Below are 57671 nucleotides of genomic sequence, written 5' to 3'. Positions count from 1 at the left end.
CAGCGAGCCGTCTGTGCAGAAGTTCGATCTGTGTCGTTTTGCCTGCGCCGTCGAAGCCCTCGACTGCGATTAACCTTCCAGGCCAGCGTGTTTGCGCCCAGGTGAAGGAATGAGTTTTAGTCATGCGCGTCTCTTTCCGTGGTTGCTTGCCCGACGGCTGCGCCGGCAAAATTGGTGGTGAGATAAATTGCTGCTGCAATTACGACGACACCCAGGCCCCAGAAGACATAATGGGTTCGTACGCTTTCCACCCCCGTCAGCGCCGGCATTGAAAATACTATCAGTCCAAAGGCGCTGGTGACCGCCTGGTTATATGTGCGAACCCTGCCGATCGTTTCCATGTCAGCCAGCTCGATCATTCGCCCGTCGCACAGGATCTTCGAGAACGAGAATGCAAAGCCCATCAGAAGATACAGACCCGCGACCGACATGGAGTTCAGTGAAAACGATACGGTGGCGGTGAAAAGCCCCAGGGCGACGATGGAAAGATACTCGAAGCCACCCAGGCCGGACCGTCTCAACAAACGCGCGACGCAGGCCGCGGCGGCGATGCCGCCGACTGACCAAAGTGCATCAATCAGCCCATATAGCTCGCTGCCGCCGTCAAGTTCGTTTTGCACCAGAAGCGGGAGCATAACATTCGACAACTGACCGACAGAAGTGCTTAAGCCAATCAGAAGAGCCAGCCGGCCAAGTTCCGGCTTGCGCAGGAAGAACCGATAGCCTTCCCCCATCTGCGCTACATAGCTTTTCCGCGCACTGACCGGTGGATTTGCGTCCGGCAGGCCGAGCAGGCAGACTACGACGAGAGCGCATAGAGCGGAACCGACGATGAAACCCGCATGGATCGGCAGCCACATCAGAACGACCCCTCCAAGGCCCGCCCCTGCAATCATCGATCCCTGCCGCAGACCGTTGGCAATTGCATTTGTACGCTTAATGTCGCCCTTGTCGACGATGGACTTCTGAATAGCGTCGAGGGCTCCGCCCTGGACAAGCGCCGCTGCGGCAATGCAGGCGGCGATGAGAAGAAGCATCCCATAGGACGGCGCGTAACCGAGCAAATGTGCAAACCAGGGCGTTGCCATCGCGCATCCGAACAACGTCTGTCCGAATATCGCCAACCGTTTTCTGCTGCGCCGGTCGATCAAGGCTCCGACACTTGGTGCCAGGATTACGTTCATGAGATGACCAACCAGAAAAGCTATGCCCACGAGAGCTACCGATCCCCCGATCAGTGCCGATGACCATCCGAGGGTAATCACCCAGAGGCCTCGGGTGACGCCAGCAAGCGTTATCGCCGTAAAATATCGGGAAATCAAAGGCGCGCGCCTCCTCATATTCTGGAAAAGTCTCAAAATTGATATATTATGGAGATTGATCACGCAATATATATTTTGAAACTTCGGCAGCCTCGCGCCGCGGCTTCCCTCGATACGTCGAAGATACGGCGTTTTGACGGAAAATTACTGCAATATTGCATTTTACGGCATGTTCCGACGTTACTTTGAACCTCTTGCGCGCCCATCCCACGGTTGTGGCGGATGGTTGACAATGAGAAAAGTATAAATAATGATACGTTATTCGCAATCGTAGCCCTAGCAGGTGTCAAATGAATCTTATGCCGGCCACGCCATCGACATTCTCGTTTTTAAACGGCCACCTGCGGATTGATCGCGATGAAATACTGGCCCGCTGCCGACCAGCTGAGGGCGATATCGTCGTTTTGTCGGGGACGCTGGTGGAGGGTATCGGGAACAAGCACTCTGACATCGACGTCTACGTCATATGCGACGAGCTTCCGCCGGTCAGGCACACTGGCGATCACAGTTTCTTCATTGAGCAGAACGGCGGATTGCGCACTTTCGTCGACTACATTCGTGAAGATGGCGTGGCTTTTGACGTCGAATATTATACCCGAGCCGAGGTCGAGGCGATGAAGGATGATGTTCTGGCGCTTTACCAGCTGGCGCGTCGGGGAACAAAGACCTTGCGCAAAAAGCTTCCCCTTTCGTCCGAAGATGCGCTGCACAAGATGCAGGTCGGCATCACGGTCACGGGCAACAGCGAATTTGTGCAACTGTTTCCGACAGACTTCTGGGAAAAACTCTCCTTCGTCCAATACCGTAATCGGACCGGTGGCTATCCCGAATTCAAGGATTTGATGGGGACATGGGGTTCCGGCGACTTCGATACCAGCTTCCTCGTCTGTACCATGTTTTTGATGGATCAGGCGGCCGGACTTTGCCATCTCGCCGGGAGCACCAACGCCAAGCCCAAATGGGTCATGCAAAACCTCAAGCGCCTGCCGGAACCGTTGCGTCCCCTGGGTCAGGAAGTTATCGCCTGGTACGGCTCCGCAGGCAGTGCAATATCCGACAGGAAGGCAGCAGTGCTTGCAGCCTGTGAATTGATGACCAAAATCTATGAGGCGAATACAGCGCTCCTAAACGCCAGCGGCGATATTTTCTACTCGGCTGAAGAAGCTCTGCGCCTGACGCAGGAGGAATTCATGCGAGAACCTTTCCACGACCCGCAAACGGTCCTGGAGTTCGAATTCCGGCGGCTGCTTTTCAACACCGGCACGCGTTCGGTGCGGGAATTCCTCGTCCAGAACGTATGACTGGCAACAGAAACGCGACGATCGGGGAAAAGGCGTTATAGCCACAAGCCGGCACGCCGGATGCTGCATCGGTATGCGATCAGCACCAACGGTCCATAAAAATGTCATCACCATCGGACGCCAGCGTCGCAGTCGACCGGACCACGGCGCCAGACTGCTGTTTCAGGCGGCTTCTGACTGAACTTGCAAATGGCGGGACAAACGCGGATGTGAGAGTCCGCAGCAACGGACCGTGTCTGGTGATTGGAGCCGGCTGGTCTTGTCCGCTATCAGTTCACCCGCCCACGCATGGGTGCACATCGTCGGTGGTTATCGTTTCGCCGACCCTTCGTATATCCCGGCAGTCAGAATCCGCGAAGGAAGACGGCAGAACACCGTGTGCTTCAGGATGACTGGAACCTGCCAACCAGGCGGCGTCTCATCAATTCGACAGCCTCATAAAAGGCCCAGCCGATCAGTGACAGAAGCATGACCATGCCGATGACAACGGATGTGTCACTGTTTTCCTGACCCGACGACAGAAGATAGCCGATCCCTTCATTTGCGCCCATCAGTTCGCCGATGACAGCTGCCGTTATGGCAAGCGTTGTGGCGACTGCCATGCCTGCGAGGACCGACGGTAATGCAGTTGGCAATTCAATGTGGCGGAACCGCTGCCATGGGCTTAACCTGAGCACCGTTGCGAGATCACGGAAGCTGCTTTCCCCATAGCGCAGGCCGGTCATCATGCCGGACATGACCGGAAAGAACGTGACGATCGCGATCAGAACGATCTTCGGAGCCGGCCCGATACCCAGCCACAAAAGCAAAAGCGGGGCGATTGCAATCTTTGGAGCTGTCTGCAGGAGCAGAACGAGCGGCGTGGCAAAACGTTCGACCCGGGGCAGCCGGACAAAGACTGCGCCGGCGAAGACGCCGGCAAGCGTGCCGAGCATGAACCCCGCGACAATTTCAGACAGCGTCACCCACATATGCCGGCCGAGGCTGGCGTTTTTGTACAGGAAACCGAACCTGTGGAATACTTCGACGGGCCCCGGCAAAAGAAACGCCGGCACGTCGAAGAGATAGATGATTGCCGTCCACAGAAAGAAGGTTGCGGTCAGACCCGCCACGCCACGCAGAAGCATCCTTATTGGCCGATCGAATAGGGGTCGATAACGAAATCGGCGGCCTTGGGAGGAGTGTCGATCACCTTGTATTGCGCCAGGATGTCGGCATTCTTCTGCCAGCCCGCCATGTCGGCCGCGCCAAGACCCATTTTCCTGGTAAGGGTGCTCTGCCAGACGGAGGGCACGAATGTCTGTTCAAACGCCGTGGTCAACATGGGCTTTTGATCCCTGGGCCAGGTTGGCGCGTATTTTTCAAGCGCGATATCAAGTGCCTCAGACACGTGGCCGTCTATTACCCATTGGTACGACTGGGTGATTGCAGTGGTGAAGCGCCTGGCAAGATCGGCGTTTTCCGAAAGTTTGCTGTCGCTGGTAACAACCACATTGCCAAAGGAGGGCAGGAAGTCGTTGGACAGAATCATGGTGACCTTGGTACTTTCGGCTTCCAGATTGTATTTTCGCAGTTCGGAAAAGACTATGGCATCGACCTGATCAGCCTGCAGCGACTGGACGATCGCTCCTGTCGCCACGACTTCGACGGAAACGTCGTCAAGTGTCAGGCTGGCGCGTTGCAAACCAACCTGAAGCTGGAGGTAGTTCGGGCTGGCAAGGCTGGTGACGGCGACCCTCTTGCCTTTCAGGTCCGCGTAAGATCTGATTCCGCTCTCTTCCTTCGCCAACAGCGCGCCGATGCCGCGCTGATATGTGGTGTGGATCACCTTGACCGGTAGACCGTTAGCCACAGCGGCAACGACCGCATCACCATTCGGAAAGCCAAAATCGACATTCCCGGCAGCAATGTTGGTGAGAATGTCAGCCGCAGCGGCGTAAATGAATTCAACCTTGATTCCGTTTTTTTCGAAAATCCCTTTCTCCACGCCTGCGTAAAGGGGGGCGTAAAACGGTGCGGCAGCACCGTCGATCTGAAGTATCACCTTGTCTGCAGCGCTCGCCGTCATGGCAACAAGTGGCGAAATTGAAACAGCAATAAGACCGGCCGCGGCCGCGCTGGAAATTTTGAACATCGTTTGACCCCTCGGTTGTTTACGGTCTGGAGAAAGCGCGTCCCGCAATGCGCAGAAGATTTCGCTGGGTGGGCTCGTAATCGTCGAGCCATTCATCTGTGGCGCGATTTCCGTGAATTCCGAGGAGGCAACCGGTTTCAAGTCCGATTGCATTTCCGACTGTCAAAAGGATCTCGCTTTCCATTTCGACGCCAATCGCACCCAGAGCCTGGAAGTGGCCGACGAAATTTCCACACACGTCCCGACCGTCGTCGACAGGCCGGTAGCGGCGGTCCTGGCCCAGATAATAGCTGTCGGTCGACGCGACCATGCCGGTGCGACAGGTGATGCCAAGTTCGGAGGCCGCATCGACCAGGCCGGTGACGATACGCGAGGACGCCTTGGCCTTGCCGCCAGCCATGCGGTAGGTGCACGCAGAGCCGGTATCGCCTACAGCCTGGTTTACTGCGACGAAAGAGCCGGGCGCATATTGCGCCGCCAGCGCCGACATGCCCCCGATGCGCACTACCTTCCTGGCGCCGAGCATGGCAAGTTCCACCAGGGCGATTTCAGTCGAGGGACCGCCAATGCCGGTGGAGCATATGGTCAGTCTCCGGCCCTCGTAGGTGCCGGTTATGACTGCAAACTCCCGCTTGCGACCGAAATCGGTCACGTCCTCCATCATGTCGGCGAGCAAATGGACACGGTCCGGATCGCCAGGCGTTAGAACATTTTCTGCAATGTCGCCAGGCCCGCAGGGCAGATGCGGCGGCCTGCCGTTGTTCCAGGGAAAGGCGGCGCTTGTCATTTCCTCGTCCCCTTCCACGAGAGAAGCCGGTTTTCCAGCGAGGACAAGACGACATGCATCACAAGACCGAGTGCGACGGTCAGCAGAACGGCAGCAAAGAGCAGCGGCGTCTTGTAGGTAGCGGCGGCATAGGTCATCAGGTATCCAAGTCCGAGCTTTCCCGACATCCACTCGGCCAGCACCGCACCAACCAGCGCCTGGACCGCGCCGATCTTCAGGCCGACGAAGATCTCCGGCAGTGCCGACGGAAATTCGATCTGCACAAATCGCTGGATTTTGCCGAGACCCAGAAGTGTCGCTAGGTCCCTCATTTTTGGATCGAGCGTTCGGAACCCTGACAGGGCACCAATAAAGACCGGGAAGAACACAAGCGAGAAGACAAGGATGATTTTGGACAGAACCCCAAAGCCGAACCACACGATGAAGAGGGGCGCGAGCGCAATTTTAGGTGCTGTCTGAAGGATAACGAGCGGGCCGTCCAGCCAGACCGAGAGTGTCGGAAAACGCGTCATCGCGTAGGCCAGAGCGATGCCGGCGATCAGGCCCAGGAAGAGCCCGAGCACGATGTTCTGGATGGTGAAGCCGAGATGCAGCCAGAGATCACCGTTGCTCGCAATGGCGACCAGTGCACCCCAGGTGCGCGCCGGAGAGGGCAGAAGATAGGCAGGCATTGCCATCGGACCAGTAGCAAGCCACCAGAGTGCAAGCAGCGCTGCCAGTGACAGGATATAGTCGATACAGGCGCTGAAGTGCCTCGCCATTATTGCGGCTTCCCGTCACGGGTTTCGCCAGGCGTACGTAAATCGCGGCGAAGCCGGGCGACGAGTGAGTGGTAGGCGGGGTCGAGTTTGGTTTCTTCGCCGCGTGGTCGCGCGAGATTGACCTCATGGATAGATTTCAGTTTGCCCGGGCGCGCGGTCATCACCATGACCCGGTCAGCGAGATAGACGGCTTCTTCGACGCTGTGGGTAACCAGCAGGATCGTTTTTCCGGTGGCCTGCCAGATCCGCAGCAGTTCGTCGTTCAGCGTGTCTCGTGTCAGTAGATCGACCGCGGAGAACGGCTCGTCCATCAACAGGATCGGTGGATCATCCGATAACGAACGGGCGATTGCCGCGCGCTGGCGCATTCCACCTGACAGTTCGCGCGGCAAAGCGCCCTCGAAGCCGAAAAGGCCTACCATTTTGATCAAATCGAGTGCAATCCTGTCCGCCGCAGCGCGAGAAACCCCGGCGGTGTCGAGGGGAAACCGGACGTTTTCGAGGGTCGTTTTCCAGGGAAGAAGAACCGGCTCCTGAAAAACGAAACCTACCGGACGCTTATGGCCGGCAGTGTCGAGCCTTATGGTGCCGCCGCTTGGGTGGTCAAGACCGGAAATCAGGCGGAGGAGCGTCGATTTCCCGCAGCCTGAAGGCCCAACGATCGCGATGAATTCGCCTGGCCTGACGTCAATGGTTAACGGCTCCAGCGCAGTCACCGTCCCGTGGTCAGCGACAAACGTCTTATGGATGCCTGCGATATCGATCATCGGCCCGGATTGCGTCACCCTCATTTCTCCGTATCCCGAACAAGAAACCGGCGTCGCCCGACTGCCTTCCCTGTCTGTCAGTTTTAGTCGCATGAATAGAAAGGTTTCACAAAAAGTTTCACAAAGCAAGCCAAGTTCTCAAAGATGAGACTTATATCAATAACGTGTTTTTGACCGAAGTAATTCCGGCGTCGGCGGCTCACAGCGCGTCCCCGCTCGACAGATTTGTACCGAAGTCGCCGGTAAACCCGCCGCAGCCTGATTATTAATGCGATAAATCTCAATTTTGAGAATCTTGTTGACTTTTTATGCGTTGAGGGACATGTTTTGTTTTTGAACGCAGGAGTGCACATGACACTTTGTTGCCTTATCGCCCGACGCTGATCTGGGTTTTGGTCGCACGATGACGGTGTTTTCCGTCTGCGTACTTTCCTCTCCGTCTATGCTTGCCTCAACAGCGGACTTGGCCCCTGGAGGATAGCCCTTTTTTCCCCGGATTCACGACATGTCAGCCAGTCTTTGTGCTTTTCCAGCTTCTGCTCCTCTTCCACCCCGTCGATCCATTCATGAGGTCGAGACGATCATAAAACGACACGAGCCGGTAAACGGCCAGTACCGCCTGGTGGTGCTCTCGGCCCCGGATTCAGTCCTCGATTGCCGGCCGGGCCAGTTCTTTCACATTCTTTGCCCTCAGACGGATCGATTCCAGCCATTTTTCCGTCGACCGATGAGCATCTACTCGTATGACCTGGAAGAAGGAGAGCTTGCCTTCCTCTATAAGGTGGCTGGTGCCGGCACCCGTGCGCTGTCTGAACTAAAGGCAGGCGACACGCTCGATATCGTCGGCCCAATTGGCCAGGGTTTCGAATTAAAGGCTGAATGGCAACGGCCTCTTCTTCTAGCGCGGGGTGTAGGGCTGGCGACCCTTGCGCCGCTTGCCAGGGAATGTGCGTACACGGGGCGGCGACTGACCGCGATTTGCAGCGCGCGCTCTCCCGAGCTTCTTATGTCTACAGATCTTTTTCGCGCTTATGGCGCGGAAGTCATCACCGTTACCGATCTGGAAAGCAATTCAGGCGTGGAGAGCCTGACACCGCTAATCGATAAGCTGGTCGAAAGCCACCAGGTCGATTCTCTCTTCACCTGCGGGTCGGCCCGCCTGATGCGCATGGTGCAGGACATCGCTACCAGGCATGCTATTGGGGGTCAGGTTGCACTGGAGCAGCACATGGCGTGCGGCATTGGCATGTGCCAGGCCTGTGTACGACCCTTCAAGCGCTCGGCAGAGGCAGTCAATCTCAGGGTCTGCCGTGAAGGTCCTGTCTTTGACCTCGATGAGGTGCTGTGATGACGGATCTTTCCACGCGGATCGGAACTCTGTCGCTAAAGAACCCGATCATGCCGGCGTCCGGTACATTCTCCGAAGAATTGGCGGATGTTTTCGACCTTGACTGCATTGGTGCGCATGTGACCAAGACCATCACCCGAGAAAGGCGTTCAGGCAACCCTGTGCCGCGTGTCTGTGAGATCCGTGGTGCAATGCTGAACTCGATCGGGATACCAAGCAAGGGCGCGGAGTGGTTTGTCAGGAACACAATTCCTTTCTACACGCAGTATGAGGCGCCTCTTGTCGTCAGCATATCCGCGGGAACGGCCGACGATTTTGCCCGGTTCTCCGAGGAGATCAGCATTCCAGGTGTTGACGCGATCGAGGTCAATATTTCCTGTCCCAATATTGAAGATCACGGCAAGGCCTTCGCCATGCGTCCCGGTTCGACCGAAAACGTGATTCGGAAAATCCGTGACGCAACGGATCTGCCTCTCTGGGCAAAGCTGTCGCCCAATACAGGTGAAGTGGTGGAGGTGGCGCAGGCGGCCGAAGCGGCAGGTGCCAACGCACTCGTCGCGGCCAATACCATGCTAGCCATGGCCATTGACAGCCGCACCGGCGAGATCCGGCTTGGGAATGTTATGGGCGGCCTGTCCGGCCCGGCCATAAAACCAATCACGCTGCGCATGACGTATCAATGCGCTAACGCGGTTTCCATCCCTGTAATCGGTTGCGGGGGCATCTCTACGGTTGATGACGTCATCGAATATCTGATGGCCGGCGCACGTGCCGTGCAGGTGGGCACCGCCACTTTCATCAGCCCCAATACCATGCCGCGTCTTGTCCGTGAGCTCGAAGCTGCGCTCATTGCCCGCGGCCTCGCCAGTGTGGATGCATTAATCGGCACTGCAAAACTTGCCAGAGAAACAATCGCTCTTGCGGAGTATCCCTGATGTCTGCAAGCCTTGCGAACACGGACGAAATCAACGACCTGTCCAGCACAGCCGTCCATCTGTTCAGGCAGGTCGCCAAACAATCCGCTGATCTCGAAGGCGTCAGTCGACCCGCGTTCTCCGATGTCGAAACTGGTACGCTGCAGTTCCTGATGGATTTTGCCCGTGCTGAAGGGCTGGCCGCTGTGTGGGATCAAGGTCGCAACGTCGTATTCTCGCTACCCGAACATCAGACGGCCGATCGCTTTATATTATGTGGTTCACATGTCGACAGCGTTCCTCGCGGAGGGAATTTCGACGGACTGGCCGGGGTTCTGTCAGGTATCATGTGCCTGGTTCGTGCCAGGCGAGAGGGCAACAGCTTCTCCCAGCCGGTAAAGGTCATTGCCATGCGCGGCGAGGAAAGCGCATGGTTTGGTCCCTGCTACGTGGGGTCCAAAGCTCTTCTTGGCGTACTTTCACCGGAGGAACTTGCCGCAAGACATCGAGGTGACGGACGGACGCTTTCCAACCATATGGAAGCCGCAGGCATCGACATGGAGCCGATCCGCGCCGGCAGACCGATTATCGACGCGAAACGTGTGAGCGCCTATCTCGAGGTCCACATCGAGCAGGGTCCTGTTTTGGTAGAGCGCAATCTGCCGACCGGGATCGTGTCGGGTATACGCGGTAATTTTCGTTACAGAAAAATCGCCTGTTATGGCGAGGCGGGTCATTCCGGGGCGGTTCCCCTCGCCTATAGACATGACGCGGTGCTCGCCATGGCGGAACTCCTCAACGTTCTTGATGCCGCCTGGCATGAATTTGTCGCCGCCGGCCGTGATCTCGTCATAACCAGTGGCATGGTTTCGACAGATCAACAGAAACATGCATTGACCCGGATCCCCGATTTTATAGAGTTCAGTCTGGATATTCGCAGCCAGGATAGCGGGATGCTTAACAGCATGCATTCGTTTGTTCTTGCCCAGATCGCTCGTATCGAGCGCGAGCGCGCGGTTCGTTTCGACACCGGTGAAGCTTTATGGACGAGCCCGGCGATCTGCGATGAGAAACTCATCGCTCATCTGGAGGAGGCCACGAGGGCGACAGGTTCACCCGTTTGCCTGCTTGCATCAGGCGGCGGCCATGATGCGGCGGTGTTCTCGGAAGCGGGAATTCCATCCGGTATGATCTTTATCCGCAATCGCAACGGATCTCATAATCCGCAAGAAGCGATGACAATGGAGGACTTCGACGTCGCGACGGACATCCTCTATCAGTTTCTGGTCAACCCGGTTGCATTACCTTCGAGGGAGCCCTCCCCTCGGGAAAAAGAAAAGGCGAAGAAACCCATGTTTAAAATGATTACCGATATCATCCGGGAAAAAGGTAACGGCTCTCGGGCTTATCACAGCGCCGCAACCGTGGCCCGGAAGGCCGCGCTGGCGGATCCCGAGCGGGCTGCTGGCTATTTCATTCTTGCGGTGGCAGCCCAGGAGTTTGCCGATCTGCATTATGGCGAGGCCACGCAGGCGGATGTTTTTGACCGCGAACTGGACCGCTTCCAGAATGCCGTAGACACGCTTGACCTGGCATTTGGGGGCTCGGACGCAGACCAGAAGCTGAAGGCCATATCAATGATGGCAATACATTTTATTGCTGGGGAGCAAGGCCAGCAGCTTTAAAAATGCCACCTCGCTATTGCGCCTTAAAGATCGCCGCGTTGATGGATGATGTCGCCGAGCAAATGGCGCGTGAAGGCGTTGAAGCAGCCGTGAAGGGCCATAGCGCCACCCTCGCCGACGACGAAAGGTATAAGGAAGACCAGTATAAATTCAATCCTTTCGGCGTCGCCAGCATTGGCGGCTACAAGCTTTAACGCCCCTGCGCAGCGGCCTATGCGGCGGGGGCGGGATCGCTCTCGCCGGCCACCAGAAGCATGGGCCATACGCAATGGCGGGCCTGACCGGGATAAAAGGGCGCGTAGGCCGGCATGGTCGATAATAGCGTCTGGGCGACCGTCACGCCGAGATCATGCAGGGACATGCGGAAACTGGTGAGGCGAGGCTCCAGAAACTGGCCGCGCGGGCCATCGCGAAAGCCGATGACGGCAAGATCGCCCCCCGGTTTCAGGCCCGCTTCCGCCAGCCGGCGATAAAGACCGACCGCCATCAGCTCGTAAATCAGCACGATCGCCGTTGGCCGGGGCCGCATCTGCAGCCATTCGCTGGCGGCGTGATACCCCCCTGCTCGCTCGATTTCGCCCGGATGACCAGAGAGGAATCATAGGCGATGCCATTGCCTTCCAACGCGCGCCTGTATCCCTCCAGAAAAATGTAACCGAGATTGATGTCGCTGTCGGGCACGGCAACCGCGATCGAGCGATGCCCGGCAGCGGCGAGACGGTCCACGGCGCTTTTCGCGACCCCTTCGAAATCGAGGTCGATCCAGGCGTGACTGTCGCTGGAAGCGGTCCGTCCGAGCGATACGAAAGGCAGGCGGGTCTGCTTCAGGAAATCCACACGCTTGTCGGTCCGCCGGGTCGCGGAAATGATCATCGCATCCACCATGCGGCGCGCCACCATGCGCTTCAAATATTCATCCGGATCCTCGTCCCCCGGGCAAGGGAGAACGATGAGATCGAGATTATGCTCGGAAAACACGCTTTGCAGACCATCCGTCACACCCAGAAAGAAGTTGTCGGAGTTTTCAACAGTCTGCGCGTCGCTGCCGGTCATCAGGCCGATGACATTGGTGGTTCCCTGCCGCAGGCTGCGGCCGGACTGGTTGGCGACATAACCCAGCTTTTCCGCCGCTTCGAGAACACGCCGCCGCGTCTCTTCGTTCACATCCGGCTTGCCGTTCAGGGCACGGGAAACAGTGCCTATCGATATCTCGAGATAATCGGCAAGCTGACGAATTCCTTTCATGCACTCCCCTCCCAGGCCCGGCGCGCAATCGACGCGCCCCTTAACGGTCTTGACATATCTAACATCATTGGCATAGTCTCGTAAACGTTTACGACGCTCTGCGCAAAGAGGAGTTTGCCAAGAGCCCGGGGAGATGAGATGACTTTTAGTGCCGTTTTATGCGGGTGCGGAGCCATGGCCAAAGGCTGGTTGCGCGCCATTCAATCAACGCCGGAAATCGCCAGTGCGATCAAGATCGCCGGTCTGGTGGATCTGAACGAGAACACGGCCCGCGCGCTGGCCGAAGAATTCGCCCTCACCGACGCGGTCATCGGCACGGATCTCCGCAGGGTTCTCGCTGAAACCAAGGCCGACATCCTTTTTGATATCGTCATCCCGCAGGCGCGTTTCGCCGTGGTTGAGGCCGGTCTAGAGGCCGGGTGCCATGTGCTCAGCGAAAAGCCGCTTGCCGCCTCGATGGAGGAAGCCGCAACGCTGGTGGAACTGGCGAAGAAATCAGGCAAAATTCATGCTGTGGTGCAAAACCGGCGGTTTGTGGCCGGTATCCGGCGGCTGCGCCGCGCGCTGGAAGACGGCGTTATCGGCGATCTGACGGCCATCCATTGCGATTTCTTCCTTGGGCCGCATTTTGGCGGCTTCCGCGAGGAAATGAAGAACGTCCTGCTTCTCGACATGGCGATCCACACCTTCGATGCAGCCCGTTTCGTCGCCAATGAAAAACCCCTCTCCGTCTTTTGCGTGGAGAAGAACCCGGCCGGTTCCTGGTATGCCCATGGGGCAAGCGCCAACGCCATTTTCGAGTTTTCCAACGATGTCGTCTTCACCTATCGCGGCTCGTGGTGCGCCGAAGGCGAGCGGACCAGCTGGGAAGCGCGCTGGCGGCTGATCGGCTCCAAGGGCATGATCCTGTGGGACGGGGAAGACAATTTCTCCGCCTCGGTGGCCGGCGACGAACAGGGGCTTCTGCGTGGCTTTAAGACCGTAAACGTTTCCGAAGCCGTTTCCGAGAAGGACACGCGCGGCCATGCCAGCGTCATTCTCTCGTTCCTCGAATCCATCCGCACCGGCCAGATGCCGGAGACAGCCTCCTTCGACAACATCAACAGCCTTGCCATGGTGATCGGCGCGATTGAAAGCGCCCGCCTCGGCCAGCGTGTTTCAATTGCAGCATAAGGACTGAAAGACGTGAGCAATCCGGCAACATCCATCCGCATCGGCACCATGGTCAGCGCCACCAAGGGCCAGGCGGCCGAACGTATCGGCCAGATCGCCGATCTCGGCTTTGAAAGCTTCGAGCCGTTCTTCTGGCAGACCACCAACGGTCAGGACCTTGCCGAGCTCGGCAAGCGCTGCCTTGACGCGATCGGCGAGCGCGACATCACCATCAGCACGCTCGGCATGTTCGGCAATCCGCTGGAAGAAACCGAGATCGACCTTGAGACATTGCAGGGCTGGAAAGACTGCATCGACAATGCCCACCATTTCGGCGCGACCTGCGTTGCGGGTTTCACCGGCCGGCTTCGCGGCAAACCGCTGCCGGAAAGCCTTCCCCGATATAAGGAAATCTGGAGCGAGCTTGCAAAACGCGCCGCCGACAAGGGCGTGAAGATCGCCTTTGAAAACTGCGCCATGGATGGCAACTGGCAGACCGGCGACTGGAACATCGCGCACAACCCTGATGCCTGGGAACTGATGTTCAACGAAACGCCGGATGACCATATCGGCATCGAATGGGAACCCTGCCATCAGATGGTCTATCTGATCGACCCGCTGCCGCAAATCCGAAAATGGGCGGACAAGATTTTCCACGTACACGGCAAGGACGCGACAATCCGCTGGGACGTCATTCGCGAGCACGGCATTTTCGGCAAGGAAAAATTCGTCTTCATGCGCACGCCGGGCTTCGGCGACAGCAACTGGACGGACATTGTTTCCGAACTGCGCCTCGCCGGCTGGTCCGGCTCCATCGACATCGAAGGCTGGCATGATCCGGTCTATCGCGATGCGCTGGAAATGACGGGCCAGGTGCATGGCCTGAACTATCTGAAAAAATGCCGCGGCGGCGATTTCGTCGTCGACCCGACATAACGGCAACCTTTTGGGAGAAGGTTTCCGAAAATTGCAGAGAGACGATAACCAAGAGGAGGAGATTATGGGTATCGCGAAATGCATGATGGCCGGCGCAATTTTGCTGGCGAGCGTATCAGCCGGCGCAATCACCGCGCAGGCCGAGGATGTGACGTTGACCCTCTGGTCGCTGGATCGAGATATCCAGCCGGCGCCGAACCTTATCAAAGAGTTCAATGCGCTCAATAACGGCATCAAGATCGAATACCGGCAATTGCAGTTCGATGATGTGGTGAGCGAATCCATGCGCGCTTATTCGACCGGCAATGCGCCCGACATCATCGCCATCGACAACCCCAACCACGCCATGTTCGCCGCACGCGGGGCCTTTCTCGATGTGACCGACATGATCGCCAACTCTGAAGTCATCAAGACGGAGAATTATTTTCCGGGGCCGCTGAAATCGGTGATGTGGGACGGCAAATATTTCGGCGTGCCGAAGGCGACGAATACGATTGCGCTTTATTATAACAAGGACCTGTTCAAGGCCGCAGGGCTCGACGCGGCAAAACCGCCGCAGACCTGGGATGAGCTGGTGGGCGCGGCCCGCAAGCTGACCAATCCCGCAAAGAACGTCTATGGCATCAGTTTCAGCGCCAAGGCGAATGAGGAAGGCACCTTCCAGTTCCTGCCCTGGGCGCAGATGGCGGGCGCGACGTACAAGAACATCAATACCGAGGGCGCCGTCAAAGCGCTCGAAACATGGAAGCTGATGCTGGACGAAAAGCTGGCATCTCCCGATACACTGACGCGCAGCCAGTGGGATTCCACCGCCACCTTCAACGCCGGCAATGCCGCCATGGTCATTTCTGGCCCATGGGAAATCGACCGCATGCTGAAGGACGCCAAGTTCGACTGGGGCGTGGCCCTGCTGCCGGTGCCCACACCCGATGCGCCCCGATCTTCGGCCATGGGCGACTATAACTGGGCGATCTTCTCCAAGACCAAACATCCGGAAGAGGCCTTCAAGGCAATCGAATTCTTCGCCTCGAAGGACAAGGATATGTTCAAAAACTTCGGCCAATTGCCGGCGCGTTCGGATATTCCGGTTCCGCCAACCGGCAATGCGTTGAAGGATGAAGCGCTAAAAACCTTCGTGGAACAGCTGAAATATGCGCAGCCGCGTGGCCCCTCACCCGAATGGCCGAAGATTTCCAAGGCGATACAGGACGCCATTCAGGGCGCCCTGTCGGGTCAGATGACGCCGAAGGCTGCGCTTGATCAGGCCGCTGAAAAGATAAAGCTGGTCGAAGGCTGATCTATCTGGGCGGGCGGGCCGGTTTCCCCGGCCTCCACCCAAGGGTTCCTCCCGGTGGGGCTGCCTGTCGCGACAAGCGGCGGTGGCCCCGACTGGAGCTTTTGAGGATGTTTCATGAAAAAACTGTTTTCCAGCGTCAGTGACGGTCGCGGTTTCGACATCGTCCTTGTCGCCTTTCCTTTGGGCTTCCTGTTCGTCATGGCCGGGCTGCCGCTCATCTACAATATTGTCATGAGCTTTCAGGAAGTCGACATGTTCAGTCTGGGCACCTTCGTGCGCCCCTTCGTCGGCTTCAAGAACTATGTCGACCTGTTCCGGCAGCCGGAAACATTGCCGATCCTTTTCAACACGGTCACCTTCGTCGTGGCCTCGATTGCCGGGCAGTTCGCGATCGGCTTTGGCCTGGCGCTGTTCTTCTGGGTCAATTTTCCCGGCGCCACCTGGCTGCGCGGCCTGTTCCTCGTCTCCTGGGTCATGCCCGGCCTCGTCGTCGGCGCCATCTGGAACTGGATTCTCTCGGGCGATTTCGGCGTCTTGAATTTCTTCCTGCGGGAAAGCGGCCTGGTATCGGGCAATATCTTCTGGCGCTCGGATGCGAATTTTTCGCTCTGGGCCGTCGTCATCGCCAATATCTGGCTCGGCACCTCCTTCAACATGATCCTGCTGTCAGTCGGCCTCGCCTCCATTCCCGGCGACCTCTACGAAGCCGCGGAACTGGATGGAGCCAATGCCTGGCAGCGCTTCTACACCATCACCCTGCCAATGATGCGCTCCACCATCGGCGCGATCGTCTCGCTCGGCCTGATCTTCACGCTGCAGCAATTCGATCTTTTCGCCGCCATTACCGATGGCGGACCGAACAACAGTTCCAACGTGGCGCAATATTGGGCCTGGGACCTGTCCTTCCGGCAATATGATTTCGGCAAGGGTGCGACGATATCCGTCATCATGATCGTTTTCGTCATGCTGGCCTCCATCGTTTATGTGCGCTCCACACGGCATGAGGTGCGCGGATGAGCATCACCAACCGCGATCGGCTGATGCTGGTAATCGCCATCATTCTCGCCATCATCTACCTCTTCCCGCTTTACTGGATGTATCTGACCTCGCTCAAAAGCGGCTCGGAAATGTTCGCCAATCCGCCCTCCTTCTGGCCCAGCGATCCGCAATGGCAAACCTATGCCTATGTCTGGAACAGCCGCAACATGGGGCGCTACCTGTGGAATTCGGTGCTGATCGCTTCCAGCGCAGTGCTGCTGATCACCGTTCTCGGCGTCGGCTGCGCCTATGTTCTGGCGCGGTATCGCAATGTCTGGGTGGATATCGGCCTGTTCCTCATCCTCATGCTGCAGGTTCTGCCGGCATCGCTGATGATCACGCCAATCTTCGTCGGTTTCTCGCAATTCGGATTGCTGGATTATCCGCGGCTATCGGTCATCCTCGCCATTGCGGCAAAAAGCATGCCCTTCTTTGTCGTCCTGGTGCGCGCCACCTTCATGGCCGTGCCGCAGGAGCTGGAAGAGGCGGCGCTGGTGGATGGCAATTCCCGGGTCGGGGCCTTCTTCAACATCGTGCTGCCGCTTGCCAGGAACGGTATCCTCGTCAGCGCCATCCTCATCTTCATGCAGGCCTTCGGCGAATTCGTCTATTCGAAATCCATCATCCAGGCGGCCGAATTGCAGCCCGCCAGCGTCGGCCTCAACTCCTTCATGGGCCCCAACACCAGCGAATGGAACAACATCATGGCCTATGCGACCATGTATGTGACGCCCATTCTCGCCCTCTTCATTCTCTTGCAGCGCCGCATCGTATCCGGCCTGACCTCGGGAGCGCTCAAATGACCCTTCAGATCGAACTATCAGGCGTCAACAAATATTACGGCGCCTTCCATGCGCTGAAGAACATCAACCTTTCCATCAAGAAGGGCACCTTCGTGGCACTTGTCGGCCCATCCGGCTGCGGCAAGTCTACCCTTCTGCGCTCACTCGCGGGCCTGGAGACCATATCGGCCGGCGACATGCGTATTGCCGGCACCCTCATGAACGGCGTGCCGCCACGCAAGCGCGATGTGGCCATGGTGTTTCAGTCCTATGCGCTCTACCCGCATATGACTGTCGAAGAAAACCTCACCTATTCGCTACGCATGCGTGGCGTGGCCAAGGCCGAGGCCCGCAGGGCGGCGGAAGAGGTTGCGGCCACGACCGGACTCTCCAAGCTGATGAAGCGTTATCCCCGCGAACTCTCCGGCGGCCAGCGCCAGCGTGTGGCCATGAGCCGGGCGATCATCCGCAATCCGCAGGCCTTCCTGTTCGATGAGCCGCTCTCCAACCTCGATGCGGCCCTGCGCGTCCATATGCGCAAGGAAATCCGCGCCCTTCACGACCGCCTGCATGCAACTTCAGTCTACGTCACCCACGACCAGATCGAGGCAATGACCATGGCTGATCATGTCGTCGTCATGCGTGACGGCGTCATCGAACAGCAGGGCACGCCGCTGGAACTTTACGACCGCCCGGTCAATCGTTTCGTTGCGGGTTTCATCGGCTCACCGGCCATGAATTTCATTCCGGCGACAGTCAGTCCGGACGGCGCTTCGCTTCTACTGCAGTTCGGCGAAGGTGAGCCGCAGCAATCCATAAGGGCGCCAGCCACCCTGCCGCCCGGCAAACATGTGATCGTCGGCATCCGGCCGGAACATATCCGGCCGGCAGCGGCAGAGGGGGCGGCATTGGCATTGCCGGTTTCAGCCGTGGAAACAACCGGTTCGGCCACCTTCCTCACAACAGGAACATCCACCGAACTGGTCATCGCGGTACAGGGACGCAGCGCAGTCAAGGCTGGCGAGATCATTGGCCTCGATATCAACCCGGCCGATATGCACCTCTTCGACGAGGCAACGGGCATTGGCCTTGCGAGACAATAATCCATATCCGTAGAAGGGCTATGCTCGCGGGCCGCATGACGGCCCGCTGTCCTTGCCGGGGGCGCCAAACCTGTTCTTACCCGGTCCTGCTCTTGCTGTGAGTGGTTTCAGCGCGATTTGAAGATATCGAACAAGCTACGGCGCGCTGTCGCGGAGGTGGCGGTAGCCCGACCAGCCTCGCGGGAGGCGATTGCCGGCGCAGCGGGCCCTTCTATATCCACCCAGCGACCGGCATGATCGGTGGATTGGCGTTTCAGATAGGTATAGGCCGTTTCGTCCCAGCGCAAAACCTTCGCCTTCATATTGTCGAGAATGAAATCTCCCCGATCGGTTCTGACTGTCAGGATGGCGTGGCCCTCTCCCCGTTCGTCCCGCACCACTGTTATCAGGAGATTTGAAACAGCAAAACCGGACTGCATCAGGCGCCTGCGCTTCTCCAGCGCAAGGTCTTCGCAGTCGCCCGCACCCTTGTAGGGATATTCCCAATAATCCTCATAACCCCAAACCTCCATGTCGGTGCGCTGGTCGATCTCGACGTTAACGGCATTGTTCACCGAAACAATCGTTGCCCAGGCATCGGGGGTGAGGGTGAGGGGCGGCGTGGCCGTCACCGGCTGACATTCAACCGAATGCCGCTGGCAGAAGTCATAGTGGCCGACAGGCTGCGACGTGATCTTGCCAGTCTGCATGAAAGGAGACGCCTGAACCGGCGCAGCCAGGCAGGTCGCAATCAGAATGAAACAGGCTTGCAGCAATTTGATGGGAAGGGTCATGGTCGTCTCCTGACGACAGACCTATCGGCGGCGATTTGCGTTCACATGAAACAAAAAGCTCGATTTTTAACGAACCGGGAATTTCGGTCTCGATCGTGCTGGAGACGAGCGCGCAAATGACATCGATCAGAACGCGCATCAAACGGCCCCCAACGGTAAAGTGAGCGATGCGAACTTGTCAGCTATGGCCAGCCTGCCTATGAAGGAGCCCTCGCCGCGATAACAATCCACGTTACAGAGAACGCTGCATGAGCCTGTTTGCGAAGACTTCCCGCGCAGCCGCCGTCATCCTGGCGCTGGCCTCCCTTCCTTCCTATGCGCTGGCGCAGCAGGTGACCGTCGTTCCCCCCGGGAACAGCTCCGCCGAGCAGCCGGAAATCCCCAGAGCCTCGGCGATCCGCACCAGGGCCTCGTACACGACCTACGACGAAAAGTTTCGGAAGACGGTCGATCTTTTAAACAGCGAGCCCGCCCTTCTCGGCAAGATCAAGAAGGCCGCAGCGGCCTACGGGATTGACCCCATCCATATCGTCGGCGCCATCGTCGGGGAACATACGTTCAACGTCTCGGCCGTGGATCGCCTGCAGACCTACTACATCAAGGCCATTTCCTACGCCGAACTCGATATAAAGTTCAGCTATGACGGTGTTTCCCTGAAGACATTTCTGCAGCGGCCGGAATTCCGGCTCTGTGAAACGCTTGCCACCACGTCGGAACAATGGAGTTGCCGTGATACCGTCTGGGACGAGAGTTTCCGCGGCAAGGTGGTGGATGGTGTGAGCTATGAGGCCATCTCCTTCCAGCGCGCTTTCTTCCAGCCCTTTTATGCCGGGCAGACCTTCGGCCTTGGCCAGATCAGCCCGTTGACGGCCCTGCAGGTGACCGATCTCGTCAACAGGACGAGCGGCCTGCCGAAACTGTCGGCGGACAGGCCGAAAGATATCTACCGTGACGTTATGGATCCCGACCGCAGCATCATCTACATCGCCGCCATCCTCAGGGATTCCATCGATGCCTACAGGGAAAAAGGCTTCGACATTTCCGGCAATCCCGGCATCACTGCCACGCTTTACAATGTCGGCCAGCCAAGGCGTCGCGCCGAACGTCTGCGGGCTGCCGTGGATGCAGGGGCAAAAAAACTGCTGCCGGTCGAAAACTATTATGGATGGCTGATCAACGAGCGCCTCGACGTCCTGAAAAGCATTCTCGACGGCAAGGCCATCGACCAGCGGACGACCTCTGATATCGGCGGGAAAAAGCAATAACGGCTTTTTATCGTCAAACAATCAGGCAACCGCCCAGATTGCGCATCGCGCGTATTTCTCGGGAAATAACCGCTTATTTGCGCGCAAAGATTGCTCAAACGCATCGTCATGGCATCAAAAAACCGAAAATCGCTTTTCCAGCGGCCGAAAATTTGTTAGGTCGACCGGCACAAGAATTTACTGATAGTGGGATAAATCAACCCGATGCCTGACGAAGGCGACAGTACAGACGGTAGTCGACACCGAACGAGGCTGGCTCGCGTAACGCGAAGCCAGCCTCGGATCTTCTTGTTTTCATCAACGCGACGACTTCCAGCCTCGGATGTGCAATCCGGGGCTTTGCGCGTTTGCACCCATTCCCATAAAGGCTCCTGAACATGGAATTCCTCGCAGATCCGAACATCTGGATCGGCCTCGTCACCCTTATCGTTCTCGAAGTCGTCCTCGGCATCGACAATCTCGTTTTCATCGCGATCCTTGCCGACAAGCTGCCGCCGCACCAGCGCCACAGGGCCCGGATCGTCGGCCTGTCGCTGGCGCTCATCATGCGCCTCCTGCTGCTGTTTTCCATCTCCTGGATCGTCACGCTGACACGGCCGCTTTTCACCGTCGCCGATTTTTCCTTCTCGGGGCGCGATCTCATCCTCATTCTCGGCGGCGCCTTCCTGCTCGCCAAGGGAACCATGGAGCTGCACGAACGGCTGGAAGGTGATCAGAAGCCGAAACAGGGCAAGGTAGTGCATGCGGTCTTCTGGCAGGTCATCGTGCAGATCGTCGTGCTCGATGCCGTGTTCTCGCTTGACAGCGTCATCACCGCTGTCGGCATGGTCAATAATCTCTGGGTGATGATTACCGCTGTCTGCGTGGCCATGGCCGTGATGATGGCAGCATCCAGGCCGCTGATGGCTTTCGTGTCGAAACATCCGACCGTGGTCATTCTCTGCCTCGGTTTTCTCCTGATGATCGGCTTCAGCCTGATTGTCGAGGGTTTCGGCTTCCATCTGCCCAAGGGTTATCTTTACGCCGCCATCGGCTTTTCCGTGCTTATCGAGGCGGCGAACCAGCTTGGCAGGCGCAACCGTGAAAAGCGCATCACCGCCGGCGATATGCGTGAGCGCACCTCCGACGCCATTCTGCGGCTTCTGGGCGGCCGGGTTGGCGAACAACCATCCCTCGGTGAGACTGCCGACGTCATCGCCGCGCAGGCAGCGCAAAGCGATCTGTTCAAATCCGAGGAAAAGGACATGATCCGCGGGGTGCTCACGCTGGCCGAGCGTCCCGTCGTCTCAATCATGACGCCACGAACGGAGATCGACTGGCTCGATGTCGACGCCGACCACGACACGCTGAGACACCGCCTGCTGGAACTCGACCATTCCCGATTGATGCTGGCGCAGGGCAAGCTGGATTCATTCCTCGGCGTCGCCGCGACAAGGGATCTGCTGCGTGATCTTCTGCACGACGGAAAACTGAACCTTGAGCGCTCGCTGCGTGAGCCCCTCGTGGTGCATGAAAGCGCCACGGCGCTGCAGGTCATGGAACAGCTGCGAAAATCGCCCCTGCAGATGGCCGTCATCATCGATGAATATGGCACGTTGCAGGGCATAGCAACGCCGACGGATATTCTCGAGGCGATTGCGGGCGAGTTTCCGGATGAGGGCGAGGAAGCGCAGATTTCCGAACGGGCGGAGGATGGTTCCTGGCTGCTGGATGGCGCTGTGGACGTCAGAAGGGTATCCTATCTCCTGGATATCAATCTGGTGGACGAGGCCGACCGCTACTCCACAATCGCGGGCTACATCCTCTGGCGTCTCAATCGCCTTCCCGAAGTCGGCGAACATATTGCGGGCGACGGGTTCGAGTTCGAGATCGTCTCGTGCTCCGACAGAAACATCGAAAAGATCCGGGCGTGGAACACCACCCTCTCCGATGGATGATCCGGGCGCGGGAGGCGGCCGGCAGGAGCGCCTCCCGTCCAAATGTTTCGAATGGAATAGGCGACGCCATATAGCCTGTGATATCAGACCATGGTTCGCAACGGGGGAGTTGAATGGCGAGAGGGTTCGTGACAGCCGAAGAGGTGGCGAAAAAGGCCGGGGTCTCGCGTTCCGCCGTCTCGCGCACCTTCACACCCGGCGGCAGCGTATCGAAGGCCGTGCGGCGCAAGGTGCTCAAAGCCGCACAGGAACTCGGCTACCGCGTCAACCGTCTGGCGCAGGGTCTCAACAATGACCGCTCCAATCTCATCGGTGTCGTCGGCGCCAATCTCAGTTCTCCCTTCATTTCAAAGCAGCTCGATCTGCTCAGCATCGGGCTTCTGCGCCGTGGGCTGCAATGCCTGTTGCTGAATGCGGCGGATGCCCGCAAGGACATTGCGCCGCTGATCGAGCGTCTCTTCGAGTTTCGCGCCCAGGCCATCGTCGTTCTCTCCGGTGAACCGCCGGCGTCGATTGTCGATGAATGCATCGCCAACGGCGTGCGCCTCATCCTCATCAATCAGCGTCTTGATCGCACCGACACGAACATGGTGCTGAGCGACGATTCCCGCGGCGCCGATCTTGCCGCCATGCGGCTTGTCGAAGCGAAATGCAAAAAGGTCGCGGTCATTTCCAGCGGCAGCCAGACGCCGGCACAGTTGCGCCGTGCCGGCGCCTTCACCCAGCGCATGAGCATCGAAGGCGTCGAGGTCGTGCCATGGTCCGGCGGGCCGACGAGCTATGACAGCGGTTATCAGGCCGGCCGCGAGTTGCTCACGGACAAGACAATAGACGGCGCCTTCTGCGTGACCGATCTGCTGGCGCTTGGTTTCATGGATGCCGCCCGGCTGGAAATGGGCCGCCGGGTGCCGGAAGATATCTCGATTGTCGGTTTCGACGACATTCCGCAGGCCGGCTGGAAAAGCTACCAGCTGACAACCATTGCCCAGTCCTTCGACGCGCTGACCGAGAAGGTCTTGACCGCGCTCGATAGCGATGAGCCGGAAACCCGGCTTCAGGTCGTGCCCGTTTCCATGGTCGAGCGCATCACCGCGCGCTAGACCAAATCTCCTTCCGGGCAAAACTCTTCAGTTCAAACCGCAACGCGTTCATGGTGCGGCGCAAGCCGAAGCTCCAGATCGCGCGGGCTGCCTTCGGCACGCTCAAGAAACAGGCCGAGTGCTCCGAAGAAGATTTCGAGAAAGCTCTCCACCGAGCCATCGTGATGATCCGGCTTACGACCAAAGCGTTCCGCCAGCGTTCGATAAAGGGAAAGCCGTTGCGGCGCGATATGCGGCAGCGAAAGACCTGCGCCCTGGCGTAGGCAATACCAATCGGCAATCAGCTCGAACATCGGCAGGTCTGAGGACAGGATAGCATCATCAGGCGAGGATCGGTCTTCGCCTTCAAGTAGGTCGAGAACGTCCCGAACGCTTTTGTCGGCGATTGCCCTGACGACAGCGGCCGGCCATTCCTTGGCGAAATAGCGATGCCTGATCAGCGCCCTGTTGTGACCCAGCAGAAAATCACCGTAATTGCCCGCCGCGAAAGCCCGGTCGTCTTCCTCACCCGCCAGTGCTGTTTCCTGCGCGTAACCGCTGCAAATGCGGCCATTGACCGGCAGGGCAGCCATCTCCACCGTCTCGACAAGGATTTCCTGCCGCGACGGGTGGACGACCTTGAAGGCGGGCGGAAAGGCGACGAGCGACGGCACGGCGATATTGGTGAGCGAGTTTTCGCCTTCCCCGCGACGGGTCACGCCTTCCACGTGCAGGTGCCCGCTGAAATGGACGGCAAGCCCGGCCTGCCGCAGCGCATCCTCCACCGCCCTGCGCGGCGTGCGGCGCACGACATTGGTTTTTCCGAACAGGGCGCTTTCCGCACCGCTTGCGCCATCGAAAGGATCGAGCGCCGGATAGTGGGAAAAGCCAAGCAATGTCTTGCCGAGCGCCTGCGCCCTGCGGCGCACATCGGCGATCCAGTCAATGATGAAAGGCTTGCAGCGCAAAAGCGCGTTCCAGCCGCCGGAGGTGCTGTCCGTAAAAGCCGCGTCCTCACCCCTTTCAAACTCACCATCGAGTGGTTCGAAAATATTGGCGTCGATCATCAGGAGCCACAGGCCCGGCTCGGGCTCGACCAGATAGGAAGCATCCATCAGGCGATAGACATTGCGACCATCGGGTGAGCGCACCTCGTACATCCGGTCTTCCGCCGCATCGGAAAGACCGAAGGGGGTTTCCCAATGCAGATAATCCGGCTGACGGAAATAACCGAAGGCCGCCATCGGGCCAAGACCCGCCGGATAACCCTCGCAATACATGCGATCGCTGATAATGACGCGCTCGCCGGCCCGCCGTACATCGCTTGAAACGGAAAGGCACCTGCCATTCTCCGTCAGAAATTCCTTGGTGTGGTGCCGGCCAAGCGGGCCGAAAATATCGTGATTTCCGGGCAGTGCGTAAAAGGCAGTGCCGTGGGCATGGCTGTGGCGCTGCAGAATGCCCTTCAGCGTCTCCGTCGTTTCCCGCTGGCCGTCATCGGTATAATCGCCAAGCAGCACCACATGGCGAATGCCGCGCTGGCGCACGTCTTCGAGCGCCGCATGCAGCGCATCGGTGCTTTCGTTGAAAACCCGGGTGGATTCGCGTGTATCGGACCAACTGCGCATGGTGATGCGCTGGCCATCAATCTCGATGCCGGGAAACCCGAAATCGGCTGCCGTGTCATGAAAATGCGCGTCGGCGATGACGGCAACGGAGGGAAGCGTGCGTGTCAGCATGAGTGAGCGGTCTTTTTGCCCTCGACCATGTCGATCCAGTTGGAAGCACGGCGAGCGGCGGCATGAAGCATCGGTTTCGGTGTCTCGAACCACTCATCCGGCCGCAATTCCCGTTTCGTGCGGATCACGGCCAGTGCATCGTCGAGGGTGGGATAGAGATCCGGCTGCTGCTTGTGCAGGAAAAGCGCCACCAGTGAAACGGAGCGGCTGCGGCCGCCGCGGCAATTGACGAGCACATTGCCGCCATCGGCAAAGGGATAGGTTTCCCGCTTCGGCATGGTCTGGCGAAGCGCGCCATCGAGAATATAATAGGCGCCGAGCATCATGGTGTCGGGGCTACCCTCGCCATCGATAAGACCGAGCTTGTAATAACGGATATCGCCATAACCCACCGCGCGCCTGTCGCCCTTTTCCGCCACGGTCTGCACGAGATTGATATCCAGATTGACGGCGCAATTGACGACAATGGTGATGCCATGTCGTCGCAGGAGCCCGAGGTCACCCGCACCATCGCTGCCGCCGATGTAGAGCGCAGCATTGTGCGGGCCCAGCCCTTCCGCAATCAGGCTGATTGCAGGCCGGGCATAAACGGGTCCATCCATTTCATTCCTCCACATGCACGGAGCCCCCTTTGGGGTCTCCGTCATAAATCATCCCGCCGCAGCTACCGCGCGGCAAGGACTATGTTCGATGCCTGGCTGACGCCTTTGGCAACACCGGCGGCTGCGGCCAGCACCGGCCCGCCATCCCTCAGACTGCCAATCTCCAGAAATGGGCACACGTCGCCGCCAGCTTCGCTGACGAGTAGCAGGCCCGCAAGACAATCCCATGAATTCATATGCAATTCGAGATAGCCGTCGGAACGGCCATCGGCCACATAGGCGAGCGCCAGAGCACCGGAGCCGGCGCGGCGGACATTCGCGCCCATATCGAGCAGCTTCGTGACCACATCGAGATAGGTGGCATTCGCGACGCGGGTGGACCACCCCATCTCGATCGAAGCCGCATCGAAACGCTCCGTTTCCGCCGTCCGGATCGGCTCCCCGTTACGTGTCGCACCTTCGCCGCGGCGGGCGAGATAAAGCTCGCCGAGGGCGGGGTTATAGATCGCTCCGATTTCTGTCCGTCCGTTTTCGACATAGGCGATGGAGATGCAGAAATGCGGAATGCCACGGGCAAAATTGGCGGTGCCGTCAATAGGATCCACCACCCAGACGCGCTCTCCGATCTCGCCGCCGCCTTCTTCGCCGAAAAAACTGTCATCCGGGAAAGCAGCCGAGATCGCGCCGCGAATATGCGCTTCGGAAGCCGCATCCGTCACCGTCAGAAAATCCTGCGGCCCCTTCATCGAAAAACTGCGCGTGGCCTCGCCCTCAAAACCTTTCAGCACCAGCTCCCCGGCGGACAGGATAACGCTGCGGCACAGTTCGGCTCGCGCCGCCAAGGTGTCGGGATAGTGGATTAAATCCATGTGCAAGAACCATTCCTCGAATTTTGAACACGCGTTCATAATGCACGCGCGCTCAAGCTTTTCAAGAGAATCTAAAAGGGAACTCATGAATATCGAGGGAGAGAAGCCTCATTCTACCAGATCAATAGATTTTCCACGGCGCATGGCAAGAAGCGAAGGGTTTTCTCACCCATCGGACATACCAATCCAGGAAACGCTTAATAACGAAAATAATGAAATGTTGCGAAATGCAGCGCCTGCATCTTGCGGTTGATACAGTTTTATGTCGGTTAACCCTGTGCATTTCCAATGATGTAACGGGAATTAAGTTACAAATGCCGCTCTGTACTTGAAGAGCCATAAATGAAATTACTGACCGCCACACAAAAATTGCAGGACTTCGTGTCCGTTCGGTCCGACAATCCTGATCTGCTGAAAGCGCAGTACCGTGCTTTCACCCGACAGATGCCGATGATGTATTTCATTCTGCTCTCAAGTACATGGGCGCTTGCCGTAACGCATATGCAGGTGGCGCCGCTCTGGCTCACCATTGGAATTCCCGGTCTCTTCACCCTCGGCTGCACGCTGAGAGTCACCTTCTGGTGGAGGACGCGTGGTATAGATCCCGCACCCAAGGTGGCGCATGCAGCCCTTCAGCGTACCAATCGTCTGGCTGCCGGCATCGCCATGGCATTCACGCTCTGGTCTTTTTTGCTGGTGCCCTATGGGGATGCCTATACGCGATCCCACGTCGCCTTCTATATGGCGATTACCGTCATTTCCTGCATTTTCTGTCTGATGTATGTTCGCTCGGCCGCTTTCATGGCGACCGTCATCGTCAATGGCGCCTTCATCGCCTTCTTTCTGGCGTCGCGGCAACCGACATTTGTCGCCATCGCCATCAACGTGCTGCTGGTCTGCACCGGCATGATGTCCATCCTGCTGACCAACTACCGCAATTTTGAGCGCATGGTCATTTCACAGCAGCGCACGGAAGCGCTCAGCAATGAAAACCTGCTGCTTGCCAATATTGACAGCCTGACGGAACTGCCCAACCGCCGCGCCTTCTTCGCCCACCTTGAAGCCGAGCTCGAAAAGGCGAGGACCAACGGAACCCGGCTGGCGCTGGGCGTCATCGATCTGGACGGGTTCAAGCCGGTCAACGACCTTTATGGACACTCCGTGGGAGACAGGCTGTTGATCAATGTCAGCAAGCGCCTCACCGCCAATCTGAAGGCCAGCAAGGCGTTTCGACTGGGCGGCGACGAATTTGCCATTGTCGCGCCTATCATACCTGATGATGCGCAACTCGTGGCAAATGCCAATGCGATCTCCGAGCAGCTGAGGGCGCCTTACCATATGCCTGAGGGAACGGTGCATGTTTCCGCATCCATGGGAATAGCGGTCTTTCCACACCTCGCCTCCACGCTCGAGCAGCTTTTCGACAGGGCTGACTATGCCCTCTACCATGCCAAGAAAACCCGGCGTGGCGATGCCGTTCTGTTCGATGCGGAGCACGAAAAGCAGATCAATATTGAAGCCCGCGTCGAGCACCTGCTCAAACAGCGGGATATGGAAAACGAGCTTTCGGTCGTGTTCCAGCCGATCGTCGATATACGCGACGGAAGGACGGCAGGGTTTGAAGCGCTGGCGCGCTGGCACAGCCCGGTTCTCGGGCATGTGCCGCCTTGCCAGTTCTTCCCCATCGCGGAACGGGCCGGCATCGTCGGTTCGCTGACGCGGCCGCTTCTCAAAATGGCGCTCGCCTCCGCCGCCACATGGGAACCCTCCCTGCGCCTGTCGTTCAACCTTTCGGCCCAGGACCTCAATTCCAATGAGGGCGTGCTTTCCCTGCTCGGCATCATCGAAAACAGCAGCTTCGATGCACGACGGCTGGACCTTGAAATTACCGAGACGGCTTTTGCCCATGATTTCGAACAGGTGAGGCAATCGGTCGAAATGCTGCGCCGCCTCGGCTGCGGCATATCGCTGGACGATTTCGGCACCGGCTATTCCAGCCTGACGCGACTGCATGCATTGCCGCTGACCAAGATCAAGATCGACCGCAGCTTCGTTACGGACCTGCACGAAAAACCGGCCAGCTACAAAATCGTGAAATCCCTCCTCACCCTCAGTCGCGACATGGGACTGGAATGCGTGGTGGAAGGAGTGGAAACACCAGCCGAGCTAACCGCACTCGAAGGCCTCGGCGCCACGCTGGTGCAGGGCTACATCTATGCGCCACCGCTTCGGGAAGAGGATGTCGGTGCGTTTCTTTCGGGCCAGGCGAGTCCCAAACATCGCACCAAATCCATAGCTCTCAAAAATCCAAACAAGGCTTGGTGGTAAGCTCCGATGCGCTCCCAAGTAAAACTTCCCCAGCGCCGGAATAGACATCACCGATGAGCCAACCTGGGTCAGGGATACATCAAGCGCCAAAGAGATGATACGTGCCTCATCAAGGACATGCAGCCGTATTGCAGCGTCCCGGTGGCGGCCCATGTGTCTCGGCATTGTGGTTCGCCGCTGTAGTTGTCGGGGGGAGGCTCATGCCATTTCCCTCCCGGTCCACGTTGCTGCGATTTTAGAAGGCCTCAGGCAGACCCAGCCGCATCAATAACATTCGAAGCCTTCGGAAGCTCGCAACTCAGAGATCTGGGTGTTCTATCCGCTCCCAAGCCGCACCATCGAAGCGGAAAACATCTTTCGATGCGACGACCCAAAGCACGTTTTCGATCACCTGCGCAAAAAACGGACCATTGTCGATAGATTCGTTATCATCACGATTGCTCAAGCGCGGAAGAGGAGGATCAAATCTGCCAAAACGTCCTGTCTTGGGATCATACTCATAAAGACCGCCGGGACGAACGCTCGCCGCCATGACGAGTTTTTCCCGATAGGGAGTGATCATGTGAAAGAGATTATGCTGCTGCCGTAATGCGACAGGCGAAAATCCCCGTGTGTGACTTCCGTGTATGAGAACACCTTCTCTCCCACATACCCAGACACTGTCAGGATTCTCGATGTAAATTCCGGTCAAAGCGGCCACCGGAATTGGAATTTTCAGTTCGTGCAACTCATGACCATCCCAGAAACAAAGGACCGGTTTGGTACCAGGCCCCTCCTCCCCGCAAAGATAGATGGCTTCTTCCGACAAACCGTTTATGTCAAAGAACAGTATATCGCGGGAGGCTGGATTGAGGGCCGACCGAGTGACCCATTCCTGCCATTCCGGAGAAAGAAATTCCGGCTCTTTTTCAGGCTTTGCTTCCTCCTGCGCATTTGGGTTCAGCAACAATTTATCGGTCAGGAGACGCCAATCATTGTTCCCCTTGCGAACATAGATTTGCCCCCCCTCTCCGCAGGCATATAGGTGTTGCCCGATCTCGCGGATGCGAGTGAGACGCCCGTAGCCTTTCGAATCGTCACTCCAACTACCGGCTCCCTGAATTTTCTCTTGAAAATTCTCCTTCCAGTAGGTGTGATAAACGTCACCCTCCGACGACAGCAAAACGAAATAACCATCTGGCGTAGCGTGCTCAGCGCTATGATACACAGTCATGCTTTGAATATGGAAACCGAAGTCGGAATACGTCCAGTCCTGCGGCGGCACGTCGTCACGATCATACCGATAAAATCGGCCATCAGGATCGAAAGGTTCAGCATTGTCTCTCGTTGCGACAACGGCGAGCGTTTTGCCCGACCTCGCATATGCTCTCGTGAAATCGATAGGCAGCTTGGTTTTCATGGTTTTCTGGTCGCTCCTTCAACAGCTCCAGACTTCAAAGCCGATATGGTTTCTTCAGGAAGGGGAGGATATTGTTTAGCTCGTAAAAGCTGGAACGGATTTTTTCCAGCATATTGGGTCGTCAGGGCTGCCATAATCTCTTTTGCACAATCGGGCCTCACGCTTATCATAGCCTGGGCTGACGCCTGAACTACTTTATGTAAGGGTGCCGTAAAAGGTGGCGTTGAATTTCTACCCGCATTTTCGATCGCCTTGTCCGCCAGATGACCACCCCAGTGCTCGGTTTGCTCTACCCGGGCATTCCCAATAACACATATAGCCATACCATCATTAAGGCTGGGCATATTCGGAATGCGCTTATCGGCATCCTCTCTCGCGCCATAACGAAGCGTCCAGTCCGGAACTATATGGTGAGCCTGCATGCCGTACTGACCGCAGACGCTCTTCATCTTGGCGTAACGGTCGACCTGACACTTCTTGCGGTATTCGTCCCGATCGGAGACACGTACGGTTTCGCTCTGGGGTAATGCCTGTGGCCGGCTTTCTGGTTCCTCACGCACTCGCTGCCGATGTCGACGGAGCTCCTCCATCGCCCAATCCCGCATCTCCCAGCTGTCATGTCCGGCGTCGACACCCTCGTCGAACATTTCTTTGATCCGCCGCTCCTGATCGTCCCGTGGGACGACGTCAGACAGATTTGCACCATTATCGGGGATAAGGACGCTTGATAATATCCCGATGACATTTAGGCGGCGGGCCCAAATGCCCACCCTCGCGAGACGGCCAACTTTTGCAAGATCGCTCACAACCCTGTGAGGCGGGGTACGATACCACTGAGGCGCTCGGGCGGGTCCCGGGGTTATCACCCTTCCCGGACCACGAGGAACAGTCTGGGGGACAGTCGGCCTTGTCGCCGGCATTCCTCCGCGAAGTGCTTGCGCAGAGTTTTGAGCTGCCCCAGTCGTCGCTGCGGCAGCCGATCCCGCATAAGCGTATTTCTCACCCGCTTTAAACGGCTCGGGCGACGCATCGCTCATAACCCGGCCTTCGTCCGACCCGTCCTGCCATCTAAGCGACCCCCGCACCGGATCATCATCCTTGGGAGGATCATAGGTCTGCGTGCTGCGGACGAAGATCGCCTCACCCTGGGTATTCCTGCTGTTCATATAAAAACGATCGAGGTGGCGAATGACATGCGAGCCTTCAGCAAGCACCTGATCAGCGTGCCCGATGGGTTCGCAGATGCTTTCCACCGTGCCGGATTTTACCCCCTTACGGTTACCGGGCGCGTCGCCGTGCACATGTGTCGTACACGAACGCATCACCATTGCCTTTTTGCCGGTGAACCGAACAGACGGCGTATAGTTTTTATCATGGCCGCAAAAATCCACGACCGGATAGGGAATAGGCACCACCGACGAGCCAACCGGTGTCAGGCATACATCAGGTGCCAAAGAGACGATACGCGCCTCATCGATGTCACGCAGTCCCTCACGCGGTGTCCCCGTCGTCCATGTGCCGGGATATTGGGGCTCTCCGATATAATTGTCGCGGGGGATGCTCATGCTGTCTCCCTCTCGGTTAAAGCCGCTTCGGTTTCGGGCGACTTCAGACGAACGCGCGTCAGGGCAAGTTTTGTTTCACCGGCATCGGGAAGAGGAAACCTGATGCGCCAGGTCAGAAGCACCCGTCCGTCATTGCGCCAGTCGAATTGCACACCATCAAGCTTCAGCACATGCCATTCATCGCGATCTTCGCGAGAGCAATGGACACCGAGGGTAAGGCCAGGCAACGAGCCTTTCGCGACCGGATGCTCAGAACTCAGGTTAACCAGCTCGTAGTTCTCGTCACCCTTGAGGTGAGGCGTCGCGATGAGATCAGGATGGGCCGCCTGCCAGAAGCGTGGATCAAAATCACGCGGCAAGAGGGGGTGCCTCTCCTCCCGCCAACCATCATCATAGGTTCCGGAATATTGCTGACGGAACTGCCACCAAGGCGAAACGAGCCCAAATCCCTGCGGTTCCGGCGTGCTCCGCCAATCGGAATGCTCACCGACGGCAGCGATCTGCGGAGCTGGAACAGGCCCGGCGTCGGCAGGCATCTCAAGATTGACGATGCCGCACCCAAGCGGGTTTCGGCGCTCCACGTCAATCGGTGTTTCCGTCCCCGCGTCACCTGTGCCAGGGATCGCGCCGCCATAAGCGTTGCGCCAGCATATGGCCACGCTTCTAGCCGGTTCAGGATCGCTCAGTTTCCAATCCGCTATGACACGTTTGGCTTCCCTGGCGGAAAAACCTGCCCATTTCTCCTTAACGACAGGCTGCCAGAAGCGTCTGCCGAAAACCTCGATTTGCTTGAAAATTTCGCCAACGCGGATGGAGGCACGCCAGGATTTCTCCGGCTCGCCGCTCGCAGACCACGCATTCCCGAGAAAGGTTATATCCGTCCCGGGCTTGTCCGGGGTAAGATCGCTTTGGCGCAGGAGGACGGTCTGGTGCGGATCGCCCTCATAGGCGTCCTCCCATTGAAAACTTTCCTGCTCGGCTGCGATATCCAGAGAACCGCCCTGGGCATGCATGAATGTTGCACGCACGGAGACGATACAATCGAGCCCTCCTTCGGCATCGAACTGACGGAAAGCCATGGCGGGAAACGGCAGGCGGTTCTGAAGTTCCAAGACCCGGCCTCCGTCAGTTCAGATCGATCGGCTTGCCGCGAAGCTGAAAATGATCCGTCGCCACGAAGTTGAAGGTCTTGCCAAGAATGATGACCTCGCCATTCGCCTTCATGATGAATTTGGAATCGCCGCATTCGATGACGAACTCTTCACCGACTGCAATCTTCTTGAACTTTCCGACGCTTTCCAGCGACGTCTGGCCGACATTCGTAACCTTGCTGACCCCGATCTGCTCAGCCCGCGCCACCCCGACGCTGTCGGATTTGAATGTGCTGACGATCGTGTTCATGATGCCCGGTAGCGGAAACAATCCCGAAGCATCGGAACCGACGCCCGAGCCGGAACCGGCAAGTGCAGTGCCCGCATCTGCACGCGGGCTTGGACCGGAGACAACACCTTCGCGTGCGGAAAGACCGCCCGCACCGAGGAAACCTAGCGCCGATGAGGCAAGCGTGGTAGCGAAGGCCGCGAGACCCGGGCCGCCGCCGCCGGCGATCTGGGCGGCTTGCGAAAGCAACCCGGCCGTCTGCCCGGAGAGCGCCTGTACGCCGGCCATGGCCATCATCGCCATCGGTCCCGTGCCGCCGACGACGGTGTTCACCGAGCCTCCGATCTCGTGTTTCTGGTTGCCGGAAACTTCCACCGCGCGGTTGCCGCCAACCGAGGCGACCTCGTGGCGGTCGATGCGCTTGGTCCGGTCATTCAATACCCGCGTCGTCTGGTCCTTCTGGGCGTGGAAGAACTGGTTCTCCTTGCCGGCCTCATCCTCAAAGGTGATTTCGTTGAAACCGTCGCCCTTGTGGCTGTTGGAACGCAGCACCATGCGCGTCTTGTTGGCCGGCAGGTCGTAAGGCACGGAATTGGCCGGATTGTTGACCACGCCAATGACCAGCGGCTTGTCCGGATCGCCATCGACAAAAGCGACCATCACTTCCATGCCGATGCGCGGGATAACCTGCGCACCCCATGTACCGCCGCCCCATGCCTGACTGACCCGCACCCAGCACGTATCCGTGCCATCCTTCTTCGCCTTGCGATCCCACGGGAACCACAGCTTGATACGGCCATACTGGTCAGGATGGATTTCTTCGCCTTCAGGGCCGGCGACGATCGCCACCTGCGTGCCTTCGATGCGCGGGCGTTTTGTTGACCGGTGCGGCGTCAGCGGCACACGGGCCGGAATTGCCTCAAAGTGATTGCGATATTCCGGCTCGTTGCCATTGGTCTCATAGGAGAGATCGACGATATTGTGGCTTGCCCTGATGATCACATGCTCTTCATAGGCGTGTTCAGGGTGGGCGACCTCGTAAGGCGTGAAGCGGCGGCCGGCCTCCAGAATGCGCGAGGTCGACGAACCGAATACCCGGTCGTGGTCGGCCTCGATCGCCTGGGTGCGCAGTTTCTGCGCCCGCTCCGCTTCTTCGACTGTCCTGATGCGGGCCGGGTATTCGTAGAGCTCGCGCTTCGTCGCATCCGGCATCTGCACCAGTGAGGGCGTCATTGTGCCCGGCACCATGCCCGGCGTCTCGAAATTCCAGTCCGCACCCGCGCGCTGGCCCGGGACATAGGAGAAACGCCGTGCCCAGTCGTTGATGTGGTTGCGATCCGACGAACCCTGCGCCAGACGCACCGTCCCCTCCCCCTGGGCGGCCGGTGATGGCCCAAGCCAGCCGCTGGCGCTATCGGCCACATGCAGCTTGTGGGAACCATCCTCATGGCTGAACCAGTAGAACAGGCCGTCCTCTTCAAAGCGGCGCAAAAGATAGTCGAGGTCGGTCTCGTTAAACTGGACGCTGTAGTGCTGTGCAGGCGGCGGCGAAATGATGCCTGACGTATCGGGAGCGGGAATGCCATGTTCCGAAAACAGCGTCTCGACGACCTCCACCGCCGTCCTGTCCATCCAGATGCGGCAATCCGACCGGCGTGACAGAAGCCACATTTGCGGGCGGAGGGTCATGGCGTAAGAGCGCAAACCGCGTGTGATCGGCGGGCCTTCATGCAGCTCCGTCACCAGGCCGTTGAACGGGCGGCGAACACCGCCGCCATCCCCCTCGCCCTGGCTGATCTCGACCGAGATATCGACCAGCCGACCGATCAGTTCCTCGGGCTTGACCGCTTCTTTCTTGGCTCGCACGGTCAGGCGGATGTCGAAGAGCTGCGACACGCCTTCCTCGACCGTCAGGCGCTCTGGCAGAAGCTGATCTTCGCCCAACGGAGACTTCACCCTGAGAACGCGGCTCGCCTGGACGAAATCGGAAAACGAAGGCTGGTCGGTCATGGGACACTCCTAATCAGGACCCGCGGCTGGACTGCAGGGGCCAGAACCAGATCGTTTCCGAATTGTAGTAGCAGGCAGATGCGCATTGGGTGGCTTCCGAGCCGCCCCGCACAAGATCGATATGACCGCCGCCGGTGTAGCCGGGGATATTGTTGAACGCCACGACGCCATTGCGCGCGCCGATGCCGTTACGCGCCGTCGCGGGCGTGAAAGGCTCGGGCTCGCCGAGATAGCTCGTCCGCTTCATCAGGTTGGCGAGGCGGCGCATGTTCACCTCTATGCCCTTTCCGGCATAGGGGCCTTTCTGGATGCGGTGCGAGGCAGGCACGATGTTGATGCCCGACTTCACGAAAGCGATGCTGACGCGAATGGCGCAGGTATTGTGATAGTTCGGATTGCCGATGAAATCATCCCAGCCGATTTCCGTGAACAGATCACGCTGGCTGATATAGTTCGGGTGCGACGGGTCGCTGCTCGGATAATTCTTATAGAGAGTGTCAAAGTTAACACGCATGGTTCGTCCCACTAGTTACTTTTCTGCTCACAGGGAAAGGAGACCTCGAGCGCCTCCCGCACGAGAGTGGCTGCCTGTTCATCCAGTTTTTCCGCAGGAAGATCGCCGAGATAAGTGTAGATCCGGTCGGTGAGTTCAAGGGGCGCCACGGCGCCCGCACCACACCAGTCCGATCCGCTTGTCAGATCGGCCACACCGGCGATATAGGCGCTCGATTTTGCAACGGAAACCAGCCGCCGCATTTCCGGATCAGACACCTCAGGGGCAAGTTTGCCCTCGATGGCCTGCTTGAGCTCGGTACCGGAGAATATCCATGTCCGTTCCTCGGCACCGGCCGGTGAAAGACCGGACAGAGCCAGAACAACCGGCACGGAAGCAAAAAACGCATATAGGGAGCGCATGATTAACCCGCCTCGTCCAACGTGGATGAGAAACATCACGACGTGAGCTGCAAAACTGCAATGAAAACGTTCCGGTGCCGGCCGAGGCCGGCACCGGGTCGCGTCGCTGTCAAGCGGCCTTCGTCGTCGCCAGATCGTAAGAGGCGATCATTGGAGACTGCGGCGAGTTGTTGTCGTCGAACGGCGTGTACTTCACTTCCATCTTGGTGAAGTTGAGCTTGATGGTTTCCACCGGACGATCACCGCTGGAATCCACCGAGTAGCTGGCGATGAGTGTGTTCGTCAGCAGGTACTCGATATAGGTGTTGCCCGGATTACCCGTGGTCACCAGATGGATGGTTGCGAGCTTGCCAGTCCGGCCGGCGCAGGCTTCCTGGAAAAGCTTGGTGGAAGAAGAATCGCTGACCTTGGTCAGAATGACTTCCGAAATAGTCGGTTCGGATGCTTCGCGGTTTGCAGCAGAACCAGCAGATGTGTTCATGTTGCGTGCCACGTTCCAGTGAATGGCTTCGATGTCCATCCACTTGCGGTGCTCCTCATGCGTGGCGTCGCCCTGGATACCGTCAATCTGCAGATAAATTGGCATGCTGTAAGCTCCTGTAGCTGAAATGACCTCTTGCTTCGAGGCCGCGTTACCCTTCGTTTAATGCCGCATGCGTCGGGTAGCCCCTTCCGACGCGGCAACTTTATCCACCCCACCCTCTTCGGTTGCGGCGAATTCATCTGGCTCCCCAGCCACTTCGGCACGAATACCGAACCGATTTTCATCAAAATCGACAACGATCTTGCCCACCCGTTCTCCCGCGATCACCTTCTCAAGGAAGAAGCTGGAAAGAGGCGGCAGGAGATCCTTGCCGATCATGATTTCGATGGCGCGTGCGCCAATTTCACTTGCACCGGCGCGCGCCACCAACGCGTCGCGCGCGGCATCGGACAGGGTCAGGTCGGCGCCATATGTTGCCAGAACACGCTCCCTGATCTTGCCGATCTGCATGTCCACGATCCTTGCAAGCTCTTCCGCACCGAGCGGCATGAACGGCAGGATGATCGTGCGCCCGAGGAAAGCGGGCTTGAACTGTTTGGTCAGCTCCGGCATCAGCAGCGCTTCCAGCGCCTCGCCTTCCGGCATCGTATCCGGATCGGCCGAAAGTGCGGTCAGCAGTTCCGATCCGGTATTGGCCGTCATGAAGATCGTGGTGTTCTTGAAATCGACATCGCGGCCTTCGCCATCGCGAAGCACACCCTTGTCGAACACCTGGTAGAAAATATCCTGAACGCCGGGATGGGCCTTGTCGATCTCGTCGAGCAGGAGAACGCCGAACGGCCGGCGGCGCACCGCTTCCGTCAACACCCCGCCTTCACCGAAACCGACATAGCCCGGCGGCGAGCCGAGAAGCAGCGAAACCTTGTGCTCCTCCTTGAACTCCGACATGTTGATCGTCGTCAGATGGCTGTTGCCGCCATAGAGCAGATCGGCCAGCGACAGCGCCGTCTCGGTCTTGCCCGTTCCCGACATGCCGACGAGAAAGAACACGGCCGGCGGGCGGCGAGGATCGGACAATCCGGCGCGCGCGGTTCGCATGGCATCGGCAATCCGGCCGATTGCGGCATCTTGCCCCACGACCCGCTGGCGCATGCGCGCATCCAGAGTGCGGGCGCTTTCGATCTGGTCGGCCAGAAGTTTACCGAGCGGAATTCCCGTCCACCGCGATACGACGGACGCAATCGCTTCACGATCAACCACCGTCGGCACAAGTCTTTCAGCATTTGCCGGCCTGGTCTCAGCCGCACGCCGCAGGGGCGACACATTCGATGCACCGGTTTCAACCGACTGTTCTTCGCTGAGTTCAGCCATTTCCGCATCGTAACGGCTGCGCAGATCGTCAATCCCTCTCTCGAGCTTTTCGACTTCGTCGCGTATCGATTGGATACGGCCCTCAATCTCTTCGTCCTGCGGTTCACGCAGAAGCCAGTTCAACTCATCGGACAGAAGACGCCGCTCACTTTCCATCGCGCGCAGCCGTTCCGGCAGGGTCTGCCGCGCCAGCGAAACGGCAGCCGCGGCCGTATCGAGAAGGCTGACGGCCTTGTCCGGCAATTGCCGCGCCGGCATGTAACGCGCGGATAATTGCACCGCCGCCACGATCGCCTCGTCACGAACGACAACGTTGTGATGGCTGACGAAGCTGTCGGCGACACCGCGCAACATGCGTATCGCGGTTGTCTCATCAGGCTCGCGCACATGCACGGGCTGGAAACGACGCGTCAGCGCCGCATCCTTTTCGAAATATTTCTTGTATTCGCTCCAGGTCGTCGCCGCGACGGTGCGCACTTCACCCCGCGCCAAAGCTGGCTTGAGAATATTGGCCGCATCGCCCTGGCCAGCCGCACCACCTGCGCCGACAAGGCCGTGCGCCTCGTCGATGAACAGGATAACCGGTTCGGCCGAGCGCTTTACGGCATCGATCACACCATGAAGACGGCGCTCGAACTCACCCTTCACACCGGCGCCGGCCTGCAGCAGCGAAATATCGAGGTTCAGCAGGCGGACGTTGCGCAATTTTTCCGGCACGTTCCCGGAAGCGATCTCCAGCGCCAGCGCTTCCGCAACCGCCGTTTTACCGACACCGGCCTCGCCCACGAGAATGGGATTGTTCTGACGACGGCGTGTAAGAATATCAACGAGTTGGCGCAGTTCATCGTCGCGCCCAATCACCGGATCGACCTTACCGTTCCGGGCATCGGCGGTCATGTCCTGGGTGTAAAGGCGAAGAAAATCGTTCTGGCCGGCGGCTGGCGCTGTACCCGCCGTCGTGGAAGGAACGCCGTTCCCGGCGGTCTCTTCAACGGAACTGCGAAGGCGCTCGAGAGCCGCGCGATCCATCGTCTTCAGCGACGGAAAAGCGGAGCGGACGAAAGAGCGGAGCGAGGTTTCCTCGTCCATCGCCAGAAGCAGGTCGCAGAGCGTCACGCGGTCGCGTCCGGCCTCCAGCGAAGCAAGAACCCATGCCTCGCGGCCCGCCGTCAGAATGTTCTGGGAGAGCGACAAGGCCTCGCCGTCGCCAATCACGGCCTCTTCCAGGCTGCGGCCGATTTCTGCCCGCAACACCGGAGGTGGAATTTTTAATTCCTCGAATGTTTTCGCATAGATGCCGGCATCTACAACCGCCAGCAGCCAATGCGGGATATCCACGTACCTGTGCCCCATACGCACCGCGACAGAAGCCGCAGCTTCAAGGGTGACGCGCAGGTCAGGCTCAAGCGCTTCAACGAGGCGATTGAGATCGATATGCGACATGCAATGAGCCTCCTGCCCGGGTTCATTCCACAACGTGACGTGGAATAACTATGATGATGAAACCGGGTTGTCCACCCCGAAGTTTATTTTTTATCGGGTTAGATTAGACACTAGACGCCACAATTTAGACACATTTTGAATAAGTCTGTCTGATCAATAGCCTCACGTAAGGGAAGTAACTACAAAAAATCCATTACTATTTTCTGGGGATAGACTACCTTTGGATACGAAGCATGTTAAAACAGATGTAGAACTTTTAGGGAATTGCGGAGATAATATCCGCAATGATTCAAGAACGCGCGAACTATACTATAGAATTAAGGATGAAAGAAACCAGGCACGCACAGAAGAGCGCGCCACCTCCCCTCAGGATAACTTAAAGATCTCCAGTAGCTGGGACAGTGTCAGCAATCTTGGATTGCAGATTATATATTCCGAAAGCAAGGACATAGAAATATTGGCGTGGCTTTCCGAAGCAAGCCTGCGGTTGCGCGGCTTTCCTGGACTGCGCGAAATCTATGAGCTTTGTAATGATCTTTTTTACAACCACTGGGACTCATTGCGCTCGATCAGCGACGATAATGATGAGGAAAAATTTGCACCTTTTGCGGGATTGAACGGCATCGGCACTGAAGGAACACTTGTTCAGCCGCTCCGGCTTGCACCGCTGATCCCCGGAGGGAAATTTGGCGAGCACAGCCTCTGGGATTTCCAGCTGGCGCAGCGGCCAACCGAGAGCAAACGGCGCGAAGAACTGTATCGGCTGGCATCAGAAGCGGGCGTTGCCGCCATGTCTTCCCATCTGGCCGAGGTCAACGCCTGTCTCTCCAGCTTCGACGCCATCATGGCGGTTCTTTCCGAACGCTGCGGCCAGTTCGCGCCACCCAGTTCCAATATCCGTAACACGCTCATCGAAGCCGCCGCCGCCATCCGCACGCTGGGCGGGCGCGAAAAGGAGCCGGCCCCGGTTGAGCAGGCGGCGACCGCTGTTGCGGACACTGACGAGGGCGGGCAACCGGCGGTGCGGATATCCGCAGCCTCGCCGGAAGGCATATCTTCACGCGACGAGGCCTTTGAAACTCTTCTTTCGGTTGCGCGTTACTTTCGCCGGACCGAGCCGCACTCGCCGATCTCGCTCTCCATCGAAACGCTGGTTCGCAGGGGGCGCATGGATTTTTCGGAACTGCTGGCAGAGCTTCTGCCCGAAACGCAGGCCCGAAACGCAGTTCTGACGGCCGCCGGGATCAAGCCCGGCGGAGAAAACGGAAAATAACGGGCAAGGGACGGGAGACGCCGTCCCCTAACAGTCAGCCATGCCAAGGGGCATCAAGGAGGTTGAAATGGCAAGTGTACATGAAAAGCTGGAGCGGGTTCGCAAGCCCCGCGTTCACATCAAATACGAAGTCGAAACCGAAGGCGCGATGGTGGTCAAGGAACTGCCCTTCGTCGTCGGCGTGCTGGGTGATTTCTCCGGCAATCCCACCCAGCCGCTGAAGCCGTTCGGCGAGCGCAAGTTCGTTCAGATCGACCGCGACAATTTCGATGAGGTGATGCGCCGCATGACCCCCGGCCTCAACATTTCCGTTGCCAACACGCTGCAGAAAGACGGAACGGACATGCAGGTCAACCTGAAATTCGAAAGCATGGACGATTTCGAACCCGGTGCCGTCGTGCAGCAGGTTCCTGCCCTGAAGGCGCTTCTGGACGCCCGCAACGAGCTTCGCGACCTGCTTTCCAAGGCTGACCGTTCTGAAGATCTGGAACGCATGCTGGAAGATATTCTGCAGAACAAGACCGATCTCGCAACGCTGGTTTCCGAACTCAAGGAAAAGAACGGCGCGAGCAAATAATCGCCTGTGCGGAGGAAAACCTCCCCGAACGGCCCCCATTGCGGGGCTTCAACTGTTCAAGCGGCATTTTTCAAAGCCGCATGTGGAAGGACTGAAACATGAGCGCTGAAAGCCTGCTGAAAAATGAAGCACAGGCAACGACCGCCGAAGATCATGGACTGCTGTCCAAGGTGGTTGCCGCAACCCGCCAGACCGAACCGGACCGCGCGCAAAATCTTCTGCGCACGCTGACCGACCAGGCGCTGAAGGGAACGGTCAAATACGACCGCAACCTCACCGTCACCCTCAACCACGCCATTGCCGAATTGGACCGGACGATTTCCGAACAGCTTGCCGCCATCATGCAGGCGCCGGAATTCGCGAAGCTCGAAGGCACCTGGCGCGGGCTCAACTATCTCGTCAAGAATTCCGAGACGAGCGTCAACCTCAAGATCCGCGTCATGAATTCCGGCAAGCGGGAACTCGCGCGCGATCTGGAAAAGGCCGTGGAATTCGATCAGTCGCGCCTCTTCAAGGCGATCTACGAAGACGAATTCGGCACCCCCGGCGGCGAGCCGCTCGGCGCGATCATCGGCGACTATGAATTCGACAACTCATTCGATGACGTGCAGCTGCTGCAGGGCGTCTCGTCGATTGCGGCGGCGGCTTTCGCACCGTTCATCTCGGCGGCAAGCCCGCATATGTTCGGCTTCGAGGATTACCGCGATCTCGCCCGTCCGCGCGATTTGGAGAAAATCTTCGATACGGTGGAATATGCCAAGTGGCGCAGCTTCCGCGAGAGCGACGATTCCCGTTTCGTGACACTCGCTTTGCCGCGTGTGCTGGCGCGCATGCCCTATGGCCCCAAAACCAACCCAATCGATGATTTCGCCTATGACGAAACCAAGGGTGCGGTGAATGGCGACCTGCAGCATGACGAATATTGCTGGATGAACGCCGCCTATGTCATGGGCACCAAGCTGACCGACGCTTTTGCGAAAAGCGGCTGGTGCACGGCGATCCGTGGCGCGGAAAATGGCGGCCGGGTGGAAAATCTGCCCATGCACGTCTTCTCCAGCGATGACGGCGATCTCGACCTCAAATGCCCGACGGAAGTGGGCATTACCGACCGCCGCGACGCCGAACTCGGCAAGCTCGGTTTCCTGCCGCTCTGCCACTACAAGAACACGGATTATGCGGTGTTCTTCGGTGCCCAGACCGCGCATAAGCCGAAGCTTTACGACAAGCCGGAAGCAACGGCCAACGCCGCCGTTTCGGCCCGCCTGCCCTACATCATGGCCACGTCGCGTTTTGCGCATTATCTCAAAGTGATGGGACGCGACAAGATCGGCTCCTTCATGGAAGCGTCGGATTGCGAAGTCTGGCTCAATCGCTGGATTGCCAACTACGTCAACGCCAATGACGAAGCGGGCGAGGAAAGCCGGGCGAAATATCCGCTGCGCGATGCCAAGGTGACCGTGCAGGAAGTGCCGGGCAAACCCGGCGCCTATAATGCGGTCGCATGGATGCGGCCCTGGTTGCAGATGGAAGAACTGACGACGTCGCTACGCATGGTTGCCCGTATTCCGTCCAAGAACTGAACCCGGACCGGGGTGGTCCGGCCACCCCGGCCCCGTTCTTCACCCGGAGCCCGCTCATGGCGCATCAGTCCTTTCCGGACGCCCGTATTTTTGCCGACCAGCTCATCGCCCTCATCGACGATGCGCTGACCGGCCAGGTGAACGCCATTCTCCATCACCCTGATTTTCAGGCGATGGAAGCGAGATGGCGTGGGCTTGCCATGGTCGTGCGCGAGGCTGGCCGCGGCACTGACGTCAAGGTGAAGCTGCTGAATGCCAGTTGGCGCGACCTTGCCCGCAACACGGAACGCGCCACCGATTTCGACCAGAGCCATCTTTTCGAAGTTGTCTATAACCGCGAATTCGGCATGCCGGGTGGCGAACCGGTCGGTCTTTTGATCGGCGACTACGAATTTTCCCCTGACGATCTCGAGGGTGCCGATTCCATCACGACGCTGTCGCAGATCGGCATGGTGGCTGCGGCCGCCTTCTGCCCCTTCGTGGCGGCGGCCTCGCCTTCGGCCGTCGGCCTGCAGGACTTCTCGGAGCTCAGCCGGGTCCACGATTTTTCCTGGCTGAAACAGGAGAAATCGAGACTGCGCTGGAACGCGCTTCGTGCACGTGACGATTCCCGCTTTGTCGGCCTTGTCGCGCCGCGGGTTTTGCTGCGCTCGCCCTACAGGCCCTATGCGCGCGGACGCGATGACGGATTTCCATTTCGCGAGCATGTGGCGGAAAGCGGCGAGACCCTGCTTTGGGGCAACGCCGCCTTCGCTTTTGCCACGGTGGTGGTGCGCAATTTCGTCGATTCCGGCTGGTTTGCGGATTTGCGCGGTGTAACGCAGGACGCCGTGGATGGCGGCATGCTTTCTTCCCGGCAATTGCCGCCGCTCGATCTCGGCATCGAGAGCAACGGCCTTTCCGCGCAGCCGCCCGTCGAGGTACAGCTGACGACCGGGCAGGAACAGCAATTTTCCGATCTCGGCATCGTGCCCGTCTCCACCACCTATCTCTCCGGCATGGCGATCTTCAACGCCAACCAGTCCCTGCATGCGCCCGGCCACTATTCCAGCGAAGCGGCAAGACAGAACGCCCGCCTCGCGGCCATGCTGCAATATGTGCTGTGCGCCTCCCGGTTCTCGCATTACCTCAAGGTCATCATGCGCGACGATATCGGCCAGCTGAGCGATGCCTCGACGATAGAACGCAAGCTGGAAGGCTGGCTTTCCTCCTACACGCTCGGCAATGACGATGCGGAAGCGACGCTGCGCACGCGCTACCCGTTGCGCTCTGCCGGGATCAACGTCTTCGAGGTTCCCGGCAAGCCCGGAACATTCTCCTGCACCGTGCGCCTTCAGCCGCATTTCCAGCTCGACGACGTCTCCACGAGCTTCCACCTCATTGCCGAAACCATGATGCCGCCGGCGGCCGCATCCCGATCTTCGGCCGAGCCGCAAAGGATATCCGCATGACGCTGCGCGACGACATTTCCCGCCTTCTCGATGATGACCGGCTGCAAGAGGCGATCGGGCTTGCACGCGAACACGTCAAGACGAAGCCCACCGACAAGGATGGCCGCCATTTCTACATCGACCTGCTGGTCCTCGCCGGCGACTATGAGAAGGCCGATGCGCAATGCAATCTGGCCGCAACATTCTCGCCGCAGGAAAGTGTCGGTTTTTCTCTCTTCCGCCACCAGCTGCGCGCCATGGCCGCACGCAATGCGTGGTTCGAAAACGGCGCGGTGCCGGATTTCCCCGGCGGTCCGTCAGAACTCGATCAGCTGGCCATCCGGGCGAATATCGCCGCACGCAGCGGTGACGCGGATGCCGCCGGAACCGCGCTGGCTGAACTCGACGAAAAACGTGGCAATGTGGCGATCGGCCATAATGACAAGAACGCCGGCGATATCCGCGATCTGGACGACCGGATTCCGCACGCGCTGGAAGTGCTGACCAATGGCGGCCGCTATCTGTGGATCGATTATGGCCGCATCGAAAGCCTCACCATCGACCCCATGAGCCGCCCGCGTGACCTCGCTTTCCGCGGGGCCGAACTGACGTTGCGCGACGGCGCGGTCGCATCCGTGCTGCTTCCGGCCATCTATCACGGCGCAAAGGACGATGTCGGCCTTCTCCTTGGCCGGGAAACGCGCTGGAGCGAAGAGGACCAGCCGCTGGCGACCGGGCAAGGCCAGCGCTGCCTGCTGATTGGCGACGATGTCGTGCCGTTCCACGAGATCGGTTCTCTTTCCGCCGCATCCGACGATGAAAGGCAGATCGCCCGTGGTTGATCCGCTCGAGCAATATCGCGCACGACAGAGAACGCTGTCACGCTCCGTTCTGGACCGGCTGCTCGATGACGCGCCGGATGCCGAAACGGACGCGCTCGTCAGCCTGAAGGATCAGGCGCGCGAAATGCGTGAGGTGATCCGCCGCGATCTCGAGGCATTGCTCAATACCCGCCGTAACCCCGCCGGCCCGCCGGCGGCGCTGAAGGAACTGTCCGATGCGCTGGTGAGCTACGGCGTGGACGGTATTCTCTCGGCCAATCTGGTGACGGATGCCTCCAAGGCGCGGCTCGCGCGCAGCATCGAACGGCGGATTTCCCTGTTCGAAACCCGCCTTGCCGACGTGCATGTGACAATCCTGAAAAACCGCACGGATGGCGACCGGGCGCTTCGCATGCGCATACAGGCAAGTTTCCGCCTTCAGGAAGGTATGCCGCCGATCAGCTTCGAATCCCGGATCGATCCGTCCACGCAGCGTTTCCTGGTGGAGGCGACGAATGGCTGACGGCTTTCTCGAAAAATACAATGACGAACTTTTTGCCCTGAGAAAACGCGCATCGCGTTTCGCGGCGGCGTTCCCGAAAATCGCCGGCAGGCTGCGCATGACGGGAGATGTCGCCGACGATCCGCATGTCGAGCGGCTGATCCAGAGCTTCGCCTACTCCGCCGCCCGTGTGCGCCAGAAACTGGACGACGAATTTCCCGAACTGTCGGACAGCCTGCTGGAAACGCTCTATCCGCATTATCTTGCGCCGATCCCGTCCATGAGCGTGGTTCAGTTCACCCCAAGCACGGCGCTGGCAACCGTGCAGACGCTTCCGCGGCACAGCGAAATCCTCGCCGAACCCGTCGGCGGTGAAAGCTGCCGTTTTCGCACCACGCAGGCGGTGGAGATCGCGCCGCTGCAAATCGCAGCCGCAACCTTGTCCGGCCAGCCGATCGACGCGCCGTTTTCGGCCTCCTTCGCCGGCGCCGCCAGCTGTCTGCGGCTTTCGCTGCGCAGCACGGCGCCGCGCGGCGGCAATTTCCCGGAAATGGGGCTGACGAAGCTTCAGATTTTCCTGTCCGCCGCCTGGCAGCAGGCCACGGCGCTTTACGAGCTTTTGACCAATCATTGCGTGGGCATGGCGTTTGCCCGTCACGCCGAGGACAAGGAAGCCGTTTTCCTGCCCGCCGGCAATCTCCGGCCATCCGGCTATACGCGCGATCAGGCGATGTTGCCCTATCCCGCCAACAGTTTTGACGGCTACCGGCTTCTCACCGAATTCTTCGCGCTGCCGCAGAAGTTTCTCTTTCTCGATATCGACGGACTGCAGAAATGGAGCGGCGGCGATTGCGAGCTTTACATCTATCTGGATGCGGCGGACACGCAGCTTGAGCGCATGGTGTCGGTCCGGGATTTTGTGCTGAACGCCTCGCCGGTTATCAACCTGTTCAAACAAAGCTGCGAACCGCTCAGCCTCGATGGCACGCGCACGGAATACCGCCTGCTGCCGGATGCACGGCGGCAGCGGACCCGCGAAATCTACGCCGTCGAAAACGTCCAGCTGACCAGCCGCTCCGGGCAGACCGAAAAGACCTCCCCGTTCTTCGGCCGCACACAGCGCAATAACGGCGCCAACGTGTTCTGGCAGATACAGCGCCGGTTCGATGACGATGGTTCTTCCGATACGGACATCGCCTTCGTGGATCAGAAGCGCGGACCGCTGGGACCGCTCGACATGGTAGCGAGCATCGACACGCTGTGCATCAATCGCGAGCTGCCAAGCCAGCTCCCCTTTGGCGGGGGACACCCCTTCCTGCAGCTTTCGACCGGCAACGAGGCTGTAAAATCCATCCATGCGCTGATGCCGCCGACAGCGGCGATCCGTGTCAACGAGCGTTCGGCGCGTGAATGGCGGCTGATCTCGCATCTCCTCCTCAACCATCTGTCCCTCACCGACAGCGGCGGCGCACCGCTGAAGGACATTCTGTCGCTTTATTCCTTCAGGGACAGCCCGGAAACCCGGCAGCTCGTGGAGGCGATCAGCAATGTCGAGGCGCAGAATTCCCATGCCCGGATCGGCTCGGCCATGGTGCCAGGAACTGACATCACCGTGGAGTTCGATCCCGCGCTGATCGCGCGACCTGCCGCATTTGTTTTCGCCAATGTCCTCAACCATTTCTTCGGGCTCTACACCTCGATCAACAGTTTCACGCGGCTGACGGCGACGATGCGCGGCCACTCCAAACCGATTGCCCGCTGGCCTGCCCGTGCGGCCGACCGGCCGCTGCTCTAGGAGACCGGGATGGAACAGCAAACGCCAACCATGAAAGACCGGCAGGCGGCGCTTCTCAGCGACGATCCCGGCCGTTTTGAGCCCGCCACTGCGTTTCGCGTCGCCCAACTCGTTTCCGCGGATGACGGGATCGTCATCGGTGCCCATGGCGGAACACAACCGACCCCGCTGGCGATCAGCGGTTTCAACCACAAACGCGGCCAGGCCGAACTGAAATCCGCTTTCGCGCCCATCGTCGGGCCGCTCGGTTCGCTGCCGCCGGCCTATGGCGAATTGCTGCAGCGGGAGGAACGCAATCGCTCCGGCGCGCTGGCAAGCTTCTTCAATCTGTTCGCGGCAAGGTTCAGCGAATTATTCGTATCCGCGACGGAAAAATACCGCCTCGCAAGGGGCCTGCGCTGGTCGGTCGAGCAGCGGGAGAATGGTTTCCATAAAACCCTGCTCGCGCTCACCGGTTTTCGCACTACAGGTCTGGTCGAGAAGGCAGGCGTGAGCGAAGATGCGCTCCTGCGTTTCAGCGGCCTTTTGGCCGGCCGCAATCGCAACGTTTCCGCCCTGACATCAATGCTTTGCGAATTCACGGGACTTCCGGTCAATGTCGAACAGTTTCGCCGGCGGTGGGTGGCGTTGCCGCTTCATGAACAAAGCCAGCTCGGGCAGGCATCCGGACTGAGGCTCGGACAGAACGCGACGGCGGGAAGCGCTGTCGAAGATATGAGCGGCGGTTTCCGGGTCGTGATCGGTCCTGTCGCCTATGCGGATTATCTGGCCCTGACGCCCGGATCGAAGCGGCTTGCGGAGATATTTTCGCTGACGCGCCTGTTCGTTGGAAGCGCATTGCATTTCGATGTGCAGGTGATCCTGAAAAAGGAGGACATTCCCTTTTGCCGCCTCGGCCAGTCCGATGCTCCCGCCCGTCTCGGCTGGAACAGCTGGGCTCGTGTGGCGCCCGCCCAAAAAGACAGCGCCGATGCTGTGGTGACCGAGCCGGAAGGCTCGGCGATTTCCGCGTGAGGGCATGGATATGAAGCTTGCACTCAGGGGCACACAAAATATCGGAGCCGCAAGAGCCAATCCATGGAGCTTTGAGCGCGGCCGCCGCGTCATCGGCCGATCTGGCGATTGCGACTGGCAGATCGACGACAATGAGCGGCGCGTTTCCAAGCAGCACTGCACGCTCAGCCGCGATGGTGAAGGTTTTACGATCCTTGACCAGAGCGCGAACGGCACGCTGGTCGATGGCCGCCTGCTGCTCGAAGGTGAAAGCGCGCGTCTCCGGGACGGTTCGCAAATCAATATTGGCGGGCAGATTTTTCAGGTTGCCATCAGCGGTGATGCCGAGCTGGATTTTTCCGATCCCGACGCATCCCTGCGTATGAGTGACGAGCCGCTGACCATTTCGGCGATCCTTGCCGACATCGCCCCGAACGGCCGTTCGGCCGGCGGTGTGATGGGCAACACCGCTTCGCCCGATGACTGGTCCGAAACATGGCGCGAGGGCGCGAACCGGAAGGCAAAATCCATTTCGCGAAATGTCGAGATAGGCTGGAGCGAGCCGCCCTCGGCGCGCGGAATCGGCACCGTTCTGCCTGACAACTGGGACGAGGAGCCGGTTGCGAGCAGCGAGCACGAACATACCGACGCACTGAACACGCCGGTCATGATCTCACGCCCGGTTTCGGCCGTAAGTAGCGAAGATTTTGACAGTGTTTTTCCGGAGGCAAGCGAAGAGCTGACCCTGGAGAAAGCATCAACTGCTGATGTTTCGACCGCCCAGGAGATCGGCGATCTTCTGACCGCGCTGGAGCGGGAAAGCGCCGATTGTCTGGCCATTCTCGACATTGAAAGCGAGCGCGCCGGCCACGGTTCGTCAGCCTCCCTGACCGAGCGGGTGGAAATGCTCATCCGCCAGCAGCGGCGTCTCGCCGCCTCTCTTGAAACCTTGATCCATAACTGCACGCAAAAGCTCGAGCCAAGGCTTTTCGAAACCTCCGTCGATGCCGGCAACGATCTCCGGGCGAAAATCGGCCGCAGGGACTGGCAGGGCCTGATCATGAAGACCGATTACTGGTCCACGTACAAAAAGCAATTTGAGGAAAACGGCCGTCCATTACCGATCAGACAGTTCCTGCAGCGGGCAGCGCGCGGTGAGACCGCAGCTACACCGGAACCTGACGCGATTGCGGCCGATGCAAAGGGGGTAAACAACCACAATGAGACATGAGAACCGTGTTGCCTGGAGCGAGGGCATGTTTCTTCGCGTCCAGCATTTTCAGCAATCCGACCGCTGGACCGAACGCCTTGTGCGCAACACCACGCGCAACCTCTCGCCCTACCCCTGGGGCATCGCCGAAATCGGCGTGGACCGCAGCGCATTGTCGATAGGGCAATTCGCCCTGTCGAACCTGCGTGGCGTCCTTCCCGATGGAACGCCCTTCGAAGCGCCTGAAGATTCCGACTTGCCGCCGCCACTCGATCTCGACGAAAGCGTGAAGAACGCCTTCATCTATCTCGCCCTGCCGGCCCGGCAGCCGGGCAAGGCGGACATGTCCGCCAGCGGCCGCAAAGATGCGAATAATGTGCGCTTCACCGCTTCCAGCTATGAGGTCTCCGACACCAATATCGAGACGGATTTCGTGGCCCCCATCGATGTCGGCCGTCTTAGCCTGAAATTCCTCAAGACCGGCGACGATCTTTCCGGTTATGATCTCATCGGGCTGGCACGGGTCATCGAGGTCCGCTCCGACCGCGCGGTCATTCTGGACCCGGATTTCATTCCTCCGAGCCTCAGCTGCGCGGCGGCACCCCGCCTCAACGAATTGCTGACGGAACTTCTCGGGATCGTGCGCCACCGTGCGCAGGCGATTGCCGAACGCATCGGCGACCCGACGATCCGGGGAACCGCGGAAGTGGGCGATTATTTCCTGCTGCAGATCCTCAACCGCGCCGATCCGCTGCTGGCGCACCGCTGCGCCAACGCCACGCGTTTTCACCCCATCCGCTTTTACGAAGACTGCATCCAGCTTGCCGGCGAACTCGCCACCTTCACCACGGACAAAAAACGGGCGACGGATTTCCCGCCCTATCGGCACGAAGATTTGAAGGCCACCTTCGGTGCGGTTTTTGATGATCTGCGCACATCGTTGTCAGCGGTTCTGGAACAGGCGGCTGTGGCAATCGAACTGGTGGAACGCCGCCACGGCGTCCGCGTCGGCACCATCCACGACCGCACGCTTCTGCGCGATGCCGGTTTCGTGCTTGCCGTGCGCGCGGACATAGCCGCCGAGGACATTCGCCGCCGTCTGCCGGCTCAGATCAAGGTTGGGCCGGTGGAGCGGATTTCCGAACTGGTCAACGTGGCGCTGCCGGGCATTCCCGTGCGCTCCCTGCCGGTTCTGCCGCGGCAATTGCCCTATCGATCCGGCACTGTCTATTTCGAGATCGACACGCAATCACCACTCTGGAAGCAGCTTGATACATCAGGCGCTATCGCCCTGCATCTGGCAGGCGAGTTTCCCGGGCTTGAGATGGAAATGTGGGCGTTACGCGAATGAGCAAGGAAAAGCCCTCCTCCTGGCAGGATTTGCCGACGGTGGTCGAAATCACCGAAGAAAGCCGCCGACGCAACCAGAACGCTCGCAACATGGCGGCGATCCTGGAAGACATTGTCGAGGCCGACGAGCCGGCCGGGCGACCCAAGGGAAGCGCTGCCGCCATGCCGGTCGATCAGCTGCTCTCCGGTTTTCATTTCGGCGGCGGCGATGTGCCGACGCTCGTGCAATCGGCCGCCCCCCTTCTCAACCTCGCGCATCTCCTGCGCTTCAGCGATGCCGAGCCGGATTCCGACCAGCTTCGCCGCGCCTGCGTTGAGGCGATCACCCGCTACGAACGCGATCTCGCTTCCGCACGCATCAGCCCCGAACGGGCAAGGGCGGCGCATTATGTCGTCTGCGCCACGGTGGATGATGTCGTTCTGAGCAAGCCCTGGGGCGTGCGGGCAGGCTGGGCGCGCTCCGGCCTTGTCTCCACCTTCCACAATGACGTTACCGGCGGCGACCGGGTTTTCGACATTCTCGACCATTTCCACCAGTCGCCCGGCGCCAACAAGGATCTGCTGCTGCTGATCTATCTGTGCCTGTCGTTGGCTTTCGAAGGACGCACCCGCGTTTCGCCAAAGGGTACGCTGGAGCTCTCGCGCATCCGCGACAGCCTCTACAAGACGCTGATCGGCCAATACGGCACTTTCGAGCGGGAGCTTTCGCCACACTGGAAAGGCGTCGATGCACGGCATACGCCATTGCGCACGATGGCAGCGTTGTGGACCTTGCTGTCCCTGATGGCGCTTGCCTTTGCGCTTGGTTATCTCTTCTTCACGCTGTCGCTCAACAACGCCTCCGATGTCACCTTCGAGAGGCTCGCCCATCTGCCGCCGAACGAAACACCGAGCGTGCTGATCGCAAGCCCGCCGCCACAACCGCCGGCGCAGGTCGAAACGCCCAAGGTCGTGGAACCGCCGAAGACGGAGCCGCGGCAACCATCCCGGCTTGAAAAGCTGATGGCCTTCCTTCAGCCGGAAGTCGAAAAGAAGCTTGTCACGCTTGCGGATGTGAACGGTCGGCTGCGCGTCCGCATCAACAATTCGGGCCTGTTCTCCACCGGCAGCGCCGATGTCAGCCCGCAGTTCCGCGACCTCATCCAGCGCATCGGCGGCGCGCTTGCGGCCGAGAAATTCCGCGCCGTTGTCATCGGTTATACCGACACCGTGCCGATCAAGACGGTGGAGTTTCCATCGAACTGGCACCTTTCCGAAGCGCGCGCCAAGGCGGTCGGGGACATTCTTTCCCAATTCACCGGCCCGGAAGCGATCCTGACCGAAGGCCGGGCCGACAGCGACCCGATCGCCGACAACAGGACGGAGGAAGGCCGCCAGATCAACCGCAGAACGGAAATCATGGTCCTGACCAATCCCGATGAAAAACTGAGCGACGCCGGCATTCTCTCGCCGACCATCCAGAACAGTTCGGGACAGCAGCCGCAAGAGGCCCAGCCATGAATCCATTGAGCTATTTTTATACGATCCGATCCTATGTCGAGAGCTATGCGGCTCTCATCGGCCGCCGTTTCCTGTCGCTGTTATGGGCGGTCGCGCTCTGTATCGTCATCTGGTTTTACGGCTATCTGGTCGCGCTGGGCGATTTCAAGCCATTGGGAACGACGCAGGCCCGGCTCATCGCCATCGGCATCATTCTGGCCATATGGCTGGTCTATATCGTCGTCACGATTTACCGCGGTCGCAAGCAGGACAAGGAACTTGTCGACAGTATCGAGCGCGAAGCCCTGGCCAACCGCCAGGCCGAAGTCGGCGAAATCCAGACGCGCCTCAAGGAAGCGCTGGCGCTGCTGCGGCGGGTCACGAAAAAGCGCTTCGGTTATATTTACGACCTGCCCTGGTACGTGATCTTCGGCGCACCGGGCTCCGGCAAGACGACAGCGCTCACCAATTCCGGCCTGCAATTTCCGCTTGGCGATGCGCTTGGCGAAAACGCGGTAAAGGGCATCGGCGGCACGCGTAACTGCAACTGGTGGTTCGCCGACGAGGCGATATTGATCGACACCGCCGGCCGTTACACCACGCAGGACGACCTTGATGGCTCATCGAAGGCTGGCTGGGAAGGATTCCTCGGCCTTCTGAGACGTTATCGCCGCTCGCAGCCGATCAATGGCGCGCTGGTGACATTGTCGATCCCCGATCTTCTGACCCGCGACCCCGAGGAGCAAAGGCAGGAACTGCGCTCCATTCGCCGGCGGCTTTCGGAACTGGATGAATATCTTCACGCCCGCGTTCCGGTCTACATCGTCCTTACCAAGGCCGATCTGCTGCATGGTTTCGTGGAATTCTTCGACGGTTTCAACAAGACCGATCGCCAGCAGGTATGGGGCACCACCTTCAAGCTGGATGAGAGCTACTCCGCCGAGAACCTGCCGCAACGCCTGACGGAAGAATTCGAACTGCTGCAACAGCGCGTCGATGCGATGCTGATCGAGCGCCTGCAGCAGGAGCAGAATGCCGAAACGCGCGGGCGCATCTTCCGCTTTCCCGCCGAACTCGCGCGGCTGAAAGACCGGCTCCATGAGGCGCTGAGCGAACTTTGCGCAAGTTCTCCCCTCATCGAAGCCCCACTTTTGCGTGGCGTTTATCTCGCTTCGGGAACGCAGCCGGAAACGGAAAGATCGCCCGCAGCGTCCAGAGCCCGCCGAAGCTATTTCCTGTCGCGGCTGTTCAAGGACGTCATCTTCCCAGAAGCCGCACTGGTGATGCGCGACAAGCGCCTTTCCGGACGGCAATTGCTGGTGCGGCGCATCGCCTATGGCGTATCCGCCATTGCAGTCGCCATTGTCTTCACCGGCTGGATTTTCACCTATTTCGCCAATACGCAGGCGCTGGCGGAAGCCGATCGCAAACTTGGCGCTTATGAACAGCTCGTTCAGGGCATTCCCGTGCGCGATGTTTCCGACGCCGATTTTCTCCGCATCCTTCCGGCGCTCGACAATCTGCGCGATGTCAATTCCGGCTTTGCCCGCGAGAGAGTGTGGAACGTCAGCTTCGGCCTCGATCAGGAAGACAAGATCGCCGGACGGCAGCGCGACGCCTATCAGCGCGCGCTCAACGCCCTGCTCCTGCCACGCATGATCGTGCAGCTGCAGAAGCAGCTGAAGGACGAAAAGGATGTCACGCGCACCTTCAATTCGCTGAAGCTCTATGGAATGCTCGGCGGCATGGGTGCGCTGGACCCCGATTTCCTGACCGTGCAGACGCATCAGATGTTCGCATCCCTCTACCCCGGCGACGGACGAGCGGCGGCGAGAGAAGCGCTCGACCAGCACGCGAAAGCGCTGGCGAATGGCGTACTCGCCCCGATCGAGCTCGATGCGCGGCTCATCGCCACCGCCCGCGAAACCATCCGCGACCAGGCTGTCGGCACGCGTGCCTATGATATTCTCGCCGGTCTTCCGCAGGCGCGGGAACTGATGGAATGGACACCCGCCACGGCTTTCGGCCCGCTTGGCGAGCGTGCCTTCGAGCGCCGCAGCAAGGTGCCGATGGCGGAAGGCATCGAAGGTCTTTTCACGGCGGAAGGATATCGCAGCGTCGTCATTCCACAGGTGGCCCATGCGGCGCGCATCGCACTTTCCGAAGGGTGGGTGCGCGGTTCCGATGATGCACTCCGTGGCGCAACGGTCGAGCAGGTGGCGCAGGCTGCACTGCAAATCTATTTCGACCGTTTCGAGAAAAAATGGGCCGATACGCTGGCCGACCTTCGGGTCAAGCCATCCCAGACCCTTGGCGACGCGGTGGAAACGAGCCGCGCACTTGCCAATGAGCGCAATATCGTGGTGGAAGCTGCCAGATCGATCGCGGATGCGACCGATCTACGTCCCGGAGCAAACCCGGCCACCCTCGCCTCCACCGCGGAAGGCGACACAACCGCAGCCGTTCTGGCCGCCACGGTGAACGCGGCCGATCCCTATGCGAGACTGCGGGACATGCTGGCGGCGAAAGGCGCGGCCGCAGCAGGCGAGCAGGCCAATGGCGGCAAGGCCGGGGGTTCGCCATCGGAACAGTTGCTCGCGCATTTCAAGATGCTGAACGAGCAGCTTGCCCGCTCGGCAACCACCTCCGACGAAGTCGCCAAAGTGTTCGACGTGGATAGCCAGCTTACCAAAGCAAATCAGGATCTGTTGCAGCAGGCCCGCGATTTGCCGGCGCCGCTGGATGTGTGGGTGGCGGGCGTGGCGGCGGATGTCGGTTCGCTTGCGGTCAAATCCGCACGCAGCCGCATTGCCGAACTCTGGGCAGCCGATGCGGCATCCCTGTGCTCTTCCATCGTGACGGGCCGTTATCCTTTTGACAGGTCATCCTCCCGCGATGTCGCCATCGCGGATTTCACCCGTCTCTTCGGGCCAACGGGTGTTTTCCAGAGCTTCTTCAAACAGCGACTGGAGCCGTTTGTCGACAGGACAACCAACCCCTGGAGCTGGAAAGGCACCTTCGGCGCCGCAGGCATTCCCAGCAGCGCCATTGCCCAGTTCGAAAATGCCGACAAGATTTCGCGCGCCTTCTTCCCGAATGGCAGCGAGACGCCGGCGGTGTCGATCAATGTCAAACCCGTTTCGCTCACCAATGCCTCCAGTGCCGTCATGCTGGAAATCGAGGGTGAGCGGGTCGTTTATTATCACGGCCCCATTCAGGCGAAATCGATCACCTGGCCGTCGCGCGAAAACACGGCCAGCCTGTCGCGCATCGCCTTCCAGCCGGGCGGCTGGCAGCAGGCGAAAACCGAAAACGGCGACTGGTCGCCATTCCGGCTGTTTGACGGCGCCGACATCGAAAACCAGTCGGGTGATCTGCTGCGGGTGCGATTTGCGAATGGCGCTCAGGCTGCCGAATTCGATATTCAGTTCGGTTCGGTTCTCAACCCATTCAGGCTGGACGCCATCGCCGGCTTTGCCTGCCCCGCACAGTTTTAGCGGCGGGGCGGCGCAGCGTTTTTTTTACCGGAGGGGATCTATGATGAAAGCAACGACGAAAAGCACCACGGTCAATAACAACTAATGGCCAATCAGGCATCGAGGCCCGCGGAAACCGCAGCGGAAAGCGACCGCATCGGTTTCTTCGGCAAGGTACCCAGCCATGGCGACTTCATCTCCGACGGGCTTGAACGGGAATTGATCGGGACGTTTGACGACTGGATGCGATCCGGCCTGCACGCCTGCGCGGACACGTTCGCGGGCCGATGGTCCGAAATATTCGCGTCATCGCCTCCCATACGTTTCATCATCGAAAGCGGCATATGGGGAAACTCCGCCTATGCCGGCGTGCTGGTGCCCAGTGCAGACCGGGTGGGGCGAAAATATCCGCTTGCCATCGTTGCCCAGCTCAATAACTTCCGGAAACATCCGAGAACGCTCTATCTCGACGACACCTGGTTCATGGCCGCCGAGGCGCTGGCCGAAACATCCATGACGGGTGATTTCGACATGTCCCGGTTCAACGCCTCCGTCAAAAAACTGCGCCCGCCGAAGCCACGGGAAGAGGATGATGCACCGGAAATGGTGCGTAACCGTGTACCGACGAGCCTCTGGTGGCGCATCGATCCCGTCAACCGCCGTGCACGCGGCCTCAAATTTGACGGCAAACCCAAAGCTTCCGATTTCCTGCGCCTCTTCAGCGACATGGCAGGCAAGGGCGATGAGGAAGGTTCAGCACCTGCGCAGGCGCCGGAGAGTGCGAGACAGAAAACCCCACCCACTATTTCGCCCGCGCCCTCAACCGAACAGCCCACGCCGGTTATCTACAGCTATGCCACGCACCCGGGAACACGGCTCTCCCTGAATGCGGATTCGCTCTTCGTTTCCCAGACGCCTGCCCTCTTCGCCATAGCGGATGGACAGGGGGACACGCACAGCGCCGTGGAAGCGGCGCGTCTGGTCACGAATATTCTTGCCGAGACGCCGGACGCCGAAAATCCCGAAGTGATGGCGCAGCAGATCAGGGGGAAGCTCGGCACGGTCAACAGCCTGCTTCTGTCCCGACAGGCCATGGGCGCCGACGGCAGGCCGATGGCGAGCGTTATCATAGCCTCCATTTTCGGCCGCAGGCTGAGCGTGTTGTGGTCTGGCGACGCGCGTGCCTATCTCCTGAAAAACGGAACCATGCACCAGCTTTCGCGCGATCACGTCGTTGTCGGCATGAAAAAGCAGCTCGCGCAATGTGTCGGCCTTTCCCAGCAATTCCGGCCGGATATCGTCGGGGAAGAGTGGAGTTCGCAGGACAGGCTGCTCCTGTGCAGCTATCCGCTGGTGCAAATCCTGAAGGAGCGCGCCATTGCCGAGATTGTCGGCAACACCCCGATCAAGGACTGCGCCAGCGCCCTGATCCAGGAAGCGCTGATCGAAGACGC

47 protein-coding genes and 1 pseudogene (2 of these 48 running past the window's edge) are annotated in these 57671 nt (G+C 59.2%); 28 read left to right on the top strand and 20 right to left on the bottom strand.

What is annotated here, in order from left to right; genetic code table 11:
• Both tmk and MRBLRC7O_RS20815 read right to left on the bottom strand, forming a co-directional pair.
• On the bottom strand, positions 1–199 hold the 5' end (the start) of the coding sequence (gene tmk / locus MRBLRC7O_RS20820; protein ID WP_129565275.1) for a dTMP kinase. The gene continues 563 nt to the left of window position 1, outside the view; 199 of the gene's 762 nt are visible here — the first part of the coding sequence; the start codon lies at positions 197–199; the stop codon falls past the left edge of the window.
• Positions 117–1340, bottom strand: coding sequence for an MFS transporter (locus tag MRBLRC7O_RS20815; protein WP_077998782.1), 1224 nt, complete (start codon positions 1338–1340; stop codon positions 117–119). Before MRBLRC7O_RS20815 ends, tmk begins: the two co-directional genes overlap by 83 nt.
• 272 nt (positions 1341–1612) lie before the next feature.
• On the opposite strand from MRBLRC7O_RS20815, the gene MRBLRC7O_RS20810 reads away from it, so the two are divergent.
• Positions 1613–2623, top strand: coding sequence for a hypothetical protein (locus MRBLRC7O_RS20810; RefSeq protein WP_060726699.1), 1011 nt, complete (start codon positions 1613–1615; stop codon positions 2621–2623).
• 383 nt (positions 2624–3006) lie between these two features.
• Here the strand turns inward: MRBLRC7O_RS20810 and MRBLRC7O_RS20805 are convergent, their stop codons facing one another.
• From MRBLRC7O_RS20805 to MRBLRC7O_RS20785, 5 genes are read right to left on the bottom strand one after another with little or no spacing between them, the layout of a single operon-like run.
• Positions 3007–3750 carry an ABC transporter permease gene (locus MRBLRC7O_RS20805; protein WP_060726698.1) on the bottom strand — a complete coding sequence of 248 codons (744 nt, stop codon included), beginning with the start codon at positions 3748–3750 and terminating at the stop codon, positions 3007–3009.
• A 2-nt stretch (positions 3751–3752) separates the two neighbouring features.
• Complete coding sequence (locus tag MRBLRC7O_RS20800) at positions 3753–4757, bottom strand: ABC transporter substrate-binding protein (protein WP_060726697.1); 1005 nt, start codon at positions 4755–4757, stop codon at positions 3753–3755.
• Between the two features lie 19 nt (positions 4758–4776).
• On the bottom strand, positions 4777–5544 hold the full coding sequence (locus MRBLRC7O_RS20795; RefSeq protein WP_060726696.1) for a nucleoside phosphorylase: 768 nt from the start codon (positions 5542–5544) through the stop codon (positions 4777–4779).
• Positions 5541–6305: an ABC transporter permease gene (locus MRBLRC7O_RS20790; RefSeq protein ID WP_060726695.1), complete on the bottom strand. Its 765-nt coding sequence runs from the start codon at positions 6303–6305 to the stop codon at positions 5541–5543. The genes MRBLRC7O_RS20795 and MRBLRC7O_RS20790 overlap by 4 nt, the downstream gene beginning before the upstream one ends.
• The gene (locus MRBLRC7O_RS20785) at positions 6305–7072 is read right to left on the bottom strand and encodes an ABC transporter ATP-binding protein (protein WP_236760152.1); all 768 of its coding nucleotides are present in this window, start codon (positions 7070–7072) and stop codon (positions 6305–6307) included. The genes MRBLRC7O_RS20790 and MRBLRC7O_RS20785 overlap by 1 nt, the downstream gene beginning before the upstream one ends.
• 505 nt (positions 7073–7577) lie before the next feature.
• Between MRBLRC7O_RS20785 and MRBLRC7O_RS20780 the strand changes: the two genes are divergently transcribed.
• Genes MRBLRC7O_RS20780 through MRBLRC7O_RS20765 form a run of 4 tightly spaced genes read left to right on the top strand, consistent with a single transcriptional unit; the run spans position 7578 to position 11213 of the window.
• Entirely contained in the window at positions 7578–8420 is an 843-nt protein-coding gene (locus MRBLRC7O_RS20780) for a dihydroorotate dehydrogenase electron transfer subunit (RefSeq protein ID WP_077998783.1), read from the top strand.
• Positions 8420–9355 (top strand): dihydroorotate dehydrogenase, encoded by a 936-nt coding sequence (locus MRBLRC7O_RS20775; protein ID WP_060726693.1) that lies wholly within the window; start codon positions 8420–8422, stop codon positions 9353–9355. The genes MRBLRC7O_RS20780 and MRBLRC7O_RS20775 overlap by 1 nt, the downstream gene beginning before the upstream one ends.
• A complete protein-coding gene (locus MRBLRC7O_RS20770; protein ID WP_060726692.1) occupies positions 9355–11019 on the top strand; it encodes a Zn-dependent hydrolase in 1665 nt (554 codons plus the stop codon). The genes MRBLRC7O_RS20775 and MRBLRC7O_RS20770 overlap by 1 nt, the downstream gene beginning before the upstream one ends.
• A gap of 41 nt (positions 11020–11060) precedes the next feature.
• A complete protein-coding gene (locus MRBLRC7O_RS20765) occupies positions 11061–11213 on the top strand; it encodes a hypothetical protein (RefSeq protein WP_162266707.1) in 153 nt (50 codons plus the stop codon).
• Between the two features lie 17 nt (positions 11214–11230).
• Here MRBLRC7O_RS20765 and MRBLRC7O_RS20760 read toward each other — a convergent pair.
• Positions 11231–12264 (bottom strand): annotated as a pseudogene (locus MRBLRC7O_RS20760) (LacI family DNA-binding transcriptional regulator).
• A gap of 138 nt (positions 12265–12402) precedes the next feature.
• Between MRBLRC7O_RS20760 and MRBLRC7O_RS20755 the strand changes: the two are divergent.
• The 6 genes from MRBLRC7O_RS20755 to MRBLRC7O_RS20730 all read left to right on the top strand — a co-directional run bounded on the left by MRBLRC7O_RS20755 (position 12403) and on the right by MRBLRC7O_RS20730 (position 18572).
• Positions 12403–13437 (top strand): Gfo/Idh/MocA family protein, encoded by a 1035-nt coding sequence (locus tag MRBLRC7O_RS20755; RefSeq protein WP_060726689.1) that lies wholly within the window; start codon positions 12403–12405, stop codon positions 13435–13437.
• A 12-nt stretch (positions 13438–13449) separates the two neighbouring features.
• A complete protein-coding gene (locus MRBLRC7O_RS20750) occupies positions 13450–14352 on the top strand; it encodes a sugar phosphate isomerase/epimerase family protein (protein WP_060726688.1) in 903 nt (300 codons plus the stop codon).
• 64 nt (positions 14353–14416) lie between these two features.
• Complete coding sequence (locus tag MRBLRC7O_RS20745; RefSeq protein WP_060726687.1) at positions 14417–15649, top strand: ABC transporter substrate-binding protein; 1233 nt, start codon at positions 14417–14419, stop codon at positions 15647–15649.
• A 114-nt stretch (positions 15650–15763) separates the two neighbouring features.
• The gene (locus MRBLRC7O_RS20740) at positions 15764–16666 is read left to right on the top strand and encodes a carbohydrate ABC transporter permease (protein WP_060726686.1); all 903 of its coding nucleotides are present in this window, start codon (positions 15764–15766) and stop codon (positions 16664–16666) included.
• The gene (locus MRBLRC7O_RS20735; RefSeq protein ID WP_060726685.1) at positions 16663–17490 is read left to right on the top strand and encodes a carbohydrate ABC transporter permease; all 828 of its coding nucleotides are present in this window, start codon (positions 16663–16665) and stop codon (positions 17488–17490) included. Before MRBLRC7O_RS20740 ends, MRBLRC7O_RS20735 begins: the two co-directional genes overlap by 4 nt.
• Entirely contained in the window at positions 17487–18572 is a 1086-nt protein-coding gene (locus MRBLRC7O_RS20730; RefSeq protein ID WP_060726684.1) for an ABC transporter ATP-binding protein, read from the top strand. The genes MRBLRC7O_RS20735 and MRBLRC7O_RS20730 overlap by 4 nt, the downstream gene beginning before the upstream one ends.
• 107 nt (positions 18573–18679) lie before the next feature.
• Here MRBLRC7O_RS20730 and MRBLRC7O_RS20725 read toward each other — a convergent pair whose 3' ends face one another.
• The gene (locus MRBLRC7O_RS20725) at positions 18680–19345 is read right to left on the bottom strand and encodes a transglutaminase-like cysteine peptidase (protein ID WP_060726683.1); all 666 of its coding nucleotides are present in this window, start codon (positions 19343–19345) and stop codon (positions 18680–18682) included.
• Between the two features lie 248 nt (positions 19346–19593).
• Between MRBLRC7O_RS20725 and MRBLRC7O_RS20720 the strand changes: the two genes are divergently transcribed.
• From MRBLRC7O_RS20720 to MRBLRC7O_RS20710, 3 genes are all read left to right on the top strand, one after another.
• Positions 19594–20610, top strand: a complete 1017-nt coding sequence (locus MRBLRC7O_RS20720) for a DUF1402 family protein (protein ID WP_060726682.1) — start codon at positions 19594–19596, stop codon at positions 20608–20610.
• Between the two features lie 377 nt (positions 20611–20987).
• A complete protein-coding gene (locus tag MRBLRC7O_RS20715; protein WP_060726681.1) occupies positions 20988–22547 on the top strand; it encodes a TerC family protein in 1560 nt (519 codons plus the stop codon).
• 113 nt (positions 22548–22660) lie between these two features.
• A complete protein-coding gene (locus tag MRBLRC7O_RS20710) occupies positions 22661–23647 on the top strand; it encodes a LacI family DNA-binding transcriptional regulator (RefSeq protein WP_060726680.1) in 987 nt (328 codons plus the stop codon).
• Positions 23648–23679: 32 nt separating this feature from the next.
• Here the strand turns inward: MRBLRC7O_RS20710 and MRBLRC7O_RS20705 are convergent, their stop codons facing one another.
• The 3 genes from MRBLRC7O_RS20705 to MRBLRC7O_RS20695 form a co-directional block, all read right to left on the bottom strand.
• Complete coding sequence (locus tag MRBLRC7O_RS20705) at positions 23680–25365, bottom strand: metallophosphoesterase family protein (RefSeq protein WP_080864570.1); 1686 nt, start codon at positions 25363–25365, stop codon at positions 23680–23682.
• On the bottom strand, positions 25359–25967 hold the full coding sequence (locus tag MRBLRC7O_RS20700) for a dual specificity protein phosphatase family protein (RefSeq protein ID WP_060726678.1): 609 nt from the start codon (positions 25965–25967) through the stop codon (positions 25359–25361). The genes MRBLRC7O_RS20705 and MRBLRC7O_RS20700 overlap by 7 nt, the downstream gene beginning before the upstream one ends.
• A 62-nt stretch (positions 25968–26029) precedes the next feature.
• The gene (locus MRBLRC7O_RS20695) at positions 26030–26836 is read right to left on the bottom strand and encodes an inositol monophosphatase family protein (protein ID WP_060726727.1); all 807 of its coding nucleotides are present in this window, start codon (positions 26834–26836) and stop codon (positions 26030–26032) included.
• A gap of 342 nt (positions 26837–27178) precedes the next feature.
• Here MRBLRC7O_RS20695 and MRBLRC7O_RS20690 point away from each other — a divergent pair, with 342 nt between their 5' ends.
• Positions 27179–29164: a putative bifunctional diguanylate cyclase/phosphodiesterase gene (locus MRBLRC7O_RS20690; RefSeq protein WP_060726677.1), complete on the top strand. Its 1986-nt coding sequence runs from the start codon at positions 27179–27181 to the stop codon at positions 29162–29164.
• 298 nt (positions 29165–29462) lie between these two features.
• Here MRBLRC7O_RS20690 and MRBLRC7O_RS20685 read toward each other — a convergent pair whose 3' ends face one another.
• The 8 genes from MRBLRC7O_RS20685 to tssH form a co-directional block, all read right to left on the bottom strand.
• Positions 29463–30563 (bottom strand): hypothetical protein, encoded by a 1101-nt coding sequence (locus MRBLRC7O_RS20685; protein WP_060726676.1) that lies wholly within the window; start codon positions 30561–30563, stop codon positions 29463–29465.
• Positions 30560–32128, bottom strand: a complete 1569-nt coding sequence (locus MRBLRC7O_RS20680) for a DUF4150 domain-containing protein (protein WP_077998785.1) — start codon at positions 32126–32128, stop codon at positions 30560–30562. Before MRBLRC7O_RS20680 ends, MRBLRC7O_RS20685 begins: the two co-directional genes overlap by 4 nt.
• Positions 32125–33240, bottom strand: coding sequence for a DUF2169 family type VI secretion system accessory protein (locus MRBLRC7O_RS20675; protein ID WP_060726675.1), 1116 nt, complete (start codon positions 33238–33240; stop codon positions 32125–32127). Before MRBLRC7O_RS20675 ends, MRBLRC7O_RS20680 begins: the two co-directional genes overlap by 4 nt.
• Before the next feature lie 13 nt (positions 33241–33253).
• On the bottom strand, positions 33254–35518 hold the full coding sequence (gene tssI, locus MRBLRC7O_RS20670) for a type VI secretion system tip protein TssI/VgrG (protein WP_367727590.1): 2265 nt from the start codon (positions 35516–35518) through the stop codon (positions 33254–33256).
• Positions 35519–35531: 13 nt separating this feature from the next.
• Positions 35532–36032: a type VI secretion system amidase effector protein Tae4 gene (locus MRBLRC7O_RS20665; protein ID WP_003504563.1), complete on the bottom strand. Its 501-nt coding sequence runs from the start codon at positions 36030–36032 to the stop codon at positions 35532–35534.
• An 11-nt stretch (positions 36033–36043) separates the two neighbouring features.
• The gene (locus tag MRBLRC7O_RS20660; RefSeq protein ID WP_060726793.1) at positions 36044–36433 is read right to left on the bottom strand and encodes a Rap1a/Tai family immunity protein; all 390 of its coding nucleotides are present in this window, start codon (positions 36431–36433) and stop codon (positions 36044–36046) included.
• 109 nt (positions 36434–36542) lie between these two features.
• The gene (locus MRBLRC7O_RS20655) at positions 36543–37019 is read right to left on the bottom strand and encodes an Hcp family type VI secretion system effector (protein ID WP_003504561.1); all 477 of its coding nucleotides are present in this window, start codon (positions 37017–37019) and stop codon (positions 36543–36545) included.
• A 57-nt stretch (positions 37020–37076) separates the two neighbouring features.
• On the bottom strand, positions 37077–39731 hold the full coding sequence (tssH, locus tag MRBLRC7O_RS20650) for a type VI secretion system ATPase TssH (protein WP_060726792.1): 2655 nt from the start codon (positions 39729–39731) through the stop codon (positions 37077–37079).
• A gap of 220 nt (positions 39732–39951) precedes the next feature.
• On the opposite strand from tssH, the gene tssA reads away from it, so the two are divergent.
• From tssA to tagF, 13 genes are all read left to right on the top strand, one after another.
• Positions 39952–41004 carry a type VI secretion system protein TssA gene (gene tssA, locus MRBLRC7O_RS20645; RefSeq protein WP_080864573.1) on the top strand — a complete coding sequence of 351 codons (1053 nt, stop codon included), beginning with the start codon at positions 39952–39954 and terminating at the stop codon, positions 41002–41004.
• 67 nt (positions 41005–41071) lie between these two features.
• Positions 41072–41581 (top strand): type VI secretion system contractile sheath small subunit, encoded by a 510-nt coding sequence (gene tssB / locus MRBLRC7O_RS20640; protein WP_020010212.1) that lies wholly within the window; start codon positions 41072–41074, stop codon positions 41579–41581.
• A gap of 98 nt (positions 41582–41679) precedes the next feature.
• Positions 41680–43161, top strand: coding sequence for a type VI secretion system contractile sheath large subunit (gene tssC, locus MRBLRC7O_RS20635; RefSeq protein WP_060726791.1), 1482 nt, complete (start codon positions 41680–41682; stop codon positions 43159–43161).
• 56 nt (positions 43162–43217) lie between these two features.
• Positions 43218–44612, top strand: coding sequence for a type VI secretion system contractile sheath large subunit (gene tssC / locus MRBLRC7O_RS20630; protein ID WP_060726790.1), 1395 nt, complete (start codon positions 43218–43220; stop codon positions 44610–44612).
• Complete coding sequence (locus tag MRBLRC7O_RS20625) at positions 44609–45433, top strand: type VI secretion system accessory protein TagJ (protein WP_003504541.1); 825 nt, start codon at positions 44609–44611, stop codon at positions 45431–45433. The genes tssC (MRBLRC7O_RS20630) and MRBLRC7O_RS20625 overlap by 4 nt, the downstream gene beginning before the upstream one ends.
• Positions 45426–45935 carry a type VI secretion system baseplate subunit TssE gene (gene tssE / locus MRBLRC7O_RS20620; protein WP_003504539.1) on the top strand — a complete coding sequence of 170 codons (510 nt, stop codon included), beginning with the start codon at positions 45426–45428 and terminating at the stop codon, positions 45933–45935. The genes MRBLRC7O_RS20625 and tssE overlap by 8 nt, the downstream gene beginning before the upstream one ends.
• Positions 45928–47709, top strand: coding sequence for a type VI secretion system baseplate subunit TssF (gene tssF / locus MRBLRC7O_RS20615; RefSeq protein ID WP_060726789.1), 1782 nt, complete (start codon positions 45928–45930; stop codon positions 47707–47709). The genes tssE and tssF overlap by 8 nt, the downstream gene beginning before the upstream one ends.
• 9 nt (positions 47710–47718) lie before the next feature.
• Positions 47719–48723: a type VI secretion system baseplate subunit TssG gene (gene tssG, locus MRBLRC7O_RS20610; RefSeq protein ID WP_020811180.1), complete on the top strand. Its 1005-nt coding sequence runs from the start codon at positions 47719–47721 to the stop codon at positions 48721–48723.
• 4 nt (positions 48724–48727) lie between these two features.
• Positions 48728–49933 (top strand): type VI secretion system-associated FHA domain protein, encoded by a 1206-nt coding sequence (locus tag MRBLRC7O_RS20605; RefSeq protein WP_020811181.1) that lies wholly within the window; start codon positions 48728–48730, stop codon positions 49931–49933.
• Positions 49923–51263 carry a type VI secretion system baseplate subunit TssK gene (gene tssK, locus MRBLRC7O_RS20600; RefSeq protein ID WP_020811182.1) on the top strand — a complete coding sequence of 447 codons (1341 nt, stop codon included), beginning with the start codon at positions 49923–49925 and terminating at the stop codon, positions 51261–51263. The genes MRBLRC7O_RS20605 and tssK overlap by 11 nt, the downstream gene beginning before the upstream one ends.
• Positions 51260–52762, top strand: a complete 1503-nt coding sequence (gene tssL, locus MRBLRC7O_RS20595; protein WP_060726788.1) for a type VI secretion system protein TssL, long form — start codon at positions 51260–51262, stop codon at positions 52760–52762. Before tssK ends, tssL begins: the two co-directional genes overlap by 4 nt.
• Entirely contained in the window at positions 52759–56238 is a 3480-nt protein-coding gene (tssM, locus tag MRBLRC7O_RS20590) for a type VI secretion system membrane subunit TssM (RefSeq protein WP_060726787.1), read from the top strand. Before tssL ends, tssM begins: the two co-directional genes overlap by 4 nt.
• Before the next feature lie 84 nt (positions 56239–56322).
• Positions 56323–57671: the 5' portion of a type VI secretion system-associated protein TagF gene (gene tagF, locus MRBLRC7O_RS20585; RefSeq protein WP_020812995.1), read on the top strand. Its footprint extends 52 nt past the window's final position; the window shows 1349 of its 1401 coding nt (coding positions 1–1349); the start codon lies at positions 56323–56325; the stop codon falls past the right edge of the window.

Source organism: Agrobacterium radiobacter (assembly GCF_040801995.1).
Taxonomy (GTDB): domain Bacteria; phylum Pseudomonadota; class Alphaproteobacteria; order Rhizobiales; family Rhizobiaceae; genus Agrobacterium; species Agrobacterium radiobacter.
The sequence above is the reverse complement of the archived record's forward strand: the minus strand, read 5'-3'. Positions and strand labels throughout refer to the sequence as shown.

What these genes read in the sequence shown, in the direction of transcription:
- MRBLRC7O_RS20815 (WP_077998782.1), bottom strand. Translation starts at nt 1,340, where the DNA reads ATGAGGAGGCGCGCGCCTTTGATTTCCCGATATTTTACGGCGATAACG.
- MRBLRC7O_RS20810 (WP_060726699.1), top strand. Translation starts at nt 1,613, where the DNA reads ATGAATCTTATGCCGGCCACGCCATCGACATTCTCGTTTTTAAACGGC.
- MRBLRC7O_RS20805 (WP_060726698.1), bottom strand. Translation starts at nt 3,750, where the DNA reads ATGCTTCTGCGTGGCGTGGCGGGTCTGACCGCAACCTTCTTTCTGTGG.
- MRBLRC7O_RS20800 (WP_060726697.1), bottom strand. Translation starts at nt 4,757, where the DNA reads ATGTTCAAAATTTCCAGCGCGGCCGCGGCCGGTCTTATTGCTGTTTCA.
- MRBLRC7O_RS20795 (WP_060726696.1), bottom strand. Translation starts at nt 5,544, where the DNA reads ATGACAAGCGCCGCCTTTCCCTGGAACAACGGCAGGCCGCCGCATCTG.
- MRBLRC7O_RS20790 (WP_060726695.1), bottom strand. Translation starts at nt 6,305, where the DNA reads ATGGCGAGGCACTTCAGCGCCTGTATCGACTATATCCTGTCACTGGCA.
- MRBLRC7O_RS20785 (WP_236760152.1), bottom strand. Translation starts at nt 7,072, where the DNA reads ATGATCGATATCGCAGGCATCCATAAGACGTTTGTCGCTGACCACGGG.
- MRBLRC7O_RS20780 (WP_077998783.1), top strand. Translation starts at nt 7,578, where the DNA reads ATGTCAGCCAGTCTTTGTGCTTTTCCAGCTTCTGCTCCTCTTCCACCC.
- MRBLRC7O_RS20775 (WP_060726693.1), top strand. Translation starts at nt 8,420, where the DNA reads ATGACGGATCTTTCCACGCGGATCGGAACTCTGTCGCTAAAGAACCCG.
- MRBLRC7O_RS20770 (WP_060726692.1), top strand. Translation starts at nt 9,355, where the DNA reads ATGTCTGCAAGCCTTGCGAACACGGACGAAATCAACGACCTGTCCAGC.
- MRBLRC7O_RS20765 (WP_162266707.1), top strand. Translation starts at nt 11,061, where the DNA reads ATGGATGATGTCGCCGAGCAAATGGCGCGTGAAGGCGTTGAAGCAGCC.
- MRBLRC7O_RS20755 (WP_060726689.1), top strand. Translation starts at nt 12,403, where the DNA reads ATGACTTTTAGTGCCGTTTTATGCGGGTGCGGAGCCATGGCCAAAGGC.
- MRBLRC7O_RS20745 (WP_060726687.1), top strand. Translation starts at nt 14,417, where the DNA reads ATGGGTATCGCGAAATGCATGATGGCCGGCGCAATTTTGCTGGCGAGC.
- MRBLRC7O_RS20740 (WP_060726686.1), top strand. Translation starts at nt 15,764, where the DNA reads ATGAAAAAACTGTTTTCCAGCGTCAGTGACGGTCGCGGTTTCGACATC.
- MRBLRC7O_RS20735 (WP_060726685.1), top strand. Translation starts at nt 16,663, where the DNA reads ATGAGCATCACCAACCGCGATCGGCTGATGCTGGTAATCGCCATCATT.
- MRBLRC7O_RS20730 (WP_060726684.1), top strand. Translation starts at nt 17,487, where the DNA reads ATGACCCTTCAGATCGAACTATCAGGCGTCAACAAATATTACGGCGCC.
- MRBLRC7O_RS20725 (WP_060726683.1), bottom strand. Translation starts at nt 19,345, where the DNA reads ATGACCCTTCCCATCAAATTGCTGCAAGCCTGTTTCATTCTGATTGCG.
- MRBLRC7O_RS20720 (WP_060726682.1), top strand. Translation starts at nt 19,594, where the DNA reads ATGAGCCTGTTTGCGAAGACTTCCCGCGCAGCCGCCGTCATCCTGGCG.
- MRBLRC7O_RS20715 (WP_060726681.1), top strand. Translation starts at nt 20,988, where the DNA reads ATGGAATTCCTCGCAGATCCGAACATCTGGATCGGCCTCGTCACCCTT.
- MRBLRC7O_RS20710 (WP_060726680.1), top strand. Translation starts at nt 22,661, where the DNA reads ATGGCGAGAGGGTTCGTGACAGCCGAAGAGGTGGCGAAAAAGGCCGGG.
- MRBLRC7O_RS20705 (WP_080864570.1), bottom strand. Translation starts at nt 25,365, where the DNA reads ATGCTGACACGCACGCTTCCCTCCGTTGCCGTCATCGCCGACGCGCAT.
- MRBLRC7O_RS20700 (WP_060726678.1), bottom strand. Translation starts at nt 25,967, where the DNA reads ATGGATGGACCCGTTTATGCCCGGCCTGCAATCAGCCTGATTGCGGAA.
- MRBLRC7O_RS20695 (WP_060726727.1), bottom strand. Translation starts at nt 26,836, where the DNA reads ATGGATTTAATCCACTATCCCGACACCTTGGCGGCGCGAGCCGAACTG.
- MRBLRC7O_RS20690 (WP_060726677.1), top strand. Translation starts at nt 27,179, where the DNA reads ATGAAATTACTGACCGCCACACAAAAATTGCAGGACTTCGTGTCCGTT.
- MRBLRC7O_RS20685 (WP_060726676.1), bottom strand. Translation starts at nt 30,563, where the DNA reads ATGAAAACCAAGCTGCCTATCGATTTCACGAGAGCATATGCGAGGTCG.
- MRBLRC7O_RS20680 (WP_077998785.1), bottom strand. Translation starts at nt 32,128, where the DNA reads ATGAGCATCCCCCGCGACAATTATATCGGAGAGCCCCAATATCCCGGC.
- tssI (WP_367727590.1), bottom strand. Translation starts at nt 35,518, where the DNA reads ATGACCGACCAGCCTTCGTTTTCCGATTTCGTCCAGGCGAGCCGCGTT.
- MRBLRC7O_RS20665 (WP_003504563.1), bottom strand. Translation starts at nt 36,032, where the DNA reads ATGCGTGTTAACTTTGACACTCTCTATAAGAATTATCCGAGCAGCGAC.
- MRBLRC7O_RS20660 (WP_060726793.1), bottom strand. Translation starts at nt 36,433, where the DNA reads ATGCGCTCCCTATATGCGTTTTTTGCTTCCGTGCCGGTTGTTCTGGCT.
- MRBLRC7O_RS20655 (WP_003504561.1), bottom strand. Translation starts at nt 37,019, where the DNA reads ATGCCAATTTATCTGCAGATTGACGGTATCCAGGGCGACGCCACGCAT.
- tssH (WP_060726792.1), bottom strand. Translation starts at nt 39,731, where the DNA reads ATGTCGCATATCGATCTCAATCGCCTCGTTGAAGCGCTTGAGCCTGAC.
- tssB (WP_020010212.1), top strand. Translation starts at nt 41,072, where the DNA reads ATGGCAAGTGTACATGAAAAGCTGGAGCGGGTTCGCAAGCCCCGCGTT.
- tssC (WP_060726791.1), top strand. Translation starts at nt 41,680, where the DNA reads ATGAGCGCTGAAAGCCTGCTGAAAAATGAAGCACAGGCAACGACCGCC.
- tssC (WP_060726790.1), top strand. Translation starts at nt 43,218, where the DNA reads ATGGCGCATCAGTCCTTTCCGGACGCCCGTATTTTTGCCGACCAGCTC.
- MRBLRC7O_RS20625 (WP_003504541.1), top strand. Translation starts at nt 44,609, where the DNA reads ATGACGCTGCGCGACGACATTTCCCGCCTTCTCGATGATGACCGGCTG.
- tssF (WP_060726789.1), top strand. Translation starts at nt 45,928, where the DNA reads ATGGCTGACGGCTTTCTCGAAAAATACAATGACGAACTTTTTGCCCTG.
- tssG (WP_020811180.1), top strand. Translation starts at nt 47,719, where the DNA reads ATGGAACAGCAAACGCCAACCATGAAAGACCGGCAGGCGGCGCTTCTC.
- MRBLRC7O_RS20605 (WP_020811181.1), top strand. Translation starts at nt 48,728, where the DNA reads ATGGATATGAAGCTTGCACTCAGGGGCACACAAAATATCGGAGCCGCA.
- tssK (WP_020811182.1), top strand. Translation starts at nt 49,923, where the DNA reads ATGAGACATGAGAACCGTGTTGCCTGGAGCGAGGGCATGTTTCTTCGC.
- tssL (WP_060726788.1), top strand. Translation starts at nt 51,260, where the DNA reads ATGAGCAAGGAAAAGCCCTCCTCCTGGCAGGATTTGCCGACGGTGGTC.
- tssM (WP_060726787.1), top strand. Translation starts at nt 52,759, where the DNA reads ATGAATCCATTGAGCTATTTTTATACGATCCGATCCTATGTCGAGAGC.